At 68.0% G+C, this 57,671-nt stretch carries 53 protein-coding genes (2 of these 53 cut by a window edge); 24 read left to right on the plus strand and 29 right to left on the minus strand.

Going from position 1 to position 57,671, the window contains the following annotated elements; translation table 11 throughout:
* The 4 genes in view from G6N67_RS05230 to G6N67_RS05245 are tightly spaced (at most 42 nt apart) and all read right to left on the minus strand, a layout consistent with a single transcriptional unit that may run on beyond the window.
* On the minus strand, positions 1-250 hold the beginning of the coding sequence (locus G6N67_RS05230; RefSeq protein ID WP_036433721.1) for an MBL fold metallo-hydrolase. 857 nt of this gene lie to the left of the window's left edge; the window shows 250 of its 1,107 coding nt (coding positions 1-250); its start codon is at positions 248-250; its stop codon lies off the left edge, out of view.
* A gap of 1 nt (position 251) precedes the next feature.
* Positions 252-986: an enoyl-CoA hydratase gene (locus G6N67_RS05235; RefSeq protein ID WP_036433720.1), complete on the minus strand. Its 735-nt coding sequence runs from the start codon at positions 984-986 to the stop codon at positions 252-254.
* 42 nt (positions 987-1,028) lie between these two features.
* The gene (locus G6N67_RS05240; RefSeq protein ID WP_036433719.1) at positions 1,029-3,152 is read right to left on the minus strand and encodes an amylo-alpha-1,6-glucosidase; all 2,124 of its coding nucleotides are present in this window, start codon (positions 3,150-3,152) and stop codon (positions 1,029-1,031) included.
* Positions 3,149-4,303 carry a glycosyltransferase family 4 protein gene (locus G6N67_RS05245; protein WP_036433718.1) on the minus strand — a complete coding sequence of 385 codons (1,155 nt, stop codon included), beginning with the start codon at positions 4,301-4,303 and terminating at the stop codon, positions 3,149-3,151. Before G6N67_RS05245 ends, G6N67_RS05240 begins: the two co-directional genes overlap by 4 nt.
* 124 nt (positions 4,304-4,427) lie before the next feature.
* Here G6N67_RS05245 and G6N67_RS05250 point away from each other — a divergent pair, with 124 nt between their 5' ends.
* Complete coding sequence (locus G6N67_RS05250; RefSeq protein WP_036433717.1) at positions 4,428-5,900, plus strand: acetyl-coenzyme A carboxylase carboxyl transferase subunits beta/alpha; 1,473 nt, start codon at positions 4,428-4,430, stop codon at positions 5,898-5,900.
* A 17-nt stretch (positions 5,901-5,917) separates the two neighbouring features.
* Here the strand turns inward: G6N67_RS05250 and G6N67_RS05255 are convergent, their stop codons facing one another.
* Positions 5,918-7,924 (minus strand): YhgE/Pip domain-containing protein, encoded by a 2,007-nt coding sequence (locus G6N67_RS05255; protein ID WP_110798430.1) that lies wholly within the window; start codon positions 7,922-7,924, stop codon positions 5,918-5,920.
* Positions 7,924-8,658 (minus strand): ATP-binding cassette domain-containing protein, encoded by a 735-nt coding sequence (locus G6N67_RS05260; protein ID WP_036433715.1) that lies wholly within the window; start codon positions 8,656-8,658, stop codon positions 7,924-7,926. The genes G6N67_RS05255 and G6N67_RS05260 overlap by 1 nt, the downstream gene beginning before the upstream one ends.
* Before the next feature lie 55 nt (positions 8,659-8,713).
* Between G6N67_RS05260 and G6N67_RS05265 the strand changes: the two genes are divergently transcribed.
* A complete protein-coding gene (locus tag G6N67_RS05265) occupies positions 8,714-9,412 on the plus strand; it encodes a hypothetical protein (protein ID WP_036433714.1) in 699 nt (232 codons plus the stop codon).
* A gap of 7 nt (positions 9,413-9,419) precedes the next feature.
* Positions 9,420-10,259 (plus strand): VOC family protein, encoded by an 840-nt coding sequence (locus G6N67_RS05270; RefSeq protein ID WP_036433713.1) that lies wholly within the window; start codon positions 9,420-9,422, stop codon positions 10,257-10,259.
* Here G6N67_RS05270 and G6N67_RS05275 read toward each other — a convergent pair.
* From G6N67_RS05275 to G6N67_RS05290, 4 genes are all read right to left on the minus strand, one after another.
* A complete protein-coding gene (locus G6N67_RS05275) occupies positions 10,237-10,641 on the minus strand; it encodes a hypothetical protein (protein ID WP_036433712.1) in 405 nt (134 codons plus the stop codon). The genes G6N67_RS05270 and G6N67_RS05275 overlap by 23 nt on opposite strands.
* A gap of 3 nt (positions 10,642-10,644) precedes the next feature.
* Positions 10,645-12,582 carry a primary-amine oxidase gene (locus G6N67_RS05280; protein WP_036433711.1) on the minus strand — a complete coding sequence of 646 codons (1,938 nt, stop codon included), beginning with the start codon at positions 12,580-12,582 and terminating at the stop codon, positions 10,645-10,647.
* The gene (locus G6N67_RS05285; protein WP_036433710.1) at positions 12,579-14,036 is read right to left on the minus strand and encodes an APC family permease; all 1,458 of its coding nucleotides are present in this window, start codon (positions 14,034-14,036) and stop codon (positions 12,579-12,581) included. The genes G6N67_RS05280 and G6N67_RS05285 overlap by 4 nt, the downstream gene beginning before the upstream one ends.
* Before the next feature lie 76 nt (positions 14,037-14,112).
* Positions 14,113-15,621 (minus strand): aldehyde dehydrogenase family protein, encoded by a 1,509-nt coding sequence (locus G6N67_RS05290; RefSeq protein WP_407663325.1) that lies wholly within the window; start codon positions 15,619-15,621, stop codon positions 14,113-14,115.
* Between the two features lie 258 nt (positions 15,622-15,879).
* On the opposite strand from G6N67_RS05290, the gene G6N67_RS05295 reads away from it, so the two are divergent.
* A complete protein-coding gene (locus tag G6N67_RS05295; RefSeq protein WP_036433709.1) occupies positions 15,880-17,319 on the plus strand; it encodes an APC family permease in 1,440 nt (479 codons plus the stop codon).
* Positions 17,316-18,068 carry an IclR family transcriptional regulator gene (locus tag G6N67_RS05300; RefSeq protein WP_036433708.1) on the plus strand — a complete coding sequence of 251 codons (753 nt, stop codon included), beginning with the start codon at positions 17,316-17,318 and terminating at the stop codon, positions 18,066-18,068. Before G6N67_RS05295 ends, G6N67_RS05300 begins: the two co-directional genes overlap by 4 nt.
* Positions 18,069-18,348: 280 nt before the next feature.
* Here G6N67_RS05300 and G6N67_RS05305 read toward each other — a convergent pair whose 3' ends face one another.
* The 3 genes from G6N67_RS05305 to G6N67_RS05315 form a co-directional block, all read right to left on the minus strand.
* On the minus strand, positions 18,349-18,663 hold the full coding sequence (locus G6N67_RS05305; RefSeq protein WP_230022181.1) for a hypothetical protein: 315 nt from the start codon (positions 18,661-18,663) through the stop codon (positions 18,349-18,351).
* 103 nt (positions 18,664-18,766) lie between these two features.
* Positions 18,767-20,377 (minus strand): AMP-binding protein, encoded by a 1,611-nt coding sequence (locus tag G6N67_RS05310; protein WP_036433706.1) that lies wholly within the window; start codon positions 20,375-20,377, stop codon positions 18,767-18,769.
* A complete protein-coding gene (locus G6N67_RS05315; RefSeq protein WP_036433705.1) occupies positions 20,374-22,071 on the minus strand; it encodes an AMP-binding protein in 1,698 nt (565 codons plus the stop codon). The genes G6N67_RS05310 and G6N67_RS05315 overlap by 4 nt, the downstream gene beginning before the upstream one ends.
* A gap of 58 nt (positions 22,072-22,129) precedes the next feature.
* On the opposite strand from G6N67_RS05315, the gene G6N67_RS05320 reads away from it, so the two are divergent.
* Together G6N67_RS05320 and G6N67_RS05325 are read left to right on the plus strand one after the other, a co-directional pair.
* Entirely contained in the window at positions 22,130-22,969 is an 840-nt protein-coding gene (locus G6N67_RS05320; RefSeq protein WP_036433704.1) for a helix-turn-helix transcriptional regulator, read from the plus strand.
* A 12-nt stretch (positions 22,970-22,981) separates the two neighbouring features.
* Positions 22,982-24,094 carry an epoxide hydrolase family protein gene (locus tag G6N67_RS05325; RefSeq protein ID WP_036433703.1) on the plus strand — a complete coding sequence of 371 codons (1,113 nt, stop codon included), beginning with the start codon at positions 22,982-22,984 and terminating at the stop codon, positions 24,092-24,094.
* Between the two features lie 78 nt (positions 24,095-24,172).
* Here the strand turns inward: G6N67_RS05325 and G6N67_RS05330 are convergent, their stop codons facing one another.
* Positions 24,173-26,668, minus strand: a complete 2,496-nt coding sequence (locus G6N67_RS05330; protein WP_036435799.1) for a phosphoenolpyruvate synthase — start codon at positions 26,666-26,668, stop codon at positions 24,173-24,175.
* A 124-nt stretch (positions 26,669-26,792) separates the two neighbouring features.
* Here G6N67_RS05330 and G6N67_RS05335 point away from each other — a divergent pair, with 124 nt between their 5' ends.
* Genes G6N67_RS05335 through G6N67_RS05355 form a run of 5 tightly spaced genes read left to right on the plus strand, consistent with a single transcriptional unit; the run spans position 26,793 to position 31,538 of the window.
* Positions 26,793-28,100, plus strand: coding sequence for a DUF1254 domain-containing protein (locus G6N67_RS05335; protein ID WP_036433702.1), 1,308 nt, complete (start codon positions 26,793-26,795; stop codon positions 28,098-28,100).
* Between the two features lie 20 nt (positions 28,101-28,120).
* Positions 28,121-29,527 carry a DUF8832 domain-containing protein gene (locus G6N67_RS05340; protein ID WP_230022174.1) on the plus strand — a complete coding sequence of 469 codons (1,407 nt, stop codon included), beginning with the start codon at positions 28,121-28,123 and terminating at the stop codon, positions 29,525-29,527.
* Entirely contained in the window at positions 29,524-29,931 is a 408-nt protein-coding gene (locus G6N67_RS05345; protein WP_051578806.1) for a FixH family protein, read from the plus strand. Before G6N67_RS05340 ends, G6N67_RS05345 begins: the two co-directional genes overlap by 4 nt.
* Positions 29,932-29,934: 3 nt before the next feature.
* Positions 29,935-31,008: a hypothetical protein gene (locus G6N67_RS05350; protein WP_051578805.1), complete on the plus strand. Its 1,074-nt coding sequence runs from the start codon at positions 29,935-29,937 to the stop codon at positions 31,006-31,008.
* The gene (locus tag G6N67_RS05355) at positions 31,005-31,538 is read left to right on the plus strand and encodes a hypothetical protein (protein ID WP_036433701.1); all 534 of its coding nucleotides are present in this window, start codon (positions 31,005-31,007) and stop codon (positions 31,536-31,538) included. Before G6N67_RS05350 ends, G6N67_RS05355 begins: the two co-directional genes overlap by 4 nt.
* Here G6N67_RS05355 and G6N67_RS05360 read toward each other — a convergent pair whose 3' ends face one another.
* From G6N67_RS05360 to G6N67_RS05385, 6 genes are read right to left on the minus strand one after another with little or no spacing between them, the layout of a single operon-like run.
* Entirely contained in the window at positions 31,539-33,362 is a 1,824-nt protein-coding gene (locus tag G6N67_RS05360) for an ABC transporter ATP-binding protein (protein ID WP_036433700.1), read from the minus strand. It lies immediately after the preceding gene.
* The gene (locus G6N67_RS05365; protein WP_036433699.1) at positions 33,359-35,278 is read right to left on the minus strand and encodes an ABC transporter ATP-binding protein; all 1,920 of its coding nucleotides are present in this window, start codon (positions 35,276-35,278) and stop codon (positions 33,359-33,361) included. Before G6N67_RS05365 ends, G6N67_RS05360 begins: the two co-directional genes overlap by 4 nt.
* Positions 35,279-35,316: 38 nt before the next feature.
* Positions 35,317-37,197, minus strand: coding sequence for an ABC transporter ATP-binding protein (locus G6N67_RS05370; protein WP_036435793.1), 1,881 nt, complete (start codon positions 37,195-37,197; stop codon positions 35,317-35,319).
* Between the two features lie 56 nt (positions 37,198-37,253).
* Complete coding sequence (locus G6N67_RS05375; protein WP_036435792.1) at positions 37,254-37,799, minus strand: chromate transporter; 546 nt, start codon at positions 37,797-37,799, stop codon at positions 37,254-37,256.
* On the minus strand, positions 37,796-38,353 hold the full coding sequence (locus G6N67_RS05380) for a chromate transporter (protein WP_036433698.1): 558 nt from the start codon (positions 38,351-38,353) through the stop codon (positions 37,796-37,798). Before G6N67_RS05380 ends, G6N67_RS05375 begins: the two co-directional genes overlap by 4 nt.
* The gene (locus G6N67_RS05385; protein ID WP_036433697.1) at positions 38,346-39,335 is read right to left on the minus strand and encodes a phospholipase D-like domain-containing protein; all 990 of its coding nucleotides are present in this window, start codon (positions 39,333-39,335) and stop codon (positions 38,346-38,348) included. Before G6N67_RS05385 ends, G6N67_RS05380 begins: the two co-directional genes overlap by 8 nt.
* Before the next feature lie 79 nt (positions 39,336-39,414).
* On the opposite strand from G6N67_RS05385, the gene prrA reads away from it, so the two are divergent.
* Together prrA and G6N67_RS05395 are read left to right on the plus strand one after the other, a co-directional pair.
* Positions 39,415-40,128, plus strand: a complete 714-nt coding sequence (prrA, locus tag G6N67_RS05390; protein WP_036433696.1) for a two-component system response regulator PrrA — start codon at positions 39,415-39,417, stop codon at positions 40,126-40,128.
* A gap of 4 nt (positions 40,129-40,132) precedes the next feature.
* Positions 40,133-41,473 carry a sensor histidine kinase gene (locus tag G6N67_RS05395; protein WP_036433695.1) on the plus strand — a complete coding sequence of 447 codons (1,341 nt, stop codon included), beginning with the start codon at positions 40,133-40,135 and terminating at the stop codon, positions 41,471-41,473.
* A gap of 96 nt (positions 41,474-41,569) precedes the next feature.
* On the opposite strand, the gene arfC is transcribed toward G6N67_RS05395, so the two are convergent.
* The 4 genes from arfC to G6N67_RS05410 all read right to left on the minus strand — a co-directional run bounded on the left by arfC (position 41,570) and on the right by G6N67_RS05410 (position 43,727).
* Positions 41,570-42,082 carry a channel accessory protein ArfC, sunset domain variant gene (arfC, locus tag G6N67_RS05400; RefSeq protein WP_036433694.1) on the minus strand — a complete coding sequence of 171 codons (513 nt, stop codon included), beginning with the start codon at positions 42,080-42,082 and terminating at the stop codon, positions 41,570-41,572.
* Positions 42,079-42,234 (minus strand): channel accessory protein ArfB, encoded by a 156-nt coding sequence (gene arfB / locus G6N67_RS38765; RefSeq protein WP_036433693.1) that lies wholly within the window; start codon positions 42,232-42,234, stop codon positions 42,079-42,081. Before arfB ends, arfC begins: the two co-directional genes overlap by 4 nt.
* An 11-nt stretch (positions 42,235-42,245) precedes the next feature.
* The gene (gene arfA / locus G6N67_RS05405) at positions 42,246-43,265 is read right to left on the minus strand and encodes a channel-forming protein ArfA/OmpATb (RefSeq protein WP_036433692.1); all 1,020 of its coding nucleotides are present in this window, start codon (positions 43,263-43,265) and stop codon (positions 42,246-42,248) included.
* Positions 43,266-43,364: 99 nt separating this feature from the next.
* Positions 43,365-43,727, minus strand: coding sequence for an FKBP-type peptidyl-prolyl cis-trans isomerase (locus tag G6N67_RS05410; protein ID WP_036433691.1), 363 nt, complete (start codon positions 43,725-43,727; stop codon positions 43,365-43,367).
* 31 nt (positions 43,728-43,758) lie between these two features.
* Between G6N67_RS05410 and G6N67_RS05415 the strand changes: the two genes are divergently transcribed.
* The 3 genes from G6N67_RS05415 to G6N67_RS05425 all read left to right on the plus strand — a co-directional run bounded on the left by G6N67_RS05415 (position 43,759) and on the right by G6N67_RS05425 (position 47,218).
* On the plus strand, positions 43,759-44,007 hold the full coding sequence (locus G6N67_RS05415; RefSeq protein ID WP_036433690.1) for a DUF2630 family protein: 249 nt from the start codon (positions 43,759-43,761) through the stop codon (positions 44,005-44,007).
* 6 nt (positions 44,008-44,013) lie between these two features.
* The gene (locus G6N67_RS05420; RefSeq protein ID WP_036433689.1) at positions 44,014-45,570 is read left to right on the plus strand and encodes a phytoene desaturase family protein; all 1,557 of its coding nucleotides are present in this window, start codon (positions 44,014-44,016) and stop codon (positions 45,568-45,570) included.
* A gap of 169 nt (positions 45,571-45,739) precedes the next feature.
* Positions 45,740-47,218, plus strand: a complete 1,479-nt coding sequence (locus tag G6N67_RS05425; RefSeq protein WP_163642114.1) for an APC family permease — start codon at positions 45,740-45,742, stop codon at positions 47,216-47,218.
* 22 nt (positions 47,219-47,240) lie between these two features.
* Here G6N67_RS05425 and G6N67_RS05430 read toward each other — a convergent pair whose 3' ends face one another.
* The gene (locus G6N67_RS05430; protein WP_163642116.1) at positions 47,241-47,924 is read right to left on the minus strand and encodes a FadR/GntR family transcriptional regulator; all 684 of its coding nucleotides are present in this window, start codon (positions 47,922-47,924) and stop codon (positions 47,241-47,243) included.
* Positions 47,925-48,018: 94 nt separating this feature from the next.
* Between G6N67_RS05430 and G6N67_RS05435 the strand changes: the two genes are divergently transcribed.
* From G6N67_RS05435 to G6N67_RS05460, 6 genes are all read left to right on the plus strand, one after another.
* Complete coding sequence (locus tag G6N67_RS05435; RefSeq protein WP_051578802.1) at positions 48,019-48,798, plus strand: gamma-glutamyl-gamma-aminobutyrate hydrolase family protein; 780 nt, start codon at positions 48,019-48,021, stop codon at positions 48,796-48,798.
* Positions 48,782-49,552, plus strand: a complete 771-nt coding sequence (locus tag G6N67_RS05440; RefSeq protein WP_036433688.1) for an SDR family NAD(P)-dependent oxidoreductase — start codon at positions 48,782-48,784, stop codon at positions 49,550-49,552. Before G6N67_RS05435 ends, G6N67_RS05440 begins: the two co-directional genes overlap by 17 nt.
* The gene (locus tag G6N67_RS05445) at positions 49,537-50,904 is read left to right on the plus strand and encodes a glutamine synthetase family protein (RefSeq protein WP_063835125.1); all 1,368 of its coding nucleotides are present in this window, start codon (positions 49,537-49,539) and stop codon (positions 50,902-50,904) included. The genes G6N67_RS05440 and G6N67_RS05445 overlap by 16 nt, the downstream gene beginning before the upstream one ends.
* Positions 50,905-50,957: 53 nt before the next feature.
* The gene (locus tag G6N67_RS05450; protein ID WP_163642118.1) at positions 50,958-52,442 is read left to right on the plus strand and encodes an aldehyde dehydrogenase family protein; all 1,485 of its coding nucleotides are present in this window, start codon (positions 50,958-50,960) and stop codon (positions 52,440-52,442) included.
* Between the two features lie 66 nt (positions 52,443-52,508).
* Entirely contained in the window at positions 52,509-53,579 is a 1,071-nt protein-coding gene (locus G6N67_RS05455; RefSeq protein WP_036435787.1) for a Leu/Phe/Val dehydrogenase, read from the plus strand.
* A gap of 1 nt (position 53,580) precedes the next feature.
* A complete protein-coding gene (locus G6N67_RS05460) occupies positions 53,581-53,865 on the plus strand; it encodes a hypothetical protein (protein WP_036433686.1) in 285 nt (94 codons plus the stop codon).
* Here the strand turns inward: G6N67_RS05460 and G6N67_RS05465 are convergent.
* Both G6N67_RS05465 and G6N67_RS05470 read right to left on the minus strand, forming a co-directional pair.
* Positions 53,836-54,258 carry a MarR family winged helix-turn-helix transcriptional regulator gene (locus G6N67_RS05465; protein ID WP_036433685.1) on the minus strand — a complete coding sequence of 141 codons (423 nt, stop codon included), beginning with the start codon at positions 54,256-54,258 and terminating at the stop codon, positions 53,836-53,838. The two genes, G6N67_RS05460 and G6N67_RS05465, sit on opposite strands and share 30 nt — an antisense overlap.
* Complete coding sequence (locus G6N67_RS05470) at positions 54,248-55,708, minus strand: MFS transporter (RefSeq protein WP_036433684.1); 1,461 nt, start codon at positions 55,706-55,708, stop codon at positions 54,248-54,250. Before G6N67_RS05470 ends, G6N67_RS05465 begins: the two co-directional genes overlap by 11 nt.
* A 62-nt stretch (positions 55,709-55,770) precedes the next feature.
* Here G6N67_RS05470 and G6N67_RS05475 point away from each other — a divergent pair, with 62 nt between their 5' ends.
* On the plus strand, positions 55,771-56,235 hold the full coding sequence (locus G6N67_RS05475; RefSeq protein WP_081812558.1) for a YbaK/EbsC family protein: 465 nt from the start codon (positions 55,771-55,773) through the stop codon (positions 56,233-56,235).
* Here the strand turns inward: G6N67_RS05475 and G6N67_RS05480 are convergent, their stop codons facing one another.
* Positions 56,236-57,540, minus strand: coding sequence for a citrate synthase (locus tag G6N67_RS05480; RefSeq protein WP_036433682.1), 1,305 nt, complete (start codon positions 57,538-57,540; stop codon positions 56,236-56,238).
* 93 nt (positions 57,541-57,633) lie between these two features.
* A protein-coding gene (locus G6N67_RS05485; protein ID WP_081812557.1) for a TetR family transcriptional regulator crosses the window boundary here: on the minus strand, positions 57,634-57,671 show its end. The gene runs 544 nt beyond the window's last position; the window shows 38 of its 582 coding nt (coding positions 545-582); the start codon falls outside the window, past its right edge — the gene reads right to left on this strand; its stop codon occupies positions 57,634-57,636.

Raw genomic sequence — 57,671 nt, forward strand, 5'->3', positions numbered from 1 at the left:
CGCCACGAGATCCGAACATCTCAGTGATCAGCAGGCGACGCTCTTCGCGGTCCATGCTGATGCCCGGCGCGGCCGGTTCGATGTTGATGAACACGCCGTCGGCGTACTGCGGTGACCGCCGGGCCACCGGCCGGATGTCCCGCGGTCTCGCTCCGACGGCCGCCGAGGTGCCGCTCAGTGCGCGCACCAGCCAGCCACCGGCCAGCAGGGATGCCGACCGGACGCCCAACCGCAGCGCCGCGCGGAGCATGTCAGGCCCCGGTGAAGTTCGGTGGCCGCTTCTCGATCCGGGCCACCTGCGCTTCGATGACGTCAGGGCTGGCCCAGGCCCTGTCGAACAGCTCCTTGTGCTCAGGCCACTGTTCCTCGTACGCCCCGTCGTCGTTCAGCACGCGCTTGGCATGCTGCAGCGCCAGCGGCGCGAATCCGGCGATCTCGGCGGCCCACTTCTGCGCGTCGGCGAGGGTTCCGATGCGGTTGGCCATGCCGGTTTGCAGCGCGGTGTCGGCGCTGAGCCGTTCGGCGGCCAACAGCATGCCGCGCGCCCGGCCGTACCCGACCAGTGAGGTCAACCTGCGGATGCTCCAGTTGTCCAGCGCCAGACCGTACTTCGCCACGGGGAACTGGAAGTAGGCGTCCGGCGCGACGACGCGCAGGTCGCAGATCATCGACAAGATGACGCCCGCGCCGATCGCGGGCCCGTTGATCGCACCGATCACCGGCACCGGGGCCTTGTCGATCGCGAGGTTGAGCGCCAGCGCCTTGTCGGGCAGCTTCTCCGCCATCCCCTGGGCGTCGGTCAGGTCTGCACCGGAGCTGAACACCGGACCCGCGCCGGTCAGCACGATCGCGCGGATGTCCTGCTCGGCGGCATGCTCGACCGCCTCGCGCAGGCTGTCGACGAGCTCGCAGTTCAGCGCGTTGCGCCGCTCGGGGCGCTGCAGTTCAAGGGTCAGGACATTGCCGTCCCGGGTGACACCAATCATGTCGCCAGCCTAACCATGTGATCTGATCCCGCTTGCCCGTGCTCAGTTCTGCGAGGTGACCAGCTGCCACTCTTCCGGCAAACCTGTGACCTCGGCCGCAGCACCCTCGGCTTCGATCCGGACCGTTGCCTCGCCGAGGCGCAGATCGGTCAGGGCCACCCGCCCCCACACCTTCGGCAGCTGCGGACACACCGTCAACCGCCGGTGCGGTACGTCGGGTTCGAGTCCCAGAAACGACCGGACCAGCAACAGCGGTGCGGCACTGGCCCACGCCTGCGGGGAACACGACGTCGGGTACGGCACCGGGGTGTGGAACTGGGTGCGCGGAAACCCGCAGAACAACTCGGGCAGCCTGCCGCCGAACGCCGCGGCCGCGTCGAGCAGTCCGACCGCAAGCCGTTCGGCCAGCTCCACGGCCCCGGGCACATGCCGGTACCGCAGCAGACCTGCCACCGCGATCGCGGTGTCGTGCGGCCACACCGACCCGTTGTGGTAGCTCATCGGGTTGTACGCGCCCATGGTGGTGGCCAGCGTGCGCAGCCCGAAGCCCGAGGTCATTTCCTCACCCGCGAGTCGCTCGACCATGACCGCGACGTGTTCGTCGGTGGCGATACCTGTCCACAGGCAGTGCCCGACATTGCTGGTGAGGGAATCGACCGGGCGCTTGTCACCGTCGAGCGCCAACGCGTAATAGCCCCGGTCGGGCAACCAGAACGCGTCGGCGAACCGGGACTGCAACGCCGCAGCGCGATCGCGCAGCCGTCCGGCAGTGGCAGGTTCGCCGAAGGCGTCGGCCAGATCGGCCCGCGCCCGCAGCGCCGCGTACTGGTAGCCCTGCACCTCGCACAGCGCGATGGGTGGATCGGCCAGATGACCGGCCGCGTCGGAGATCGCGTCGAAGCTGTCCTTCCAGCCCTGGTTGATCAGGCCACGATCGGTGGCCCGGCGATACTCGATGAACCCGTCGTCGTCGCGGTCGCCGTAGCGCGTGGCCCAAGCCAGCGCGGCGTCGGCCGCGGGCACCAGCGCCCGCACCTGTTCCTCGTCGCCGCCCCACCGCCAGCATTCGGCGAGCAGCATCACGAACAGCGGCGTGGAGTCGATCGAGCCGTAGTACGTCGAGCCGCCCAACACGTCGGCACTCGCGGGGCCCCGGCGGATCTCGTGCAGGATGCGGCCCGGCTGCTCCTCGGTCAGCGGATCGACGCGGCGCCCCTGCGCACCGGCCAACTGCTGCAGCGTTCCGATCGACAGCCCCACGTCCAGCGGTAGCGACATCCAGGCGGTGAGGAGACTGTCACGGCCGAACAGCGTCATGAACCACGGCGCGCCCGCCGCGACGAACGGACGCCCGTCGGCATCACTGATCAGCAGTGCGCCCAAATCACTTTCGGTTCTGCGCACGGTCTGGGCCAACACGGCGTCGTCGGTCTCGACAGTCGTGGTGGTGTCGCGCCACGCCTCGATCTTGCGGACGGGTTCGCTCGATCCGAGTTGCTCACCTCGGCGGAACCGGGTCTTGATGCTGTGGTTCGCCCACGTGGGGTCGACCACGATCTCGGCCTGCCAGGTGCCGCGCGGCGGCACCACGATGCGCCACCGGAAGGATCCGGGCAGTGCCGTCGGGTTTCCCGACGCCGTGACCTTGACACCGCGGACCCGGTTCGCGCGGTCGGTGAGCACCAGTTCGTTGTCGATGAGCGTGAGCTCGGCACCACTGATCGGCGCACGTCCCTCCTTGACCGTGAACAGGTCGGCGAAATCCGCGTCCGCGAACAGCTCAAGCGCCACCACGGTCGGCTCGACGTCGAGGTTGTGCAGCGAGATCGTCTCGCGCATACCGTCGGCGACGAGCCGGTCACGCACCAGCAGCAGCGTGCTGTCGGCCACGCCGACCCGTGGCGCACGGCGCATGATGAACTGGGCCGCAAACGCTTCCGGGGTCTGCACCGACAACGGCTCGGGCGGCTGGCCGTCGACGTGCAGCTGCCACCGCGACAGCACGCGCGCATCGCGGAAGAACAGGCCGTGGGAGCGGCCCGCCAGCACGTCTCCGCGGCGTTCGGACAGGCAGAAGGTGCCGCCTTCCACCAGGGTCACCGTGTCGCCACCGGAGCCGATGCCGGCGGGCTCACCGCCGTTGAGTACCGACGGCACCGAGGTCATGCGCTGGCCCGCTCGGCCACGTCGGGCGGCAGCACCTCACGCAACGCCAGGGGGCGGCCCGCGTCGAGCACCGACCGGTAGATGTCCTCGTAGCCCGAACCGAACCGGCCAACGCCGAAATGCGCGGCGACGTGCTTCCGGCAGGCCGCCGGGTCGAGTGCCTTCGCGCGCTCCATCGCCGCGGGAAGCTCGTCCGGCGAGTCGCAGATGATGCCCGTGACACCGTCGACGACGACCTCGTCGACCGCGCCGCCGCGCAGCGCGACGACCGGTGTGCCACAGGCCATCGCTTCGATCATCACCATGCCGAACGGCTCCTCCCACTGGATGGGGAACAGCAGGCACCGGGCGCCTGCGAGCAGCTTGCGCTTGCTCACCGCGTCGGCCTGACCGAACACGTGGTCGTCACCGGTGAGGCGCGGGCGCACCTGTTCCTCGAAGTACGCCTGCTCAGGTGGTTCGTTGCACTTGCCTGCCAGCACCAGTCGCACGCCCGCCGCGTGTGCGGCGTCCAGGGCCAGGTGCGCGCCCTTGTACGGCGCATACCGCCCCAAGAACAGTGCGTAGTCGCCCTTTTCGGACGAGAAGGGCCATTCGTCGATGCGCAGCGCATTGTGAACGCGGCCAACCCAATTCAGGTCGGGAGCCAGTTGCCGTTGCCGATCGCTGATCGCGATCAACCCGATGTCGTCGCCGAGCTCGCGGTAGTAGGGATACAGGTCGTCGTCGATCGGGCCGTGCACCGTGGCCACGGTCGGTAGGCCGAGAGCGCGGTAGGCCGGCGTGTTGAGCGGGCCGGCGAACGTGTGGTCGTGCACGATGTCGACGCCCTCGCTCGCGGCGAGCCGCTGAATCGCGCGGCGCACCTTCACGGCGTGCATGACCTCGGGGTACGGCTCACCGAGGCGGTCGGGAAGCGTTCGGTCCCAGAGCGGTTCGAACCGGGCCGCAGTACCGGGCGTGCCGGCGCCCAGCACCGTCACCCGGTGCCCACGGGCGGTCAACGCGTCGGCCAGATCGGCGACGACGGCCTCGGTACCGCCGTAACCCCTGGGCGGGATGTCGAAATAAGGGGGCGCGACAAGCACGATCCGCAGCGGATCTGCTACGTCGGTATTGCTGGCATCACGGGGGAATTCGTTGCCGCTCACGGGATTAACCTCCTGTTCGACTCAGCGGCTGCGTTAGCACTCTCATCCGACGAGTGCCAATTATGGCGATAGTCGGCCGACTCCGCCACTCCGCCCCCGCGGCGAGTCGGGTTAGCCTTCTGCTGTGAGTCGGATCGGCGCCCACGCGCTTCGAGATGCCGTGCTGGACGAGGGATCGTTCGTCAGCTGGGACGCGCCACCGCTGGCTGTCGCGACCAGTGACGCCTACCAGCGCGAATTGGCCGACGCGCAGGCCGAGACCGGTCTCGACGAATCGGTGCTGACCGGCGAGGGCACGGTGTTCGGCCGCCGCGTCGCGGTGGTCGCGTGCGAGTTCGACTTCCTGGCGGGTTCGATCGGGGTCGCGGCCGCCGAGCGCATCACGGCCGCGATCCAGCGCGCGACGGCCGAAGGTCTGCCGTTGCTGGCGTCACCGAGTTCGGGCGGCACGCGCATGCAGGAGGGTACCGTCGCGTTCCTGCAGATGGTCAAGATCGCCGCGGCCGTCGAACTGCACCGGCGCGCGCACCTGCCGTACCTGGTTTACCTCCGGCACCCCACCACGGGCGGCGTTTTCGCGTCGTGGGGCTCGCTGGGCCACGTGACCGCGGCCGAGCCAGGAGCGCTGGTGGGGTTCCTCGGGCCACGCGTGTACGAGCACCTCTACGGCGAGAAGTTCCCGTCGGGCATCCAGACCGCGGAGAACCTGCACGCCCACGGCGTCATCGACGGTGTGGTGCCGCTGGAACTGTTGCGCGACACCTTGGACCGGACGCTGCGCGTTGTGGCCGACCCGCCCGGGCCGCCGCCCGTTGCCCCGGCGCCCGAACCCCTGCCCGACGTGCCGGCCTGGGAGTCGGTCAAGGCGTCGCGCCGTCCCGACCGCCCCGGCGTCGGCTACCTGCTCAAGCACGGCGCGACCGATCAGGTGCTGCTGTCCGGCACCGAACGGGGCGAGGCCGCGACGACGCTGCTGGCCCTGGCCCGGTTCTCGGGTCAGCCCGCTGTGGTGCTCGGGCAGCGCCGCATCGTCGGCGGGCTGGTGGGCCCGGGTGCACTGCAGGAGGCGCGCCGTGGCATGGCCCTGGCGGCAGGTCTGCGGCTGCCGTTGGTGCTGGTGATCGACACGGCCGGGCCGGCGCTGTCGACCGAGGCCGAGGAAGGCGGCCTGGCCGGCGAGATCGCCAGGTGCCTGGCCGAACTGGTCACACTGGACACCCCGACGGTGTCGGTGCTCATGGGTCAGGGCAGCGGTGGCCCGGCGCTGGCGATGGTGCCCGCCGACCGCGTGCTGGCCGCGCTGCACGGCTGGCTGGCGCCGCTGCCACCGGAGGGAGCCAGCGCGATCGTCTACCGCGACACCGAGCACGCGCCGGAACTCTCTGCGGCCCAAGGCATCCGGTCGGCCGACCTGCTGCGCGACGGAATCGTCGACGTCGTGGTGCCGGAACATCCCGACGCCGCAGACGAGCCCCAGCAGTTCACGGCCCGGCTCTCGGCGGCCATCGCGTCCGAGCTGTACCAACTGAGCACGCTGCCCGCAGCCGAGCGCCTCGGCATGCGCCTGCACCGGTACCGGCGGATCGGGCTGGGCTGAGCCCGGCGAGCCGGCGATCACACTTCGATCGGCGGGTGCAATCGATCCATGGTGTACTGCCGGTTTCGCCTGGCCGCCCATGAACTCGCGGCCAGCGACAGCGCGAGCACCCCGCCGAGCACCACGATCGCCACCCACAACCGCGCGTCGATGCCGCCGACGATCAGCTGGCGAAGTCCGTTGACCGCGTACGTCATCGGGTCCACGGGGTGCAGGATCTGGAACGGTTTGGCGGTGGTCTCGACGGGATAGATGCCGCCGGACGACACCAGCTGCAACATCAGGAAAGCGAGCGTCACCACGCGGCCCACCGATACTCCGAACACCGCGTTGAAGGCCTGGATCAGCGCCAGGAACGTCGCCACCACGAGCACCAGGAACGCCACCGTGGCCAGCGGGTACTTGACGTGCAACCCGACCGCGAAATGCACAACCACATACATCACCGCGACCTGGCAGACCGCGATCAACAACGCGGGCCAGTAGGATGCCAGCACCACCCGCAGCGCACCCAGGCCGTTGACCACAGGCCGGGATTGCAAGGGTTTCAACAACATCCAGGTGATCAGTGCGCCGATGAACAGGGCCAGCGGCAGGAAGAACGGCGCGAACCCGGTGCCGAACGTCGCGGCCGGGTTGTCGGTCTTGAGGTCCAGCGCGACGGGTGCGGCCAGCGTGCGGGCCACCTCGGTGCGCTGCTGCGGCGTCCACGACGGCACCTGCGTCGAGCCCTGTTTGAGCGCGGACGCCAGCTGCCTGCTGCCGTCCTTAAGCTTCGTGGTGCCGTTCGCCAGTTCACCGGCGCCACTGGATAATTGGCGGCTGCCGTCGGTGAGCTGCACCAGCCCGCCGGTGAGCCGCTGGGCACCGGTGTCGAGTTGATGCGCACCGTCGCGCAGCCTGACGACGTCGGCACGCAGGCCGCCGTTGAGCGCCTTGGTGATGAACGTGCGCAAGTTGCTGTTGGGGTCGCCCAGTTCGTTCTCGAGTTGGGCCGCGTTGTCCCGCAAGCGGATCAGGCCGTCGTCGGTGGTGGGGTCGATGCCGCGCGCGGCGAGCAGCCGCTGCGCGCCTGCCAGGAACTCGCCGGTGTCCCGGACGGTCGGATCGGGACTGTTGCGCAGCATGCCGACGGCCTGGTCCACGATCGCCGCGGCCTGCGCCTGGTCGATGTTGAGCGCCGCGATGCGGTCGGTGGTCGAACGCACCGCACCCGACAACCGCTGGGCCGCCATGCCGACGTCGTCCGGGTTGAGCCCGAGACCGCCGACCCGGTCCAGCACCGTCAACAAGGGGTCGGTCGCGGTGTCGACCGCCTTCGACAACTGCCTGGTGCCTGCCGCCAGCTGGGCCGAGCCGTCGCGCGCGGTGACCAGACCCGTGTTCAGTGCCTGCGCGCCGTCGGCCAGCCGGTGCGCGCCGTCGTCGGCCGCGGCATTGCCGTCGGCCAGTTGCTGCGCACCGTCGGCGGCCTTGACCAGCCCCGCGCCGGCATCGGTCAGACCCGTGAGCACCGTGCCGACCGTGCGCTCGCCGATCTTGGCGTTGATCTGGTTGATCACCTCGCGCGCGGCGTTCTGCCCGATGATCGAACCAAGGTAGTTGTTGGCGTCGTTGAACGTGAACCGGATCTTGGCCTGCTCAGGCGAGCCGCCCGAAGGCGACGCGATGTTCTCACTGAAGTCCTGCGGCAGCGTGATCGAGAAGTAGTACTTGCCGCTCGCGACGCCGTCCGCGGCCTCGTCCGTCGACACCCGGTGCAGTTGCAGCTCACCCGAGTCGACCAGCGCGTCGGACACCTCGTCACCCGCCTTGACCAGCTGCCCTTGCGTGACGGTGCCCCGGTCCTCGTTGACCAGGGCCACGGGAACCTTGTTCACCTCGCCGAACGGATTCCAGAACGCCCACAGGTACATCGCGCCGTACAGCAGCGGCATCAAGATGATGGTGATGACCGCGACGCGCGGCATGGTGCCCCGCGAGAAGCGCTTGAGGTCGGTGCCCAGCGACAGTCCGGCAAGCACTATCGACCGCCTTTCTGCAGTCCGGCGAGTTCGGCGTGGGTCGTGTTGGCCACCTCGACTTGGGCCCGAACCCCGGGATGCGACACCGGATCGGTGGACGCGGTGATCACCGTCTGGCGCTCGCCGAGGGCAATCAGCCGGTCCAGCAAGGCAATCCGGTCCTGGTTGCCGGTGATGCGGTCGAGATTGCCGACCACGAGCAGGGCGGGGGTCGCGGTGTTTGCCACCGCGATACGCAGCAGCAGCTGGTCGAGCTCGGTGAGCTCGTCGACGTAGGCACCCAACCCCGGCAACGGGCGGTCACCGAACACCGGCGCCAGCACCGTCGTCAGCTCGTCCGGCCCGGCCGGCCGTACCCTGCGATACCAGGGCGCATCCCAGCGCAGCTGCTCGGTGACGACGTCGCGCACCGTGACCGATTCGGCCAGCGCATCGAGCTCATCGATCCCGGCCAGGGCGGTGTTGGCGAAGATGTCGGCGGCGCGGCTGCGGTCGAACACCGTGACCTGACCGTCCACCGGGCGCATGCGGCCGGCCAGCGTCATCAACAACGCGGTGCGTCCCGCGCCCGACGCGGCCACCAGCACCGTGACGCCGCCCGCGTCGATGTCGAGGTCGATCGGGCCGTACACCGGCCCCCACGGGCCCCGCATCGTGATCCCCCGAGCGGTTATCGCAGGTGGGTTCTGCTCGTCCTCGTCGGCACCATCTGGTTCGGGACTCAGCTGAGACATGGGCCAATCACAGCACATCGGTTGCGTATGCGAGAGACCACGGCGATCGGCTGGCATGCTGGAATTCGTGGAGCCTCTGCTGCAGTTCGCAGGGAACTTCTGGTGGCTGATCTTTCCGCTGGGAGGAGTGATCGGCGGCGGTGTCAGGGCCGTCGCCGCCGCCAACGAGCGCCGCGCCGAGCGCAGACTCGAGCGGTACCGGATCAAACAGCAGACCAAGATCGAGATGGCCCGCGCGGCGTCTGCCGCACAGTCTTCCGACGCATTGCGGCACCGCGAGTTGCGCAAGCTGCTCGACGCACACGACCGCACCAACGCGCGGTGGCTCGACTACGAGATCGACATCGCCAAACTGCTGGACTTCCCGGTCATGACCGACATGCGCGACCCGCTGACCATCGCGTTCCACAAGGCCCGCGGTCGTGCCGACCTGCTGCGGCCCGACGACGTGGCCGACCCGGACCGCGCGGCGCAACTCGAATATCGCGACGCCGTGCACGAATACGTGACGGCGTTCGACATCGCCGAAGCCGAGGCGATCCGGCGGCGGCGCAGTGACTTCTCGGCCGAGGCCCAGGAGCGGCTGGCCCGCGCTGCGCAGCTGCTGCGGCTCGCATCCGACGACGGCGCGACGCCGCAGGAACGCCAGAGCGCCTATGCACGGGCGCAGAAAGAACTCGACGGGTTGATCGTGCTGCCCGCGACCACGAGGGCGAGCATCGAACGCAAGGTGCTGGGCGAACTGGAGGCGTGAGGGACACATGACCGAGGCAAGGACGTATCCGGCAGGCGTGCCGTGCTGGGTGGACACCGACCAACAGGACGTGGCTGCCGCCCAGGACTTCTACGGCCGGCTCTTCGGCTGGACGTTCGAGAACGTGCTACCCGACGACGTCCAGGAGGACTATCTGATCGCGACCCTCGACGGCAGGGACGTCGCGGCGATCGGATCGGCGCACACCGGGGACGAGATCACCTGGAACACCTACATCGCGGTCGAAGATGCCGACGCGACGGCTGCGGCGGTGACGGCGGCCGGCGGGGCCGTGCCACGGGAACCCGTCGACGCCGGCCCCGGTGGCAGGCAGGCCGGATGCGCCGATCCGCGCGGCGCACACTTCAAGCTGTGGCAACCGCGGCGCAGGCTGGGCGCACAGCTGGTCAACGAGCCGAACACCTGGAACTTCAGCGACCTGCAGACCACGGACCCGGATGCGGCAGCGGCGTTCTACGGACCCTTGTTCGGCTGGGAGTTCGACGACACCGGCTTCGCCACGATGATCCGCCGCCCGGGCTACGCCGATCACCTGGCCGCCACGATCGACCCCGGCATCAAGGAACGTCACGCGGCGACCGGAACCCCGCCGGGCTTCTCCGACGCGATCGGCTGGGTCGGCCGGTTGACCGACGAGCAGTTGCCCGAGCACTGGCAGGTGACGTTCGCGGTGGCAGACCGCGACGGTTCCGCCGAGTTGGCCGAAAAGCTCGGCGCGGCAGTCGTTTCCAGTGACGATACGATGTGGGCCAAGACCGCGCTGATCCAGGATCCGCAGGGCGCCCGGCTCGTGTTGAGCCAGTTCACGCCGCCGGAAGGCTCGTGACCGATCGGTCGCGCGTGCGGTAGTACAGCACGGTCCCGGCGATCACGACCTCGACGAGCGCGAGCGACACGGTCAGGTTCATCAGGGTGGACTGTGCGGGCAGCGGCCCCGCCCCGGCCCCGTGATGATGCGCGGGCATGGGCGTGTGCAGTGCGATCATCGCGAGATTCATCAGGGCGACGGTGCACCAGATCCCCGGGGTGCCACGCTGCCACAGGTCACGCGCGCAGTACAGGCAGCCGACGATCATCACGACGAGCAGACCACCGATGACGGCGTTGCCCGCATGGCCGAGCATCAGCACGTGCAGCAGCGCTGACGTCGCAGCGAGCAGCGCACACGCCCGCCGCCCGAGGACGGCGGACGTGTGAACAGCGGACATGACCTAATCCTCGCAGCAATGCGACTTCGGCGCTGCCGGAACGTTCAGGGCGGGATTGCGATCGAAGAACGACACCGGCTTGAGCTTGAACCCGGCGTAGTCGACGGGCATGACCGGCCAGTCCTCGGGCCGCGGGAAGTGCGTCAGCCCGAACGTGTGCCACAGCACGATGTCCTCGTTCTCGATGTTGCGATCCCCGGCGACGAACGCAGGCAGCCCGTCGCCACCGGGATGCTGGTTGACCAGATGACCGGCCGGGTACCGCTGGGCCGCATCGTATTTGGTCACCCAGAGGTGCTTGGTGGTGAACGCGGCGCGTGCGGCGACCGAGCTCGACGGGTCGGCCAGCAGTGTGGGCTGCCCTTCCGGATACAACGCATAGGATACGTTCTGGCCCAGCCGGTTCTGCTTGTTCGGGTTGACGATGTGCCAGACCCTGGCCTTGAGGTTGTCGGCCGTGCGCATCGCGCCCAACTCGTGGGTCAGCTTGGTCTTCTGCTGCGTGAAGCCGTTGCCCCACGGATTGTCGGGGCCCATCGGTGCGGCGACCGCGTCGACCTCCTCGACCGTGTTGGCATGCCCGTCGACGGCCATGTCCAGCCGCGCCGAGAACAGGTGCTGGTGATACGGCGCACCCAGGCCCGGTGCCAGCTCGGACGCGAACTGATCGGGAGCCCGGTACCCCGACGCGAACACCACACCCGTGGCCTTGACCTCCATCTCGATGGTGCCGTCGAGGTACAGGTACCAGTAGAACCCGTAGTCGTAGTTGCCGATGGTCAAGAAGAACGAGATCACCAGGCGCCGCGACCGGCGCACCTCGGACATGCCGTTGAACATGTCGACGTGCTTCCACAGCACGCCGTAGTCCTCCTCGTGCAGGCAGATCGCGTTCTTGATCACCCGCGGCTCGCAATGCTCGTCGGCGATCGTGGCGTCGAAGTACTTGATCTCACCGAGACAATCGCAGCCCAGCTCAAGGGAATTCGTGTACCTGGCGAACATGTACTCGCCCTGGTCGAAATAGTTGATCCAGTACCGCGACGGCGACGGATGCGCGTAGGGCACCACCATCTCGGCGATCGACGCACGGTAGATCACCGGGCGCTCGGTGTCGCCGTCCTTGAGCGAAAGCTGGTGCAGCGTCAGACCCTCGCGAACGTCGAAGCCGAACCGGAACGACCAGTCGGCCCAGGTGATCTTGTTGCCGTCGACCGTGAAGCTCGGCCCCTCGGGCTGCGTGATCTCGATGGGCTTGAGGTCGGTACGCGTCGGCGTCGCGTGTGGCTCGGCATCCCACTCGGCCCGCTCGCTCGGGAAGGGCAGTTCATCGTGATCGACGACCGACATGACCGACTTCGCCGTGAGGTCGATATGGGCGACGACGCCGTCGATCGGGTGTCCCCACGGCAGGTCGGCCTCGTCGAACTGGTAGAAGCCCAGCACGCGGGCGACACGCTTGCCCACCTCGTCCTCATGGCCGAATGCCCCGGCCGACAACGGAAGTGCACGCACCTTCTCCGGTTCCAGGCCGCGCTTGCGCATCGCCGCCAGCCATTCGTCACACTGCAGCAGGATCGCCTCGACGTCACCGAATTCCTCGTCGAGAACCGGAACCTGGCCGTCGGTCACCGGGTCCACATCGTGGCGGTACACGATCTGCCCTTCGGTGATCGACACGATCAGGTCGGTGCCCTGGCCGCTGTCACGGTCCAGCATGATGACCCGGGCCCGCCGCTCGATCGGATCACCAGGCGTGAACGACAACACGACGTTCTTGTGCGGCTCCTCCAACGCGGCGTAGACGAATCGGCCGCTCTCGCCCAACAAGCCGTTCTCGTCGATGATGCGGCGCACGGCACGGATCTCGTCGGCGCTCAGCGGCGTGAGCGGATGGTCGGGCGCGACCGTTTTCTGAACGGACTCGATGGTTGCGGTCATCGTGCGATCTCCTTTGCGATATCGGGGTTTTCGTCTTGGTGTCCGGCATGGGGGCGGCCGATCGCGACCGCGATACCGCCGAGGAAGGCGCCGGCCAGCAGCACGCCGATGATGGCGGCCAGCGTGTCGGAACCGCCGACCAGCAGCGGCAGGTTGACCGCGGTCATCACCGAAAGCACCGCAAGGCCAACGAAGCCGAGGGTGGGTGCGATCACGGTGTGCCACGGCCGGGTGTCGAAGCGGGTGCGGCGGAAGTAGACGACGACGGCTGCCGATGTCAGCGTCATCAACACCACGATTCCCACCGACGCCGCGCCGACGAACCAGGTGAACACCTGGGTGACCGGGTCGAGTTGCGCCACGACGGAGGCGACGACCAGCACGAGCGCCGAGACGGTCTGCACGACCGAGGCGATGTGCGGGGAATCGTGGCGCAGGTGCGAGCGGCCGCACCGCTCGGGCAGCGCCCGGGTGTTGCCGAGCGAGAAGATGTAGCGCGCCAGCACGTTGTGGAACGACAGCAGTGCCGCGAAAAGGCTTGTGATCAAGAAGATCTGGACCAGGTCGCCGGCCACCGAGCCGACGTAGCGGATCGCGGTGTCGGTGAGCATGTTGGCCGGGTTGTCGGTGGCCTGCGCGACGGCGCCCGCATCGCCCCACGCGGTCACCATGGCCCAGCTGGACAGCGCGTAGAAGCCGCCGATGAGCAACAGCGCGACGTAGGTCGCCCGCGGGATCGTGCGAGCCGGGTCGCGGGCCTCGTCCCGGAACACCGCGGTGGCCTCGAAGCCGATGTAGCCGGCCAGTGCGAAAATGAGTGCGATTCCAGGGGCGCCCGAGAAGAAATTGCCGGGATGCAGCACCGCCGTCGACAGTCCCTCGGCACCGCCGTGGCCGATCACCGCGACGTTGATCACCAGCACGATGCCGACTTCGCAGACCAACAGGACACCGAGTACCTTGCCGGACAGTTCGATGTGGCGGTAGCCGAGCGTGCCGACGATCGCCATCATCGCGAGTGCGTAGGCGTACCACGGCACCGCGGGACCACCATGGCTCGTGACGAGCTCGCCCAGTGCCGCACCGATATAGCCGTACACACCGCCCTGCACGGCCGTGTAGGACAGCAGGGCCAGGAACGCCGCGCCGAGCCCGGTATGCCTGCCGAAACCGTGCGCGATGTAGGTGTAGAACGCGCCGGCCCCGCGGATGTGGCGCGTCATCGCGGTGAACCCGACCGCGAACAAAAGCAGCACGACCGTGCAGACGCCGTACGAGGCGGGGAACGCGGCGCCGTTACCCGCCGCGATACCGATCGGGAACGTGCCCGCGACCACGGTCAGCGGCGCGGCGGCCGCGACGACCATGAACACGATCGCGGTAGGGCCGAGCTTGCCCGCCAGGCGGTGGGCCTGGCTCCCGGCGCTCATCCGCAGAACTGCGTCAGTTGACATGGCATTTCTTTCGGTGGAATTGGATATGGCGGGTCAAATGAGAATTGCGGTTCCGCCGAATTCTCATTTGGCTTGTTCAGAGCGCAATATTGACGGCCTTGGTCTGGGTGTATTCGGCGACTGCGCCCTCCCCCAGTTCGCGGCCCCAGCCGGATTGTTTGTATCCGCCGAACGGCAATGCGGTGTCGAACGCGTTGTGGCAGTTGACCCACACCGTGCCCGCCTTGATCTGCGCGGCCACCCGGTGCGCGGTGGACACGTCGCGGGTCCACACGCTGGCCGCGAGCCCATAGGGCGTGTCGTTGGCGGCCTCGCGGACGCCGCGGTCGCGGTTGAACGGCACCGCCACGGCGACCGGCCCGAAGATCTCCTCCTGGTAGACGCTGAACTCACGGTCCACGTCGACCAGCAGCGTGGGCTGCACGTAGAAACCGGTGTCGCCGTGCCTGCCGCCGCCGGCCAGCGCGCGGGCCCCCTGTGCGATGCCGGCGTCGAGATAGCCCGTGACCTTGGTGAGCTGCTCGCGCGACACCAGCGGGCCGATGTCGTTGGCGGGATCCAGGCCCGGACCGATCCGCAGGCCGGCGGCGTGCTCGGCGACGCCCGCGGTGAACTCGTCGAAGATGGCGTCCTCGACCAGCAGCCGGGTGCCCGCGGTGCAGGTCTGGCCGTGGTTGAACAGGAATCCCGCGGCCACCCCGGGGATCGCGGCCTCCAGATCCGCATCGGCGAAGACCACCTGCGGGCTCTTGCCGCCGAGCTCGAGCGAGACTTTCTTGAGGTTGCCCGATGCGGCGTTGACGATCTTGCGGCCCACCTCGGTGGATCCCGTGAAGGCGACCTTGTCGACGCCGTCGTGCGCGGACAGCGCGGCGCCGATGTCCCCGAAGCCGGTCAGCAGGTTGAACACGCCTGCGGGCACACCGGCCTCGGCGATCACCTCGGCCAGCAGCAGCGCGGTCAGCGGGGTCTGCTCGGCGGGTTTGAGGATCACGGTATTGCCGCACGCCAGCGCCGGTGCGACTTTGAACGCGGCCATGACCAGCGGGAAGTTCCACGGGATGATCTGGGCGCACACGCCGACGGGCCCGCGCAGCGTGAAGGCGTGGAACGTCGCACCCGGAGCCCACGGCACCGACACCGGGATGGTGCGGCCCTCGATCTTGGTGGCCCAGCCGGCGTAGTAGTGGAAGATCTCCGCGGCCCACGTGACGTCGACGGCCTTGGCGACCGCTACGGACTTGCCGTTGTCGATGCTCTCCAGCTGGGCGAACTGGTCGGCCCGCGCGGTGATGCCCTCTGCGATGCGCCACAGCACCTTCTGCCGCTCGGCCGGGGTCATGGCCGGCCACGGGCCGTCTTCGAAGGCGCGCCGGGCCGCGGCCACCGCGCGTTCGACGTCCTCGGGACCGCTGTGCGGGACGGTGGTGATGACCTGCTCGGTGGCGGGGTCGACGGTGTCGAACCGCCGGCCGGACAACGCGTCGACCCGTTGGCCGTCGACGAACATGCGCCGGGGCGCGGCGGTGAATTCGACGGTGCGTGGGTCCAGTTCTGAGCTGAGCACGGATGTCATGAACGTCATGCTTACGCATCGATGTGGTGCGCGTCACCACTTATTTCGAATGAGTATTTCGCTGTTTTCCATTCTCATTTGAAATGGTTCGCGATTCTCATTCGAGCCCTCCGAAAAGGCCCTGTTGACCGCCCGGGGCAGAGCGTCAGCGGGATGTCGAAGGGTCCGGATTCTCATTTGAAGATTTTCCGGGCTTTGTGCTGTCGGAGCCGCCCGCGATGGGCTACGTTGCGACGGGTGAGACGGCAACCGGGCCCTCGTAAAGGGATGAGGAGCAGCTCGCCGGTCTCGGGGCTCCGGCGCGCGCAGCTCTCGTTCGCCCAGGTTCTGGGTCAGTCCGTGTCGGCAGTCGCGCCGTCGGCGGTCATGGTGACGTTGCCCGCACTGGTAATGCCCGCGGCGGGCGGCGCGACGCTCGGCGTGTTCGTGGTGACAGCGCTGCTGATGACCGCCGTCGGCTACTGCGCGGCACAGTTCTCCACGCGCATGGTCGCGGTCAGCGGGCTGTACAGCTACACCGTGAAGGGGCTCGGGCCGATTCCCGGCATCGCGGCCGGGTGGTCGGTCGTGATCGGCTACGCGGGCGCCGCGATGGCCAGCACCCTCGGCGCCGCAAGCTATCTCACGGTCCTGCTGAGCCGGTTGGGTGTACCTGACACCCAGGCGACGGTCGCGGTGCTGGCGGTACTGGTGGGCGCGGTGGCACTGCTGCTCATGGTGCGCGGCGTCCGGCTCTCGGCCAGAACCTCACTGACTGTCGAGGTGTTCGCGATCGCGGCGGCCGCGGCCGTCCTGGTGATCGCATTCACCGGATCGGTGACAGGGGGCCACGATCCGCCGAAAACGACTGTTCCCGAATCACACTCGGCACTCGGCTTCGCACTTCTGCTGGCCATCACGTCCTACGTCGGGTTCGAGAGCGCGTCCACCGTGGCCCGGGAGGCCCAGCGGCCCTTCGTCACCGTCACACGCGCCATCCGCTGGACACCGCTGGCGCTCGGGGTGCTCTATACATTCGCCGCGGCCATGCAGTCCACGGGAAGCATCCGGGCCGGCATCGGTTCGGTGCCCATCGTGCTGACCCTGCCCGAGTCGGCCGGCACGGCGTCGGTCGCGTTGTCGATCGTGATGGAAATGGGCATCACCGCTTCATGGTTCGCGTGCGTGATCGGCTCGACCACCGCACTTTCGCGCACGCTGTTCGCGATGGGCCGCGAGGGCGTGGTCTCGGGGCGGGTCGGCCGCGCCCATCGGGTCTTCCGCACACCACATGTGGCGCTGTGCCTCGCGATGCCGCTCGTCGTCGCGGTGCCGGTGGGTTACCTGTTCATCGCGGGCTCGAGCCGTGAAGTGCTCGTCGGGCTGCTGGCGGTGTCCGCACACGGATACATCGGGGCGTATCTGCTGGTGTGTCTGGCCACCCCGGCGTTCCTGCGGCGCATCGGCGAACTCACCTGGACACCGTTGGTGGTCGGGCTGGCCACGGCTGCGATGATGATCGCGATCATCGGGTGGGCCGCGCTGACCGTCGAATCACCCGTGTGGATCGCCACCGCCGTCTACGCTGGGCTCTTGGCAACGGGCTTCGGGGTTTTCGCCATTCGGCACCGTACCGTCCCCGACCTCGCCGAGCGGGTCGGCGTCTTCGACGAAACCGTCGCGGGCGACGTGTTCGCCGACTACAACCCGTGGGAGGTGCGTCGATGAGTCCCGCCGACGGCGCGCTGTCCGGCCGCCAGCCCAAGGCCGTCCAGAGCGCCCTGCAGGTGCTCGAAGCGGTCGCGCTGGCCGGCGTCGGCGTCACCGCGAAAGAGATCGCCGAACGGCTCGCGATGCCGTCGGCCACCACCTATCGACTGCTGAACCTTCTTGTCGCCGACGGCTATATCGTTCGGCTGCCCGACCTTTCGGGTTTCTCACTCGGGCCGCGCATGGGCGTGCTGATCGACGCCGCGGTATCGCCGACGGTGTGCACCGCGGCCCGGGAGACGTTGGCCGAGCTGCGACTGTCGGTGCGGTTCGGCGTGCACCTGTTCTACTTCACCAACACCTCGGTGCGGCTGGCCGACTCCGACGACGAATATCCGCCGCCTGCAGAGGAATCCGTGCTCAACCATCACCTCCATGCGTGTGCCGTGGGCAAGCTGCTGCTGGCCGAGAAACGCGACGCCGACGCGCTGCTGACCTATCCGCTGGGTGCGCTGACCGACCGCACCGTGACGTCCCGATCGGCGCTGGCCGCCGAGCTCGAGACGGTCCGCAGCAGCGACACCGCAAGCCAGACCGGCGAACTGCGTGAGGAATCGGCGTGTGTGGCCGTGCCGGTCCGCTCACCGGCCGGTGCGCTGGTCGCGGCCGTCGCGATGTCCGGGCGGGTCGATCAGGACCAGCTACTGGCGCGGCAACTCCCCGTATTGCGGGACTGTGCAACGCGATTGGGCCCGCTGCTGGCGTGAGGCGGATGTGCCGGCACTCATCAGCATCCTGTCAACCTCTACGCCGCGACGTGTCACCCGCGTTCTGATCGACGAATCGGTGCTCAACCACAATCCGCACGCGTGCGCGCCCGGGGCGGCGATCCGTCGGTAATGTCCTGTGCCAGGCGCTGTGACGAGTGTGTAGGTTCTCGTGCCGAAGTCGTGGGCAACAGCCCAAGAACCTGCACACTCGTCACAGCGCCGCCGGAGGGACATTGAAGCCGAACCGGCCGCCACTGTCAGGTGCCAGATCTGAGTTTCAAATACCCGGCTCAACAGACCGATTGCGCGTCGAGCAGTACAGCACCGCGCCGGCGATCACGACCTCGGCGAGCGCCAGCGACACGGTCAGGCTCATCAGGGTGGACTGAGCGGGCACCGGTCCGCCACCTGTGCCGTGGTGATGCGTAGGCATGGGCGTGTGCAGCGCGATCATCGCCAGGTTCATCAGCGCGACCGTGCACCACACGCCCGGCGTACCGCGCCGCCACAGATCACGCGCACAGTACAGACACCCGACGATCATCACCGCGAGCAGACCGCCTGCCACCGGATTGGCCGCATGCCCGAGCATCAACACATGCAGCACCGCCGACGTCGCGGCCAGCACCGCACACAACCTGCGGCCGAGCACCTGCAAGAACCTCACACCATATTGACCGCCCGGCGGCCGAAAACTAATCCAGGCCCAGCACCCGAATGCTCTCGGCGCGCATGTCGACCTTGCGGATCTTGCCCGTGACGGTCATCGGGAAGTCGTCGACGATGTGGATGTAGCGCGGGATCTTGTAGTGCGCCAGTTTGCCGGTCGCGAACTCACGCACCGCAGCGGCGTCGAGCGGCGCACGGCCGGGTTTCATCCGGATCCACGCGCAGATCTCTTCGCCGTAGCGCTCGTCGGGCACACCGATGACCTGCGCATCGTCGATGTCGGGGTGGGTGTAGAGGAACTCCTCGATCTCCCGGGGATAGACGTTCTCGCCGCCGCGGATCACCATGTCCTTGATGCGGCCGACGATCGTGCAGTATCCGTCCTCGCGCATGACGGCCAGGTCTCCGGTGTGCATCCAGCCGTCATCGTCGATCACCTCGTGCGTTTTGGCGTCGTCGTCCCAATAGCCCAGCATCACCGAGTAGCCGCGCGTGCAGAACTCGCCCGGCAGGCCCCGTTCGACGGTCTCGCCCGTGTCCGGGTCGACAATCTTGATCTCCACGTGCGGGTGGGCCCGGCCGATCGTGGCGGTACGCCGGTCGAGGTCGTCGTCGTGCAACGTCTGGCACGACACCGGGGACGTCTCGGTCATGCCGTAGCAGATCGCGACCTCGGCCATGTGCATGTCGGCCACCACACGCTTCATGACCTCGATCGGGCATACCGATCCGGCCATGATGCCGGTCCGCAGCGACGACAGGTCGAACTGCGCGAAGTCGGGGTGGCCCAGCATCGCGATGAACATGGTCGGCACCCCGTACACGCCCGTGCAGCGTTCGGCCTGGATCGCGGTCAGGGTCGCACCGGGGTCGAAGCCAGGTGCGGGAATCACGATGGTCGCGCCGTGCGTGACGGCGCCGAGGGTGCCCATGACCATGCCGAAGCAGTGGTAGAACGGCACGGGAATGCACAGCCGGTCATCCGCGGTCAGGTTGATCAACTCGGTGACGAAGTAGCCGTTGTTGAGGATGTTGCGGTGGCTCAGCGTGGCGCCCTTCGGGAAACCCGTTGTCCCCGAGGTATATTGGATGTTGATGGGATCGGTGTTGGACAGCTCGGCACCCCGCTCCCGCAACCGGTCGGCGGAGACCTGCTCGGTGTGCAGGCGGTCCCAGTCCAGCGTGCCCAGGAAGATGATGTCCCGCAGCTCCGGGCAGTCTGCCCGCACCTCGGCCACCATGGTCACGTTGTCGGAGGACTTGAACGCGGTCGCCGAGATCAACGTGCGCACACCGGATTGCTTGAGCACGTACGCCAATTCGTGGGTGCGGTAGGCCGGGTTGATGTTGACCAGGATCGCGCCGATCTTGGCCGTCGCGAACTGCGTCATCACCCATTCGGCACAGTTGGGCGCCCAGATGCCGACCCGATCCCCCTTGGCCACGCCGAGGGCCATGAGACCCCGTGCCAATGCGTCGATCTCGGCGTTGAGCTCGGCGTAGGTCCAGCGCCGGCCCGTCGCCACCTCCACCAGCGCCTCGGCGCCCGGGCCCGCGGCCACGATTTGCTCGAAGCGCGCCCCGATGGTCTCCTCCAAGACGGCCGCATCCGTGGGGCCTGCGTCGTATGACTTCATTCCACAAGATCCTCGTATCGGTATTCGGTTGAAATGGGTTCGCCGGCTTGATGAGCCGCGTCTTCGCGGTTGCGCAACTCGACGCGGCGGATCTTGCCGGAAATGGTCTTGGGCAACTCGAAGAACTCGAGTCTGCGCACCTTGAGGTACGGCGCCAGGTGATCGCGCGCGTACTCCATGACGGCTTTCGCGGTGTCGGCGTTGGCATCCCAGCCATCGGCCAGCGCCACGTACGCCTTGGGCACCGCGAGCCTGGTGTCGTCGGGCTGCGGCACCACCGCGGCCTCGACCACCGCCGGATGCTCGATGAGCACGCTTTCCAGTTCGAACGGCGACACCTTGTAGTCACTGGATTTGAACACGTCGTCGGTGCGCCCGATGTAGGTGATGTACCCGTCGTTATCGCGGCTCGCGACGTCACCCGTGTGGTAGTACCCGCCCGCCATGACGGCCTCGTTGCGTTGCGCGTCACCGAGATACCCGGTCATGAGGTTGCGCGGGTTCTTGCCGAGGTCCAGGCAGATCTCGCCCTCGTCGGCGAGCTCACCGGTGATGGGGTCGACCAGCACAACCGGGACACCCGGCATGGGCCGGCCCATCGACCCGGGTTTGACGGGCTGACCGGGCGTGTTGCCGACCTGCAGCGTGGTCTCGGTCTGACCGAACCCGTCGCGGATCGTCAGCCCCCAGGCCTTTTCGACCTGGGCGATGACGTCGGGGTTGAGCGGTTCGCCGGCGCCGAGGATTTCCCGCAGCCCCTCGGGCTTCGCGCCGAGATCCGACTGGATCAACATGCGCCACACGGTCGGCGGCGCGCAGAACGTGTTGACGCCGGCCCGGCGCAACTGCGCGAGCAGCGCCGCGGCGTCGAACCGTGCGTAGTTGTAGACGAAGATCGTGGCCTCGGCGATCCACGGGGCGAAGAAACAGCTCCAGGCGTGCTTGGCCCACCCGGGCGAGCTGATCGCCAGGTGCACGTCGCCCGGCTTGACGCCGATCCACGCCATGGTCGTCAGGTGCCCGACGGGATAGCTGACCTGCGAATGCTCGACCAGCTTGGGCTTGCTGGTGGTGCCCGACGTGAAGTAGATCAGCAGCGGATCCTCGACCGTCGTGACCGCTTCGAACCGTTCGGGCTCGACGTCGTAGGCATCGGTGTAGGTGTGCCAGCCCGGCACCGGTGCACCCACGACGATACGGGTGTAGTCCCCGGGCACATCGGCGAACTTGTCGGTGTCCGCGGCGTTGGCGATCACGAAGCCCGCGCCGCCGCGACCGATCCGGTCGGCCAGATCCGCAGTGCCCAGTGCACCGGTGGTCGGCATGATGACCGCGCCGAGTTTGGCGACGGCGAGCATGGCCTCCCACAGTTCGACCTGGTTGCCGAGCATGAGAATGACGCGATCGCCTTTGCCGACACCCAGCCCGCGCAGCCAGGTCGCGACACGGTCAGAGCGGTGCGACATGTCGGCGAAGCTGATCTGGCGCTCGGACCCGTCCTCCTCGACGATCCACAGCGCGGTGCGGTCGTTGTCGCGCGCGATGGCGTCGAACCAGTCGATCGCCCAGTTGAACGTGCCGGTCAGCTCGGGCCACGTGAACGTCTCGACGGCCTTGTCGTAATCGGAGATACTCGCCACGAGCTGGTCACGAGCGTGGCGGTAGCGGGCCGTGTTGGTTTCGTCGGTCACCATAAAAGCTATGCTCTACGTCACATAGTCCGACCGCTACCCCCGAAAGTGGGTATCCGCGATGCGCCCCTCGCTGCTGCGGCCGCGTGACGCCGACGCGGTCCGCGCCGAATTACGGCACATGGCCACCGACACCGGCCTGCCCATGGTGTTCGGCGGTGAGGTGTACGACGGCACCCTTTTGCTGAGCGAATTCTTCGGCACCCGCACCGGGGCCATGCGAGGTCTCGCGGTCCGGCCCAGCGCCGGGCTGGGTGGTGCGAGCGTGGTGATGCGCCGCCCGATCTCGGTGCCCGACTACCGCCGTTCGTCGACCATCACGCACGACTACGACGAGCCCGTGCTGTCCGAGGGCATCCGGTCGATCCTCGCGGTGCCGGTCGTCGTCGCGGGCAAGGCCCGGGCCGTGCTGTACGGCGCGTACCGCAGCAGCGCCCCCATCGGCGACCGCACGGCCACCGCGATGATGGCCTCGGCCCAGCGGCTCAGCGAAGAACTACGCGTACGCGACGAGGTGGACCGCCGGATGCGGATGCGGGAAGCCGCACTGGCCAACTTCGGCGACCAGCCCGCCGACACCGAGCAGATCCGTTCGGTGTACGCCGATATGCGGCGCCTGGCGGCCGAAACCCCCGCGTTGGCAGGCCCGCTACGCGACCTCGCCGATCGACTGGCCGGCGCCCTGCGTGGCGACGCCCCAGCGAGCGCACCGCTCACCGCACGCGAGGTCGACGTGCTCGCCCAGGTGGCCCTCGGCTGCACCAATGCCGAAGCCGCCGAACGGCTTTCGCTGCGACCGGAGACCGTCAAGAGCTATCTGCGCAGTGCTGCAGCAAAACTCGGCGCCCGTAACCGGCATGAGGCCGTGTCCAAGGCCCGCCTGCTGCGCCAGATCCCCTGACAAGATGGCCGTATGACCTCTGCAGAGATCCGCCCGTTCCGCATCGCAATCCCCGACGCCGATCTCGACGACCTCAAGCAGCGGCTGGCGCGCACCCGCTGGCCTGACGCCGAATGCGTCGACGACTGGACTCAGGGCATCCCACTGGCCTACACCCGCGAACTGGCCGACTACTGGGCCAACAGCTACGACTGGCGTGCCCGCGAAGCCGCACTCAACCGCTTCGACCACTTCACCACCGAGATCGACGGGCTGGACATCCATTTCATCCATCAGCGCTCGACGCGCGAGGACGCGTTCCCGCTGCTGATCACGCACGGCTGGCCGGGATCGATCGTCGAATTCCACAAGGTGATCGAACCGCTGACCGAGGCCGGGTTCCACGTGGTGTGCCCGTCACTGCCGGGTTACGGCTTCTCGGGCAAGCCCACCACAACCGGTTGGGGCATCCAGAAGATCGCGCAGGCGTGGGACACGTTGATGGTGCGATTGGGGTACGACCGCTACGGCGCGCAGGGCGGCGACTGGGGAGCGGCGGTGACGACGCAGATGGGCCGCAACATCGGGCATTGCGTCGCCATCCACGTCAACATGCCGATCGCACAGCCGCCCGCCGAGGGCCTCGGTGAGATGACCGAGGATCTGCAGCAGGCGCTGGCCCGCATCGACTACTACCGCAAGTGGGATTCGGGCTACATGAAGCAGCAGTCCACCCGGCCGCAGACCGTCGGCTACGGCCTGGTGGATTCGCCCGTCGGCCAGCTGGCGTGGATCGTCGAGAAGTTCTGGTCGTGGATGGACTGCGACGGCAACCCCGAAAACGTGGTCAGCAAAGACGAAATGCTCGACAACGTCATGCTGTACTGGCTCACCGCGTCGGCGGCATCGTCAGCCCGGCTGTACTGGGAAAGCCATGACACCTGGGGCGGCGGCGAATACGTCAGCCTGCCGACCGGCGTCGCGTCGTTCCCGCTGGAGATCCTGCGCGCGCCCCGCAGTTGGTGCGAGGCCGGCTACAACGTCACGCATTTCACCAAGATGCCGCGCGGCGGACACTTCGCGGCATTCGAGCAGCCCGAGCTGTTCGTCGACGACGTGCGGGCGTTCTTCGACACCGTGCGCTGAGTTCTTCCGGCGAGCAGACGCCAAAGTACCCTTTTTCGAGCATTTTTGGGTACCCACGCGTCTGCTCGCGCAGGGAAACTAGGACAGGATCTCGACGTAGCCCTCGGTGCCGTGCACGCGGATGCGCCGGCCGTCGCGAATCAGGGTGGTGGCGTCTTGGACGCCGACGACCGCGGGCAGCCCGTACTCGCGGGCGATCACCGCGCCGTGCGTCATCAACCCGCCAACCTCGGTCACCAGCCCGGTGATCCCGACGAACAGCGGGGTCCAGCTGGGATCGGTGAACGCGGTGACCAGGATGTCGCCGGGTTCCAGTTCGGCGCGCGCGATGTCGGTGACGACGCGGGCCCGCCCCTCGACGGTGCCTGCCGAGACGCCGAGGCCGGCCAGCGCACCGGGTGGAAGATCCGCGCGGCGGTAGCCACCGGTGATGGCCTCGCCGTCCGATGTCAGCACGCGCGGCGGCCGCAGCGCTTGGTAACCCTGAAACGCTGCCCTCCGCTCGTGGATCAGCTGCACGTCCACACGGTGGGTCCGCACGACGTCCCGGAGCTCGTCCAGCCTCAGGTAGAAGATGTCGTCGCGCTCTCGCAAGACGCCTGAGCCGACGAGGCGTTCGGCCTCGCGGAGCAGGGCCTGCTTGTAGATGAAGTAGCGGCTGACCATGCCGTACTTGGGGTATTCGCGGTACCCCGCGAAGGTGCGGACGCGGTCGATCATCAGCTTGGTCTCGGCGGCCTTGCGCTCCCCGTCTGGCAGCGCCCGCAACCGGGTCAGCAGCTCGTGTTCTTTCGCTGCGGCTTGGCGCAGACCGTCCTCGAAGCGGCGCCGCGCCTCGCCCGGCCCGAAGTTCTTGATGTTGGCGAGGATCGGAGCGACGAGCGTGCCGGGTTGCTCGCTCCAGCGGGGTCTGGTGATGTCGATCTCGCCGGCGCACCGCATGCCGTACCGGTCGAGGAACTCGCGCAGGGCGTGCTCACCAGGCAGTCCGGCGAGCGCGGCCAGCACGTCATCCTCTGGTCCGGAGCGCTCGAGCACCGCCACCACGTCGGGGTACGGCCGCATCGCGTCGGCGACGTCGAGCAGCGCGAGCCCCATCTCCGAGGTGACGTTGTGAGGCACGGACTGCGTGAGAGTGTCGGCCGGGTTCTTTTCGCCGAGCCACTCCAGCAGGTGGTCGTTGAGCCACTGGGCCGCGTCCATCCCGGCGACGATCGCCTGATTGCTCGCCGGCGCGAACAGAACCCGTTGCAGCTCGGCGAAGTCGGCCACGATGAAGTCCAGCAGGGCCGGGCCGGACAGCGGCTCGATGTCGCGTTTCAGCGCCGCTACGCCGGCCTGGCCCTGCTCGATCAGTGCCGTGACGAGTGCTGGATCGGTCTCAATCGCGGTTGGGGGCGGGGTTGCGGGCGGGGCGACCCGGCCCACGACCGGACGGACGAAGTCGACGCGATCGAGCACGGCCTGCAGTGCGGCACCCGTCAGCGGGTCCGATCTCAGGAAGCCCGCGACGAATTCGTCTCGGGTGGAAGGTGTTTCGAGCACCTTTGTGACATCGACGAACAACCGTCCGCCGGCCTCGGCCATGGGCCTCTTGGTGGTGAGTTGCCACACCGACAGGCCCAGGGGTGTCATCGCGTCGGTCATCATCTGCTGATGGCCGACCGACAGGTAGACGTGGTGCTGCGTGTCTCCGGCGTCGGGGATCGGGAACAGGGTCGTGACGGGCCGCGCCTGGACGAGGTGGAAGTCATCGTCGAGCAGGCACCATTCGATGTCCTGCGGGTGGCCGAAGTGTCTTTCGACACGGCGGCCCAGCTCGGCCAGCCGCAGCACCTGCGGTTCGGTGAGCACGGGCTGCGGTCCCCGGATCGAGGCCTCCACTCGTGCGTCGCGCACCGTGTAGCGATCGGCGTCGGCTTGCCCGGACACCAGGGCGTCCCCCAGGCCCACGACGGCCTCCACCGTGGTCACCTTCCGGTTGCCGGACACCGGGTCCGCGGTGAACAGCACGCCGGCCGCCTGCGCCGCGACCATGTGTTGCACCACGACCGCCATGTGGATCTGTCTGTGGTCGAACCCCTTTCGCAGGCGGTAGGCGACAGCTCGCTCGGTGAACAGCGACGCCCAGCATCGTTTGACGTGCCGGACGACCTCGTCCGCGCCCGCCACGTCGAGGAACGAGTCCTGCTGGCCCGCGAACGACGCGGCCGCGAGATCCTCGGCCGTCGCGCTGGAACGCACCGCGTAGGCATCCTGCGGCCTCAGGGCACCGCGGATCGCTGCCGCGATGTCACGGGGCACAACGGTCTCTTCCAGCGCATGGCGCACCTGTGCACTCAGCTCGCCGACGGCTGATTGGTCGTCGGCGGTCAGGCCCGACAGCGCATCGAGCCGCTCGCCGATCGACGGCACCGCGGCCATGAACCGGCCGAACGCCGCGGTCGTGACACAGAACCCGTCGGGCACCCGGATCCCCCCGATGCGGCGCAGTTCACCCAGCCGCGCGCCCTTGCCACCGACAAGCGGCATCGACGTCCGGTCGATCTCGTCGAGATCCAACGTATAAGCCACCACCCGCGCCCCCTCCAGTTCGGATCGTGCGAGCGATTATGAAGCAAAAATCAGGGCCTCATGAACACCCGGAATTCCCGATAGAATGAAGGCAACAGCACGCGTACTGGGCTAGCGTGAATCCGTGGATGAACTGGTGCGATCCCGCGCTGTGCAAGCCGTGATCTGGGGCATGCCCGCAGTCAATTTCGAACTGCTCCGGCAGGCGTCCGCAGGCATCGGCGCCTCCGACAACCAGGTGGTCTTCTGGTCGCGACTCCTCAATTGGAAAAACCAGACTCTCACCCCCAATCCGGACACGCTGTACTTCTTCCCGTTCTACAACACCCGCGACGTCGGCCCGATGGTGCTCGAAATCCCGCCCGCGGAAGGCGGTTCGATCACTGGGTCGGTCGACAACGGCTGGCAGGAGGCCCTCGAGGACGTCGGCCCCGCCGGTGTCGACAAGGGCAAGGGCGGCAAATACCTGATCCTGCCGCCGGATCACCGCGGCGACGTGCCCGACGGGTACGTCGCGCTACCGTCGGCGACGTACACCGGGTTCGGCGCGTTGCGGTCCAACGTCGCCTCCAGCAGTGCCGCCGACGTCACGGCCGCGGCCGATTACGGCAGGCGCATCCAGTTCTATCCGCTGTCGCAGCCCGCACAACCGACCACGTTCATCGACGCATCGGATGTGCTGTACGACAACACGATCCCTTACGATCGCCGGTTCTTCGAGCTGCTCGACCGGTTCGTCCAGCGTGAGCCGTGGCTGCAGCGGGACCGGGTGATGATCTCCGTGCTCAAGTCGATCGGCATCGAGAAGGGCAAACCGTTCACGCCCGGCGACACAGATCTGCTGGACGCGGCCGCCGCCGACGCGCACGACTGGCTCGACGCCAACTATCCACGGTTTTTCGCCTCACCGTATTTCGAAGGTACGCACTGGGCGGTTCCGGCATCGCCCGACGTGGTGCGGGGCATGCAAACCGGATTCGCCGATCCGGACAGCTACCCGGTCGACGACCGCGGCATCCTGTACTCGTTCATCTACTTCAGCGCCAAACACCTTGGGCAGGGCCAGTTTTATGTCATGGCCATCGCGGACCGCGAAGGCAGCCCGTTCGACGGCTCCGCGACCTACCGGCTGCGGGTGCCCGCCGACCCCCCGGTTTCGCTGTACTGGTCGGCCACGGTGTACGACCGGGACGCCCACGCGTTGATCCGCGACCTGCCCCACGCGAGCCGCTCGTCACACCTTCCCGACCTCGCAGCAAACGCCGACGGGTCCGTCGACATTTTCATCGGCCCGGCCGCACCGGATGGTCACGAGGCGAACTGGATTCCGACCGATCCGGGCGGGCGGTTCGAGGTGTTGTTCCGCCTCTACGGTCCGAAGCAAGCCCTGTTCGACAAGACGTGGACGCTGCCCGACATCGAGAAGCTGTAGTTTTTGCTAATACTGGCTTGGTGGACAACGTATGCGGTTGGGGGAAAACCCTACTGACACGCGTGCTCGCGCTGGGCATGCTGGTGATGATGACACTGCTGCTCTGGGCTCCCACAGTGCGCGCCGACGGCGCCGCATCGGACACCGACGTCCACGTCGCGCAGACCCTGGGCAATCGTGAACTCACGGTGATCATCCGCCGCGTCGGCCCGGTGCTCGGGCCGTTGCACGTCGACGTGGTGAGCCATCGCGGCGGCGCCCCGGGCATCTTGCGGCTCACCGCCACCGCGCCGGGCGCCACGGCCAGCACCGGACAGGTGGACCTCGACGCACCGGGCATCCACTCGGCGACGCTCGACATCGACCGGGCCGGTCCATGGGAGCTGCTCGTCGACGACGGAAACACCGTGGCGCGCATCCCGTTTCTGGTTCCGATGCAGGTGCTCCCACCCTGGAAGAAGGCCAGTGACTACGGCTTCTTCGCGGCCGGAGCACTGCTCATCGTGTCGCTCGGCGTAGCGTTGCGCGCGCGCAGGCACTGGGTGGCCCTGATCCCGGCGACCGGCATGGTGGTGGCACTGACAGTTGCCGTGACCGGGGCCGTGCTCTCCGCGTACTCGCCTCCGCCGCCGCAACCGGGGCGCGACCTCGATCCCACCCTGGACAACCTCGCCGACCCATACGCGCTCGTCGCCGCGAATTCGCTGACCCCCGTCGACTATTCGCGGCCGCCCGTCAATCTCGCGGTGTCCATGCAGGGCGCAGCCATGCGGTTGGACGTCACCGACTCGTCGACCGGCCGGCCCGTGGATGACCTGCTGATCCACCACGGTGCGCTCATCCACCTGATCGCGGTCTCGCCGTCCGGCAACATGTCCCACCTGCATCCGGTCCGGGTCGCACCCGGCCGTTACGAGGTGCAATTCGATGCGGGCGAACACGGAACCTACGCGGTGGCAGCCGAACTCGCCCGCCGCGGTGGTGGCGTGCAGCTGGTGCGCGGCTCGATACCCGGCGGATCCCCCGGGACACCGCCCCGCGCCGCCACGCCGTCGGACGGCGAGATCACCGCGACAGTGGCCAAAGCCGGCACGCCCAGCAGCATCCGGGCCCGCTTCGGCGACGCCGCCGATCTGCAACCGTGGCTCGGCATGACCGGTCATCTCATGGTGATCGGTCCGCTGCCCGCGCGTGGCTCCGACGTCGGTGAACAGGCCTTGGCAGCGCCGATCTGGTCGCACGGGCACGCGATGGTGCCGCCTGCACCAGGCGCTGCAGGCGGGCAACCCGACGAGTCGGTGGCCCGATACGGGCCCGAGGTCCGATTCACCTACACGTTCGCCCTGCCCGGCCGGTACAAGGTGTGGGTGCAATCCGAACGGGACTACGCAATCCTCACCGCGCCAACCGAAATCGAGGTTCCGTGAACCGCTTCCGCCTGATCGGCATCGTGGTCATCGCCGTCGTTGTGGGCGCCGGTACGTTGTGGCTGTTGTGGCCGAGACCGCAGGCAGCGACCGCGGCCGAGGCCACGGCAGGGCCGTACCTCGTGCGCCTGAAGGGTGACCCGCCCAAGGTCGGTGTCAACAGCCTGACCGTGCAGATCGAGGGCAGCGCGGGCGAGATACCGACGCCGGATTCGGTGACGTTCGAGCCTGCCATGCCCCAAATGGGCCATGCCACACCGCCTGTCGTTGCCACCGCGGCCGCCGACGGCGAATACCGCGGCGACGTCGATCTGTCGATGCCCGGCCAGTGGGAGATCACCGTGCGCATCAAGAACGGTCCGGACAGCTACGACGCCGTGCTCAGCGTCACGACGAAAGGCTAGGGGATGAAAGCAACAGGAAAGTTTCCGGCATTCGTGATGCTGGCAGGCACGCTCATCTCGCTCTCGGGACTGACGTGGGACATCGGCTGGCACAGCGATGTCGGACCGGACAGCTTCTTCACGCTGCCGCACCTGTTCGTCTACTCCGGTGGCGCGATCGCCGGACTGACGAGCCTGGCCATGGTGTTGCGGGCGACCGCGGCGCAACGCAACGGTGCCGTACCCGACCCGGCCGTCGGCGGCCGCGCGGTGAAAGTGCTCGGAGTGTTCTCCGCGCCCATCGGCTACCTCGTCGGGGGGATCGCGGCGGCGTCCTTCCTGTTGTACGGGCTGTGGGACGAATGGTGGCACGGGCTTTACGGATTCGACGTGACGATCGCGTCGCCACCACATCAGGGCTGGCTGACGTCGATCTGCGTGACGATGATCGGCACCGCTATCGTGTTCGCCGCGGCCCGGGAACACCGCTGGGGCCGTTGGGGTTTCATGACCGCCATCGCCGCGTTCGGTGCGTACGCGTCGATCACCAGCACCGCGCTGGCCGACCTGCATTTCGACACCCGCATCGACTGGTTCACGGTCACGTGGGTCACCATTCCGCTGGTCTGCGTGCTGCTGGGGTCACAGGTGCTGCCGCGCGGCGGCGCAGTGGGCACCGGGGCGCTCACGCTGCTGGTCAATGCCGTGATGTGGCCATACGCCGAGTGGGCGGTGGGCTGGTATGCCAAGGTGCAGAACCTGGCGCTGCGCGACTACGTCGAACTGCGCTTCCCGGTCGACATGCTGATCGTGCCCGCGTGCGTATTCGTCTTCGGCATCGTCGTCGAGTTGGTGCTGCGGTGGCGCGGTGCGAACGCGTGGCTGTTGGCGGGCCTGGGCGCGGCAGGAGCCGTTGCGATCAGCTGGTGGCTCGGGTCGGGCATGGACGGTGAGCCCGCCGCGAACGTCGCGGCGACGTCCGCCGCGGCGGCCGTGCTCGGTGCCGTACTCGGCGCGGCCACACAGCGCTTGGGGCAGGCGATGCGGGCGTGTGGTGCCGCCCCGGCCGTACGCGACGCCGTGGCGGTCGCGGCGTGAGGGCCCGGTTGCGGGCGCTGGCAGCGACGCTGGGCGCCGTGGTCCTGCTCGCGCTCGGGGTGGCGCCTGCAGCGTCGGCCGATCCGCTCGACTACATCGTGCACACCGAGCACGTCGAGGTCGGGCCGTACCCCATGACGGTCGGCTTCACGGTGTGGCCGCTGCGCGCCATGCAGTCGCTCGACTTCACGTTCGAACCCCGGGGCGGCATCGCCGACAAGTCCGGCACCCTCACCGAGATCGCACCCGACGGCGGTTCCGACACCGACCGGCTCGCCCGGCATCCGCGCAACCGCAGCGTGTGGGGACTCGACGTGCGCTCCCTCGACGCACCGGGCACCTGGACCTTGCGGTTCGAGATCGACGGCCCGCAGGGCGTGGGCACGGGCGATCTCAAGATCGACGTGCTCGGTCAGCCAGGACCGCCGCTGCCGCTGAGCTGGTCGATCGGGCTGATTCCGCTTGCCCTCACGCTGTTGTTCTTCGGCGTCGTGTGGGTGCGCACCGGCCGGGCGCACGCCGAGCGGTGATCAAGCCAGTGAATCCACCCACGCGCGGTGCAACGCGGCGTAAGCACCGTCGGTGCGGCCGATGAGTTCGCCGGGCGGACCGTCCTCGACGATGCGGCCGTGCTCGAGCACCAGCACACGGTCGGCGATCTGCACGGTCGAGAGCCGGTGCGCGATCACCAGTGCGGTCCGGTCGGTCAGCACGGTTTCCAGGGCCCGCTGCACCATCCGCTCGCTGGGGATGTCCAGCGACGACGTCGCCTCGTCGAGAATCAGCACAGCCGGGTCGGCCAGGAACGCCCGCGCGAACGCGATCAGCTGGCGCTGGCCCGCCGAGAGCCGGCCGCCGCGCTTGGCGACATCGGTGTCGTAGCCCTCGGGCAGTGCGTCGACGAACCGGTCGGCGCCGACGGCCTCGGCAGCCGCCCGGACCTCCGCGTCGGTGGCGTCGGGCCTGCCGAACCGGATGTTGTCCGCGACGGTGCCCTCGAACATGAAGTTCTCCTGCGTCACCATCACGACGTGACGGCGCAGTTCGGACTGTGCCACGTCGCGCAGGTCGATGCCGTCGAGCGTGACCGAGCCGGCCGTCGGGTCGTAGAACCGCGCGATCAGTTTGGCGATGGTGGTCTTGCCCGCGCCGGTGGTGCCGACCAGCGCGACGGTCTGTCCGGCGGGCACCTGCAGCGTGAGCCCGGGCAGCACCGGACGGCCCGGGGTGTAGCCGAACTGTACGTCGTGAAAGCGGATGTCGCCCTCGACGTCCCGTAGCGGGACGGGATGCGCGGGGTCATCGATGCCCGGCTTTTCGGCCAATACGCCCGCCAGTTTCTCCAGCGCCGAGGACGCCGACTGGAAGGTGTTGAAGAACTGCGAGATCTCCTGCATGGGCTCGAAGAACATCCGCAGATACAGCAGGAACGCGGCCAGGGTGCCGATGGTCATCGCACCGCCCAGCACGCGGTAGCCGCCGTACAGCAGCACCACGCCCGTGGTGATGTTGCCGACGAGCTTCACGCCCGGCATGAAGACCGCCAGCAGCTTGAACGTCTTCTCGTTGATCGCGCGGTAGTCGTCGGCGATGTCCTCGAAGATCTCCTGGTTGCGGGGTTCGCGCCGGTAGGCCTGCACGGCCTTGATGCCCGTCATGGTCTCGACGAACTGCACGATGACCAGCGCGGCGCTCTCCCGCACCTTGCGGTAGGTCTTGGCGGACTCGGTGCGGAACCACCACACCAGCGCCACCAGGATCGGGAACGCCGCCAGACACATCAGCCCCAGCCGCCAATCCAGCGCCACCAGCAGGATCGCTGTGCCGAACAGCGTGAGGACCGCGGTGATCAAGCTGTCGAACCCGGTCTCCAGCATGTCCTGGATGGCCTCGACGTCGTTGGTGGACCGGCTGACCACGCGACCCGACGTGTAGCGGTCGTGGAACGCCACGTCGAGGCGCCCGAAGTGCCGGAACACGCGGCGGCGCAGTTCGAGCAGCACGCGCTGCCCGACGCGGCCCGAGCGGCGCAGGAAGAACATCCGGCTGACGGCCTGGACGATCACCACGGCGCACAAGGTGCCGACGATGAGCATCAGCTCCCGCGCCGAACCACCGTCGATGATCGGCGGGATGCCGTGGTCGATGCCGCGCTGCACCAGGATCGGCACCGACAGCCGCGCGACGTTCTCCACGACGACGACCAACGCGAGCACCGCGACGGTCCAGCGGTACGGCCGCAGCAGCGAGCCCAGCAGCGCGCGGGCCTCGCGGCGCCGCGGCAGGTTCTCGTCGATGGGCAGGTCGTCCTGATTCTCGTCGAACCGGCCCCGCCACTCTGTTGTCGAGGTCATCGGCGCTCGACCTCCGATGTCACATAGCGGCGCGGTTCGGTTTCCTCGACGAAGTGGTCGAGCCGGTGGCGGTCCTCGTCGCCTTCCCACAGGCAGACGTGTTCTGACCCGTCGTCGAGTTCGTCGTCGGCCGCGAGCAGGTAGCGGTACTGCGGCACCTGACTCAGCAACTGGGCGTGTGTGCCGATGTGCGTCACGGTGGCCCCGGCAGAACCGACCTTGTCCAGCAGCGCGACCTTGTCCGCGAGCAGCACGGTCGACGCGCGGTGGGCCACGATGACACCGGTGACCTCGCCGAGCACGCGGCCGAGCGCCTCGGTCACGACGGCCTCGGTGTGCACGTCGAGCGCCGACAGCGTGTCGTCGAGCACCAGGATCCTTGGCGCGGCCAGCACGGCCCGGGCCAGCGAGAGCCGCTGGCGCTGACCGCCTGACAGGCTCATGCCCTGCTCGCCGATACGCGTGTCGAGCCCGAACGGCAGGTCGTAGACGAATTGCGCGGCCGCGATGTCGATGGCCCGTGCCAATTCGCCGTCGGTCGCGTCCGGGCGGCCCAGCCGCAGGTTCTCGGCCACCGACATCGAGAACAGCGTCGGATCCTCGAACGCCGTGGCCACGGTCCGGCGCAGCGCGGGCAGGCTCAGCTCGCGGATGTCCGTGCCGTCGATGAGGATCTGGCCCTCGGTGACGTCGTAGAGCCGCGAGAACAACGCGGCCAGCACCGACTTGCCCGAGCCGGTCGCGCCGACCAGCGCCAGCGTCTGCCCCGGTTCGACGACCATGTCGACATGACGCAGCACCCAGTCCTCACTGTCCGGGAACCGGAAGCCCACGTCGCGCAACTCAAGCCGGCCGCCACGCGGCGCCTCGGCCGTGGGCCCGTCGTCGATTTCCCTTGGTGCGTCGAAGATCTCGGCGATGCGGTTGGCCGCGGTGAACGATTCCTGCGTCATCGACAGCAGAAATCCCAGTGACGCGATGGGCCACACGAGCGACAACATCATGGTGATGAAGGCGACCAGCGTGCCCATGCTGACGTAGCCGTGGCCCGCCGCATACGCGCCGAAGCCCAGCACCACGATCAGCGTGAGGTTGGGGATGACCTCGAGCAGGGTCCAGAACTTCGCCGACACGTCGACCCGGCCGACCTGCGTGTCGTTGAGCTGCGTGGCCTGCTGGTCGAACCGGTCGAACACGTAGTCCTCGCGGCCGAACGACTTGACCACCCGCATGCCCAGCGCGGCCTCTTCGACATGCGTTGCGACGTGGCCGGTCTGGTCCTGCGCGAGCCGGGACAGCCGCGTGTACTCGCGCTCGAAGTGCAGCACCGTGGCCGCGATCGGCACGATGGACACCAGCACCACCACGCCCAAAGGCCAGTACATGGCCAGCAGGATCGCGGTGACCACGGTGATCTGCAGGCTGTTGAGGATCAGGAACACCAACCCGAACGACATGAACCGCCGGATGGTGGACAGGTCGTTCATCACGCGCGACAGCAGCTGACCTGACTGCCAGCGCCCGTGGAAGCTCATCGGCAGGATCTGCAGCCGAGCGTAGAGATCCTTGCGGATGTCGGCCTCGACGCCCATGGTGGCGCGCGCGACGAGCCAGCGCCGGATGAACCACAACACGGCCTCCGATACCCCGACGGCCATCGCGGCCGCGCCGAGCACCCACAACCCCTGCGGATCCTGGTGGCGTACCGGGCCGTCGATCACAGCCTTGGTCATCAACGGGATGGCCACCGTGGCGCCGAGGCTGGCCACCGCGACGACGATCATGGCGACCCAGCGCGTGCGGTACGGCAGCAGGTACGGCATGAGCCGCCACAGATCCGAGCTACCCCGAATCCGCGCCGGTCGCGGAGCGATCGCCGGCGCGGAACGTTGAGCGTCTTGTACGGATTCAGCCACCAGTTCCCAATTTTCCCAGGTGTCGCAATCGATTTACGTCATGCCGCGGTCGCGTCGTCGGCGAACTGCGTGTAGTACAGCTCGGCGTAGCGACCGGTGCGGGCCAGGAGTTGCTCGTGCGTGCCGCGTTCGACGATGCGCCCGTCCTCGACGACCAGGATGAGATCGGCCGCCCGCACCGTGGACAGCCGGTGCGCGATGACCAGCGAGGTGCGCCCGTCGAGCGCCTCGGCCAGGGCATGTTGGACGGCGGCTTCCGACGCCGAGTCCAACGATGCCGTCGCCTCATCCAGAACCACCACCCGTGATCGCCCCAACAGCAGGCGCGCGATGGTCAACCGCTGCCGCTGCCCTCCGGACAGACGGTATCCGCGCTCACCGACAACCGTGTCCAACCCGTCGGGCATCGCCGCGACGACGTCGTCCAGCCGGGCGCGGCGCAGCGCCTCCCACAGCTGTTCGTCGGACGCTCCCGGAGCGGCCAGTTGCAGGTTGGAGCGGATCGACTCGTGGAACAGATGCCCGTCCTGGGTCACCATGCCGACGGTGTCCTTGAGCGACGCGAACGTCACGTCCCGCACGTCGACGCCGTTGAGCCTGACGCAGCCGCTGTCGACGTCGTAGAGCCGGGCCAGCAGCGACGCGATGGTCGACTTGCCCGCGCCCGACGAACCGACCAGCGCCACCATCTGCCCGGGGCGCGCGGTGAACGAAATGCCGTGCAGCACTTCGTCGCCACCACGGTCGTCGAGCGTCGCGACCTCTTCGAGCGAGGCCAGCGACACCTTGTCGGCCGACGGGTAGGAGAAGCGCACGTCGTCGAACTCGACCGCGACGGGGCCGTCGGGAACCGGCACGGCGCGCGGCTTCTCGGCGATCAGCGGCACCAGGTCGAGCACCTCGAAAACCCGCTCGAACGACACCAGGGCGCTGGCGATCTCGACGCGTGCGTTGGCCAGCGCGGTCAGGGGCGCATACAGCCGGGTCAGCAGCAACGCGAGCGACACGACCGCGCCCGCCTGCAACTGACCGCCGATCGCCAGCATGCCGCCCAGCCCGTAGACCAGGGCCAGCGCGAGCGCCGACATCAGGGTGAGCGAGTTCATGAACGTCGCCTGCAGCATCGCCGTACGCACCCCGATGTCGCGGACCCGGTCGGCGCGCACCGCGAACTCACCCGACTCGCGCTCCGGGCTGCCGAACAGCTTGACCAGCGTGGCGCCGGGCGCCGAGAACCGTTCTGTCATCTGGGTGTTCATGGTCGCGTTGTGCGCGGCCGCTTCGCGGGACAGGCCCGCCATGCGCGCGCCGATACGCCGCGCGGGCACCACGAACAACGGCAGCAGCGCCAGCGACAGCAGGGTGATCTGCCACGAGATACTGAGCATCACCGCGAGCGTCAGCGTCAGCGTCACGAGGTTCGCGACGATGCCCGAGAGGGTGTCGGAGAACGCGCGTTGCGCGCCGATGACGTCGTTGCCGAGCCGGCTCACCAGCGCCCCGGTACGGGTGCGCGTGAAGAACGCGACCGGCATGCGCTGCACGTGGTCGAACACCGCGGTGCGCAGGTCGAGGATCAGGCCTTCACCGATGTTCGACGACAGCCACCGGGTCGCAAGGGACACGACTGCTTCTGCGACGGCCACCGCGGCGATCACCGCGGCCAGCAGCACCACGGTCGACGCGGGACCGCGCTGCGTGATCGCGTCGACCACGCGACCGGCCAGCACGGGCGTCGTGACCGTCAACAAGGCACTGACCACGCTGACCGCGACGAACCAGCCCAGCCTGCGGTGATGGCGGGCGGCGAACCGCCAGATGCGCGCCAGCAGCCGCCGGTCCGCGAGGGTCCGCAGATCTCCGCCGCGCGCGTGCGCCTGCCGGTACAGCGTCTGTCGCGCCACCGTTTCCATACTCATGAGCATCACCGTAAAACCTCAACAATTGATGAGGTCAACGACTTCCCCGGCGTAGCTCAAATGAAACCGAAGTAGCCGATCACCCCCGCCGCGGCGACCACGATCAGGGGGTTGACCTTGGAGAACACGAAGATGGCTGTGCACACCGCGGTCAGCAGGTAGGCCCGCCAGTCGTGGTCCGCGGCGCGGCTCATCACCACTGAGGTGGCCAGGATCAGCCCGACCGTCAACGGCGCGAAGCCCTTCTCGACCGCACGGCGCAGCCGCGACTTCTCGGCCTTCTGCCAGAACAGCGTCACGATGTAGACGAACGTCGCGGCGGGCACCACCATCGCGACCGTGGCCACCACGCCGCCGAGAATCGCCGCAGGCACGCCGCCGACATGCAGGCCTGCCCCGTAGCCGACCATCGACACGATCAGGATGCTCGGGCCCGGCGCGGTCTGCGAGATCGAGAACAGGTCGGCGAACTGGCTGCTGGTCAGCCAGTGCCTGTCGTTGACCGCGCGCAGGTGCATCTCCGGCAGCACCACGTTGCCGCCACCGATCGACAGCAGCGACAGCATCCCGAAAAGCCCGATGAGCTGCAGGTAGGTGGTCACGCGGGACTCTTGCGCGGCCACGCCCAGATCAGGCTCAGCGGGGCCAGGATCGCCAACGTCCCCAGCAGCGGCCAGCGCAGCAGCCCGTTGAGCACGAACGCCCCGGCGAACAGCAACACCGGCACCAGGCCCGTCAGGCACTGCCGCCCGGTCTTGATCACCATCGCCACGGTCAGCGCGACCGCGGCGGCCGACGCACCGTGCAGCACACCTTTGACGGCAGGGACTTCCTTGAAGCGGAAGTAGAAGAACGACATCACCAGCACGATCACCAGGGGCATCAGGCACAGCCCGAACACCGCCGCGACCGCGCCGGGCAGGCCCCGCATCTTGGTGCCCGCGAACACCGCCATGTTGACCTGGTTGGCGCCGGGCAGGATCCGGCACATCGTCATGGCCGAGAGGAATTCGGCCTCACCGAGCCAGCCCTTCTCGACCACGAGCACCTCGCGCGACCACGCCGACAGCCCGCCGCCGAACGACGCGAGCGCGATGTGGTTGAACGTCCAGGCCAGCTCGAGCAGCGAGACGCGCTCGACCTGTTGCTCACTCATGGACCAGGTCGGGGTCGTGCGGGAAGTCGTCCTCGTGGTGGGTCTCGGGGTGCAGCGGGTCGGGCGGCTCGTAGTGGTGCGACAGCTCCCAGTCGGCGTCGAACACCCGCCGCAACTGCTCGACCGCGGCCGCGTCGTCGAGCGTGATCCCGAGCTCACGGCGCAGATCGAACGCGCTGCGGTCGATGTTCATCGACCCGACCAGGGCGTTGGCGTCGTCGGCGATGAGCAGTTTGGCGTGCACCCGCAGGTTCTTCTGCTTGCGCACCTTCACTCCGAAGCGGCGCAACGTCCGCAGCGACGCGAACGTGTCGAGGATGTCCCATTCGCTGATGCCGTGCCTGCCGCCGCACAGCACATGGACGTTGACGCCGCGCCCCGCGGCCGCGGCGATGTGGTCGAGGATCACCGCGTCCACGTACTTCGGGTGCTGGATCCGCAGCCGGTGCTGCGCGGTGTCGATGAACTTGGCCATGTGGTAGCGCGAGTTCGAATTGCTCCACAGCAGGCCGCGATACACCGACGGCTCCCATTCGGCGTGATCCCAATCGGCGTTGAACGCATCGACGATCTGGGCGACCTGAGCGGGCTCCGTGGTGACCACGCCGTAGTCGCGCGTGAGGGTGAAGTACTTCTCGCACAGGTTGAACGTGGCCACGAGCGCGGCCCGCTCGTCGACCACGATCGACTTCTCGTGCGTGACATAGAACGACGGGTTGGTCCACGCGACGTCCACCCCGGCGCGCTGCAGCTGCTCGAAGGTCTCGTCGTTGGCCCGGTCCCCGCCGGACCGTTTCGGGTTCAACATCACGCGCACCGCGACACCCGACGTGTGCCGGTCGATCACGGCCTGCACCAGCGACGGCTCGGTAAACGTGAATTGTTTGATCAACAACGACTTTTGGGCCGACCCGAGAAATTCGCGGACCGGGGCGGCGCCGTCGTCGGGCTGGACGATCACCCGCGGCGAATTGGGCAGCATAAGCGCCGGATGCTAGCACCGAATCATGTCCGGGACGTGCCTGCGGCAATAGCAGTTGTTCATCGGGCAAGATGGCCCCATGGCTAGTGGTACAGACAGCGGCTCAGCCTCCCCGAGAGTGCTCGTGGTGGACGACGACCCTGACGTGCTCGCCTCGCTGGAACGCGGGTTGCGACTGTCCGGATTCGACGTGTCGACGGCTGTCGACGGTGCCGAAGCGCTGCGCAGCGCCACCGAGACGCGGCCGGACGCGATCGTGCTCGACATCAACATGCCAGTGCTCGACGGCGTGAGCGTCGTGACGGCGCTGCGCGCCATGGACAACGACGTGCCCGTGTGTGTGCTGTCGGCCCGCAGCAGCGTCGACGACCGGGTCGCCGGCCTGGAGGCCGGCGCCGACGACTATCTGGTCAAACCGTTCGTGCTGGCCGAGCTGGTCGCGCGGGTCAAGGCCCTGCTGCGGCGGCGCGGCTCGTCGGCCACGTTCTCGTCGGAGACCATCCAGGTCGGTCCGCTCGAAGTGGACATCCCCGGCCGGCGGGCGCGCGTCAACGGCGTCGACGTAGACCTGACCAAACGCGAATTCGACCTGCTGGCCGTGCTGGCCGAGCACAAGACCGCGGTGTTGTCCCGGGCCCAGTTGCTCGAGCTGGTGTGGGGCTACGACTTCGCCGCCGACACCAACGTGGTCGACGTGTTTATCGGCTACCTGCGCCGCAAGCTCGAGGCCGGTGGCGCACCGCGGCTGCTGCACACCGTGCGTGGCGTGGGCTTCGTTCTCCGGACCCAATAGCGATATGAGCCTGCTGACCCGGATCTTCCGCCGCACGCCGTCGCTGCGGACCCGGGTCGCGTTCGCGACGGCCATCGGCGCGGCGATCGTCGTCATCATCGTCGGCACCATCGTGTGGATCGGCATCACCAACGACCGCAAGGAGCGGCTGGACCGCAGGCTCGACGAGGCGGCGGGCTTCGCCATCCCGTTCCTGCCCCGGGGCCTGCACGAGATCCCGCGCTCCCCCAGCGAGCAGGACGCCGTGATCACGGTGCGCCAAGCCGGGGACGTGACCTCGAACTCGAACGTGGTGCTGCCGGAATTGCCCGCCGGATACGCCGACACCTACATCGACGGCGTGCGCTACCGCGTACGCACGGTGGAGATCCCGGCGCCGGGGCCCATGTGGGTCGCGGTCGGCGCGACGTACGACGCGACCATTGCCGACACCAACAACCTGCACCGTCGGGTGATCGTGATCTGCGTCTTTGCCATCGGTGCGGCGACCGTGCTCGGTTGGGTGCTGGCGGCGTTCGCGGTGCGCCCGCTGAAGCGGCTGGCCGAGCAAACCCGGCAGATCGACGCGGCCGACGAGGCACCCGACGTCGAGGTGCGCGGCGCGACCGAGGCCGTCGAGATCGCCGACGCCGTCAACGGCATGCTCAAGCGCATCTGGTCCGAGCAGGACCGCACCAAGGCGGCATTGGCCTCGGCCCGCGACTTCTCCGCGGTGTCCGCGCATGAGCTGCGCACGCCGCTCACCGCGATGCGCACCAACCTCGAGGTGCTGGCAACGCTCGACCTGCCCGACGACCAGCGCAAGGAAGTGGTCAACGACGTCATCCGCACGCAGTCACGCATCGAGGCGACCCTGGGCGCGCTGGAGCGGCTCGCACAGGGCGAATTGTCCACCACCGACGACCATGTCACCGTCGACATCACCGAGCTGCTCGACCGCGCGGCCCACGACGCCATGCGGGTCTATCCCGACCTCGAGGTCACGCTCGCGCCCGCACCGACCGTGATCATCATCGGGCTGCCGACCGGGCTGCGGCTCGCGGTGGACAACGCGATCGCCAACGCCGTCAAGCACGGCGGTGCCACGCGCGTGCAGTTGTCAGCCGTGAGTTCGCGGGCAGGCGTGGAGATCGCGGTCGACGACAACGGCTGCGGCGTTCCCGAGGAAGAGCGCTCCGAAGTGTTCGCCCGGTTCTCGCGGGGGTCGACGGCCTCGCGCTCCGGGTCCGGGCTCGGCCTGGCGCTCGTGGCTCAGCAGGCCGAACTACACGGCGGCACAGCAGCTTTGGAGGCCAGCCCACTGGGCGGGGCCCGGCTGCTGTTGCGATTGCCCGGGCCGCACTAGAGATGGCGAGCAGACGCGCAGGTACCCCGATCGGCTGATTTTCGGGTACGCACGCGTCTGCTCGCGGAAGTCCGTTGTGGAAGTTGGTTGCGGAAGTTACTTGCCGCGCTGGGACTTTCCGCTGTCCCATCGGTTGAAACCGGCCTTGACCGCGGATTCCTCGTCGACGAACCAGATCTCGGCGACGGTCTGCTGGTACGACGGGCTCTCGGTGGTGTGGTAGAGCATCGAATCCTCGTTGCCCTTGACCGAATAGCCGTCGGGAGCCGTTGCGGTGGCGGCGGTTCGGATCGAGCCGGCGCCGTAGGGCTGCTCCGCGGCCGCGGTGTCGTCCTTGCCCGCGGCGGCAGCCGCGCCCGCGACACCCGCTGCCGCGGCACCGGCCGCCATCGCCCCGGGAACCCCCACCTTGGGCAGTTTGGTCGTGGCATCGTCGGCCGCTGCGTGCTTGGGCGTAGCCGACGCCCCGGCGCCACCGGTGCCCGGCCCCCGGCCGAGCGCGCCGTACACCGGAACCTCGCGCTTGACGCGGCGGACGGTCAGCGCCAGCGTGAGCGCCACGCCGAGCACAAAGGCCAGGCCCATCAGCCACCAGTTCACGTTGCTCATCGCGACGCTCCGATCTCACGCGCGTCCGGGAGGTCGGCGAGCGCCTCCTCTTCGCTGGTGTGCTTGATCGTGAGCACCGACGCGCCCCATGCGACCGCAGAGCCCACCACGAAGGCCAGCAGATACCAGAACCACTGCATGATGAAGTCCATGTCGAATCTCCCTAGTTGACCGTGATCTCGACTCGGCGGTTCTGCGCCCTGCCTTCGGGGGTGTCGTTGGGGGCGATGGGGTTGGCCGAACCCTGCCCCGACGACGACACCTGGCCGCCGGGTACGCCCTGCGAAACCAGGAAATCGGCAACCGCTTTGGCCCGGTTGGCGCTGAGCGGCACGTTGATGTCGTCGTTTCCGGAACTGTCCGTGTAGCCGGTCACCGTGACCCGTCCACCCGTGCAGGTCTTGAGCTTGTCGGCCACCTGGGTCAGCAGTTGCTGTGAATCCGGTGCCACCTCGGACCCGTCGGTGGCGAAATTGATCGGGGTGCGCAGCAGCGCGTTGACGTCGTCCTGCAGCGATGAGCAGGGACCGGGGGCCGGCGCCACAGCGGGCGCCCCGGGTGCGGGCGCAACCTGAATGTTGTTGACTATCTTGAGGTTCGGCCACGCGGCGGCTGCCGCGGCCTGGACAGAGGCCTTGACCTCGTCCGACGGCGCGGTGCCCGTGAGCGTCAGGGTGTCACCGTCGAGCTTGAAACCGAAGTCGGGGATGCCGGCCACCGCGGCGCCGAGCACCGAACCGACCGCCCCCGGGTCCGGCGTGCTCGCACCCGGTGTGACGGTCAGGTTGTCGATCAGGTTCACGTCCGGACCGAACTGAGCCCGCAACGAATCCAGCAAAGCCGCCTTCGCGGCGTCGTCCGGAACGTCTCCACTGACCGTGACGTCGTTGCCGGCGCGGGTTATGGACAGCGGCGCGAACGACAGGTTCGGTGCGCTGGCCGTCGGCGCGTTGAGGTCAGGCGCGCCCGCGGCAGGCGCACTCAGCGTCGCCGACGGATCCACGCTCGGCAGGGTCAGTGCAACGTCCTTGTCAGACCGGTCGCCTGCGCTCCATCCGATGAGGCCCAGCAACAACGGGACGGCGATCAGGGCCAGCAACCACGCCACGCCGGGTGGCCGCCGATAAAATTTGGCTGCTGTTCGCCAGCCCGTAATCGTGCGAGTCTCGTCCGAACTCGACATTAGGTACTCCTGACGTCGACTGACAGTGCCCTCCCCCGGCCAAACAGTAAGACCGTACCAGCAAACTTCGGAAGTGTCGTCGGATCGTCGGGAAGGCCGCTACCGGGCGGCGAGCAGGTCGATGACGAAAATCAGGGTCTTACCCGACAACCGGTGACCGGAACCGGCAGGTCCGTAGGCCTGCGCCGGCGGGATGACCAGTTTGCGGCGACCGCCGACGCGCATCCCGGGAATACCGTCCTGCCAGCCCTGGATCAGGCCGCGGAGCGGAAACTCGATGGACTCACCGCGATTCCACGAGCTGTCGAACTCCTCACCGGTGTCGTACTCGACGCCGACATAGTGCACCTCGACAGTTCCACCGGGAACCGCCTCGGGACCGTCGCCCACCACCAGATCGGTGATCACCAGCTCGGTGGGGGCAGGGCCGTCGGGAAATTCGATCTCTGGTTTTGTACTCACCGGAGTAACCGTAGTCGGGCAGACTGGCGGGGTGACCAAAGATCAGGACATCCTCGCCGAAGTTCACCGACTGGTCGCCGAGGAGCAGGAACTCCGATCCAAGCTGCAGCGCAGGGAGATCGACGAGACCGAGGAACACGAACGCCTGCAGGCAGTGGAAGTCGCCCTCGATCAGTGCTGGGATCTGTTGCGGCAGCGCCGCGCGCTGCGCGAGACCGGCCAGGATCCCGGTGCGGCCCGGTTACGCCCGGGTGACGAGGTCGAGGGCTACCGCGGCTGACCTGACATGACCGACTCACAGCACGACGTCGTGATCGTCGGCGGCGGCCACAACGGTCTGGTCGCCGCCGCCTACCTGGCCCGCGCGGGGCGCAGCGTCCGGGTGCTCGAGCGCCTCGACCACGTCGGCGGCGCCGCGGTGTCCGCGCACGCCTTCGAAGGTGTGGATGCGCGACTGTCGCGCTATTCGTATCTGGTCAGCCTGCTGCCGCGACGCATCATCGACGATCTCGGTGCGCGGATCCGGCTGGCCCGGCGCCGCTACGCGTCCTACACACCGGATCCCGCCACCGGAGGCCGCACGGGCCTGCTGATCGGGACGGAGTCGACGTTCGACACCATCGGGGCAGCCGCCGACGAAGCCGGCTTCGCCGAGTTCTATCGCCGCTGCGGGCTGGTCACCGGGCCGATCTGGCCGACCCTGCTGCAACCGCTGCGGACCCGCTCCGAGATGCGTGATCACGTGTTGACGGGCCAGTCGGCCGAAGCGGCCGACGCGTGGAAGGAGTTGACCGAACGCCCGATCGGCGAGACGATCCGCGCCGCGGTGGGCAACGACCTGGTGCGCGGCGTGCTGGCCACCGATGCGCTGATCGGGACATTCGCCGCGACCGACGACCCGACTCTCATCCAGAACGTGTGCCTGCTGTACCACCTGGTGGGCGGCGGCACCGGGGACTGGGATGTGCCGGTCGGCGGCATGGGCGCGGTGAGCGGTGCGCTGGCCGCGGCGGCGGCCGGCTTCGGCGCCGAAATCGTCACCGGCGCAGATGTTTACGCGATCGACCCGGAGGGCGAGGTGCGTTACCGGCAGGGCGGTACGGCACACCGGGCCCGCGCGGGCCACATCCTGGCCAACGTGACGCCTGTCGTGCTGGCCGGCCTGCTGGGCGAACCGGCGCCCGAACTCACGCAAGGCGCGCAGGTCAAGGTCAACCTGATGCTGCGGCGGCTACCCCGCTTGCGCGACGAGTCGGTGACACCCGAGCAGGCCTTCGGTGGCACGTTCCACATCAACGAGACACTGACCCAGCTCGACGGCGCCTACCGGACCGCCGCGGGCGGACATGTGCCCGACCCGTTGCCGTGCGAGATCTACTGCCATTCCCTGACCGATCCGAGCATCCTGTCGGACGAGTTGCGCGCGTCCGGCGCCCAGACGCTGACCGTGTTCGGGCTGCACGCCCCGCACTCGCTCGCGGTCGGTGATCCCGACCGCATGCGTGACCGGCTCACCTCGGCAGTGCTGAACTCGCTGAATTCAGTTCTGGCAGAACCTGTTCAGGACGTGCTGATGGAAGACGCCTCGGGCCGGCTGTGCATCGAGGCCAAGACCACGGTGGATCTCGACCAGGCGCTCGGCATGACCGCAGGCAACATCTTCCACGGCGCGCTGAACTGGCCGTTCGTCGAGGACGACGCGCCGCTGCAGACCGCGGCGCAGCGCTGGGGTGTGGCCACTGCGCATGAGCGGATCCTGTTGTGCGGCTCCGGATCTCATCGCGGTGGTGCAGTGTCCGGCATAGGCGGGCACAACGCGGCGATGGCCGTGCTGCAAGGCTGACAGCCGGCCACGCTGCGCACGCACGGGCCGGCACCGGCACCGGAGGCGTCGCACCTGACGCCGGGCACTCGGTTGGCGATATCCAGATTTTTCGTGCCTAATCGGCGCTGCGCTCGTATTCTGCAATGGCCCTACCTTAGAACCATGCCTGCGCAGAATGGAGTCCACCGTGGCAGAACCACACAACCAGAGCCCGGGCGAGGCCGGCGGTCAGCTCAAAGCCGGTGCGATGGGTGTGCGCTCGATCGTGTTCATGGTCGTCGCGACCGCGGCTCCCCTGACCGCGATGGCCAGCGCATTTCCCCTGGCAGTCGGCCTCGGCAACGGCGTCGGCGCACCGGGCACCTACGTCGCCGTAGCGCTCGTGCTGGCGCTGTTCGCGGTCGGGTACGCCGCGATGAGTCGCCACGTCACCAATGCGGGCGCGTTCTTCGCCTACGTCACCGTCGGGCTGGGCCGTAGGCTCGGCATGGCGGCAGGACTGGTCGCGGTGCTCGCCTACAACGTTCTGGTGCTCTACGTCGTCGGATTGGTCGGATACTTCGCGAACAACATCTTCACGACCGAATTCGGCATCGGAATCCCGTGGCAGGTTTTCTCGTTCGGCATGCTCGCCGTCGCGCTGACCGTGGGCATCCTCGGTGTCGAGATCAACGCGCGCGTGCTCGGGGTGCTGCTCATCCTCGAAACAGGGCTGCTGCTGCTGCTCGACATCGCGACACTCGTGGTCAAAGGCCCGGGCGCCTACCCCCTCAGCTCGCTGAGCCCCACCGAGATATTCAGTGGCGCAGTCGGAATCGGCTTCATGTTCGTCTTCATATCCTTCATCGGTTTCGAAGCCACCGCCATCTTCGGCGAAGAGGCCGAGGATCCGCGCCGCACGGTGCCGCGCGCGACGAAGCTCGCAATCACGTTCATCGGCGTCGTCTACCTCCTCTCGTCCTGGTCACTGATCGCGGCCTCCGGCGGAACCGAGGCCCCCGCGGCCGCCGCTGCCGATCCGGGCAATTTCGTGTTCAACGCCGCCCATGGCGTCCTCGGCGCATGGTCCGTGCACGTCATGAGTTGGCTGCTGCTCACGAGCCTGATCGCCGTGCTGTTCGCACTGCACGGCATGGCCACGCGTTATCTCATGGCATTCGGCCGCGAGGGCGTCCTGCCGCGCCGGCTCGGCCGCACCCACCGACGGTTTCAAACCCCGCACGTCGCGGCGTGCGTGCAGGCCGCGGTCGTCGCGGTGGCGGTCGCCGGATACTCACTCGCAGGCGCCGACCCGTACCTCGACTTGGGCAATCAGACTGCAGGCCTGGGCGCGCTGGGCGTGATCGCCCTGATGGGTGTCACATCGGTGGCGGTGATCGGGTTCTTCCTCCGTCGGCCCGACCGGCACTGGTGGACCCACTGCGTGGCGCCCGCGCTCGCCGCGACCGGGCTGTTCTGCGGCTGCTATCTGATCGTGGCCAACTACCCGCTGCTGTCCGGCAGTGAATCGGTGATCGTCAACTCGATGCCGTGGCTTTTGGTGATCGTCGCGATCATCGGATTCGTGGTGGGCTCGGTCCGGCCGTTGCGCACGAACCTGGACATCTTCGGAACCGGGCCGGTCGCCGAATCGCCCGCACCCGACCCGGCCCGCGCCGATCGCTAGGGAGCACCCGCGGAGGGCCCGGTCATGCGTGGCCCTCCGTGTCCTTCCCGAAAATCAGCAGTTCCAACTCCTGGCGGGTCTGCTCAAGGTGCTCCTCCATCGCGCGGCGAGCCCGCTCCGGGTCGCCGTCGCGCACGGCCTCGTACACCGCCAGATGGCCGGCTCGGCTCGATTCGACGATCTCGGTGTACACCAGCTCGTCGAGGGGCGCGAACATCTCGCCGCGCGCGCCGGCGATCGCCGACTCCAGCCGCTGGTTGCGCGCCGCCTGGGCCAGCGCGCCATGAAAGCGCGCGTCGGAATTGCGAAATGAGACTCTTGAGTGAGAACTCGACATCTCGTCGATAGCCGCAGCCATGATCTCCAGCTCGGCATCGGTGCGCCTGCTCGCCGCAAGTCTGGCGGCCTGCCCTTCCAGACCGATGCGCAGGTCCAGGATCTCGGTGATCTCACCTACGCCGCTGCGCATCTCACTGAGCCAGTTACGGTACGGGCGGTCCAGTTGCGTCACGAAAGTGCCCCCGGTGGCCCCGCGACGGACCTCCACATAACCGCCGGCCTGCAGCAGGCGAAGCGCTTCGCGGATGCTCACGCGCCCTACCCCCATCTGCTTGGCGAGGTCGCGCTCGGCGGGCAACCGATCGCCCGGGCCGAGTTCGCCCGCGCGGATGCGCGCACGCAGCCGCCGCGCGATGTCCGCGGTCACTGTCGGCGCTCCGAGGTCAAGGTCCATAGGTATCAAGTTAGAACGTTAGGCGTCTGCATTGACGAAACCACGCAATGGTTCTAACCTCAGTCCAATGACCCAACGAGATGTGGATCACTGCTCCCGCGCCCCGGTGATCGGAATTACCGGTCGCCGTCAGCCGGCCGGCCCGCTCGCGCTTCCCGTCGTCCGGGACGCGCTGGTCGAGACATTCTTCGTGGACTACGCGGCGGCCGTGGCGCGCGCAGGCGGCCTGCCGGTGCTGCTGACCATGGAGTGCGATCCCGCCGACGTGGTTTCTCGCATCGACGGCCTGATCCTCTCCGGCGGTGCCGATGTCGATCCGCGCCGCTACGGGGCCGCACCGGGACCGCACGCGACACCCGCCGAACCGCTGCGCGACGAATTCGAACACGCGGTTCTCGACGCGGCCTGGCTGCGCGGAACTCCGGTCCTGGGGATCTGCCGCGGCACCCAGTTGATCAATGTCAACCGCGGCGGCACGCTCGTCGCTCATCTGCCTGCCGACTCGGGTGAGGCGCACAGCTACCTCGGATATCCGCGCAATCACCGATCGCATGCCGTGGAGTTCGTCGCCGGATCGGTGCCGCATGCCCTCTACGGCAGCCGAATTCGCGTCAACAGCCTGCATCACCAGGCCGTCGCGGCGATCGGCAGCGGACTGACGGTCACGGGGCACGCCCCCGACGGCGTCGTGGAATCCATCGAGGGCCTCGACGCGCCCGTCGTCGGGGTGCAATGGCACCCCGAAATGCTCGACGGGACAGATCCGCTGTTCGGCTGGTTGGTCGAAACAGCCCGGCAGTTCAGCACGTCCGACAGAAAGCAGGAGGAAGATGTCGTCATCGCATGAAAACCGCGTCGCGTTCGTGACCGGCGCAGGTTCGGGGATCGGCCGGGCCATCGCCGAGCGCCTCGCAGGCCACGGCGCCAAGGTCGCGTGCGTCGACGTGGACCACGTCCGCGCCAAGGAAACCGCCGACACCATCGCCGAATCCGGTGGCCACGCCTTGGCGCTGGCCGCCGACGTGCGCGACCGCGAAGCCGTCGCCACCGCACTCGAAGCCACCGCCACCGAATGGCAGCGCTTCGACTATCTGGTCAACAACGCCGGGCTCATCACCATGTCGTCGCTGGAGGATCTCACCGACGACGAGTGGGATCTGGTGCTCGATGTCAACCTCAAAGGCGTCTACATCACGACCCAGCTCGCGGTGCCATACTTCCGCAAGGCCAACCGCGGTGCCGTGGTGAACCTTTCGACGGTCGAGGCCGATGTCGTGGTGTCCTCGCAGGGATTCGCGCAGGTGCACTACAACGCGTCAAAGGGCGGGGTGAAAATGCTCACCAAAGCGCTCGCGGTCGAGTTGTCGCGTTACAACGTTCGCGTCAACGCCATCGCGCCGGGACCGGTGCCCACCAATTTCCTGCCCGGCGTAGATCTCAACAGCCCAGAGGTCTTGGAAGTCATGGACTCCCGGCTGTTGGTCAAACGCCTCGGCAAACCCGAGGACATGGCGGCCGCGGTCTCCTTCCTGCTTTCCGACGACGCGTCCTACATCAGCGGCGCGCAATTGCCCGTCGACGGCGGATGGCTGACCCGATGACCGGCCTGCTGGACATCGGCGATCTGGGCGGCAGCGGCATCGACACGGTGATCGTCGCCGGAGTCGACATGTACGGACGCCTGTTCGGAAAACGCATGCCGGTCCGGTCTTTTCAGCGCATCGTCGACGAGGGCCTGCACGTGTGCACGTGCGTGTACGCGTGGGACGTCGACCAGGACATGGACACTCTCAAGGTCGACTTCGCGGGTGCGCATACCGGTTGGCACGACTTCCGGCTCGTGCCCGACGTCGCGACGCTGCGGCGGGCCGCGTGGCTCGAGGGCACCGCGATCTGCCTGGCCGACTCGGTCGACGAGGATTCCGGCGAGCCCCTGCCGGTGGCGCCGCGGACGATCCTGCGTCGCCAGGTACAGGGCCTCCGCGACCAGCAACTCACCGCCTTCACCGCGACCGAACTCGAATTCCACCTCTACCGCGGCACCCCGGACGAGTTGCGGCGCACCGGCTACCGCAACCTCGACCCGACCACGCTGGCCCGGTCCGACTACGCGATCGGCGCAGGCAACGCGATGGAGCCGTTCTTCCGGGTGGTCCGCAATGCCCTTGAGGCCAGCGGGATCCCGGTCGAGGTGGCCCAGGCCGAATACGGCCTGGGCCAGTGGGAGATCAACCTGGAATACGCCGACGCCATCGAGACCGCGGACCGGCACGTGCTGTTCAAGAGCGCGGTCGCCGATTTGGCTCGGGCGCACGGGATGACGGCGACGTTCATGCCGCGGCCGTTGTCGGACGGCATGGGCTCGTCGTGTCACATCCACGCATCGGTACGCGGCGACGACGGCAGCACGCCGTTCTACGACACCGACGCCGACCGGACCGCGAGCGCGCTCCTGCGCCACGCCGTCGCAGGTGTTCTCGACCGCGCGACAGACCTCATGCTGTTCTATGCGCCCACGGTCAACTCGATGCGCCGCATCATCAGCAACGACTTCGCCGGCAACGGGCTGACGTGGGGCTTCGACAACCGCACCACCACATGCCGGTTGATCACCGGTGGGCCCAGTGCCAACCGGCTGGAGATGCGGTTGCCCGGCGCAGACGTGAACCCCTATCTGGCGTCTGCCGCCGTGCTCGGCAGCATGCGGGACGGCATGTCCCGCCAGATCGACCCGGGCCCGCCCTGCACCGGAGACGGCTATGCCGAATCACACGGCGAACTGCCCGTCACGCTCGGCGACGCTGCCGATCACCTGGACCAAAGCCTGTTTGCAGCCACAACTTTCGACAAAGAGGTGACCACTCACTACGCAGCGGTGGCCCGCCACGAATGGTTGCAGTTCCTGCGGGCGGTCAGCGACTGGGACCGCGACCGCTACTTCGAGACGATCTGAACCCACCTTCCCTGCGCCGTCCCGGGCCGACCGCCCGAGAAAGGTCGATGACCGTGAACACACACACGCTCGAGGCCCCCGAACTCACGCCGTCGCGTGACTTCATCTGCGGCAGTTGGTCCACACCGGGCCACGACCTCGGCACAGACCTGGCCGATCCGAACACCGGTGCACCGCTGCAACGTCAGCTCCAGACCGACACGGCCCTCGTCGACCGTGCGATCGGGGCCGCGGCGGTCCTGCACAGCGAGGGCACTTGGCGCACCACGTCACCGGCGCAGCGTGCCTCGGTGCTGCGCCGCACCGCGGACCTGTTGGCGGACCGAACCGGTGAGGTCGCGCGGTACGACGCCATCAACACCGGCGTGGTCGAAACAGTGACCGAGCTTTTCGCACAAGGGCTTTCCGACGCATTGTGTGCGGCTGCCGATCACCTCGAGGCTGACCCCGGCTGTCACGATCCGGCCGACGCCGGGCGGCCGGTGCACCTGCGGTACCTGCCGTGGGGGCCCGTCGCGGTGATCGCACCGTGGAACGCACCGAGCTTCGTCGTCGCCAAGAAGGCCGCATTCGCGCTCGCGGCCGGTGCCCCGGTGATCGCCAAACCATCCAACTGGGCACCGACGAGCGCGGCCGTGGTGGCCGAGGCCATCGGGCAGGCACTCATGGAGGCCGGGCTGCCGCCGGAGGTGTTCCAGCTCGTCCACGGCGGTCGCGACGTCGGCCGTCAACTGGCGGCCGACGCGCGGATCCGGGCACTGTCTTTCACGGGCGGGCGGGCCGCGGGTGTCGCGGTGGCGCACGCAGCCGCCGACGACTGCAAGGCGCTGCAACTCGAACTCGGCAGCAACAACCCCGCGATCGTGCGCGCCGATGCCGACGTCGACGCCACCGCCGACGCCCTGGTCAGCGGCTTCACCAAGCTCAACGGTGCGTGGTGTGAGAGCCCCGGCAGCGTCGCGGTCGTGGCCTCCCGGCACGGCGCCCTGCTCGACGCGCTGCTCGACCGGCTGCGGGATCTCCGGGTCGGCCACTGCCTCGACCGAAACTCCGCGATGGGCCCACAAGCACATGCCGTTCAGTACCAGCATGTTTCGGATGCCGTGGCAAAACTCGCCGCGGCAGGCGGTGCGGTGCACGACGTCACACCGGTCCCGGACACGGCCGGATACTTCCACGCACCCGTCGTGATCGACGGTGCGCCCGTCGATTCGACCGTCGACGAGATCTTCGGCCCGGTGCTGACCGTACACCGGGTCGCAGATGACGATGCGGCGCTGGCCCTGGCCAACTCACGCAGCACCGGCTTGGCCGGGTACGTCTTCAGCAGCGACATCGACGAGGCCATGGCCATCGGAGCCCGGTTGGAATGCGGCGAAGTGAAGGTGAACGGCACCAGCGTGCTCGACCTGGTTCCCGAATCCACACAAGGTTTTTGGGGCGCCAGCGGCGTCGGCGCCCACGGCGACGCCGAGCTGCTCCGGTTCTTTCGCGGCGCCCGCATCGTCGGCGTCGAACGACCAGGACTGCCGCTGTGAGCGGGCATCGGCAACTCGATGATCCCGACCACGTCCCCACTGTCCTCTGAGCCGGAAGGAACGATCATGCCCACCAACACCGGCGTGTTCGATCGAAGCGATTTCGCCGACGACACCGCACACGAGCAGGTGGTCTTCTGCCGCGACGAGCGCAGCGGGCTGAAGGCCATCATCGCGATCCACTCGACCGCGCTCGGGCCGTCGCTGGGCGGAACGCGGTTCTACCCGTACCCGGACGAGGGTGCCGCGCTGACCGACGTGCTGCGGTTGTCGCGAGGCATGACGTACAAGGCCGCGATCGCCGGCCTGGGGCTCGGCGGTGGAAAGTCCGTCATCATCGGCGATCCCAAGCGCGTCAAGACCCCCGATCTGCTTGAGGCACACGGAAGATTCGTCGAAAGCCTCGGCGGCCGCTACATCACCGCCGGTGATGTGGGCACGACCTCCGAGGACATGGACGTCATCGGCCGCCGGACCAAGCACGTCGCCGCGAAGACCCCTGCGCACGGCGGCTCGGGTGACAGCGCGCCGCTGACCGCGCTAGGGGTTTTCCACTCGATCGTGGCTGCCGCGGAGGCTGTCTGGGGCAGCGGCGACCTGCACGGCCGCCGCGTCGGAGTCGAGGGCACCGGCAAGGTGGGTTATCAGCTGGTGCGCCTGTTGACCGACGCAGGCGCGGGCGTTTCGGTGTGTGACGTGGACGCCGCGGCGCTCGACCGGGTGCGTTCGGAATTCGACGGCGTCACGGTCGTCGACCGGGTCATCGACGCACCGGTCGACGTCTATGCGCCGTGCGCCCTGGGAGCGACGTTGACCGAGGACAGTGTGCCGTCGATCACGGCACGCGTCGTGTGCGGCGCGGCCAACAACCAGCTCTCCCACGACGGTGTGGAGAAGCTACTGCACGACTGCGGAATCACCTGGGTGCCAGACTATGTGGCCAACGGCGGTGGGCTGATCCAGATCGCCGGCGAGATCGCGGGCAGCACCCGGGAACAGTCCGCCGCCCGGGTCGTCGAGATCGGCGACACGGTGCGCGAGATCCTGGATCGAAAGACCCGACTCGACGTGCTCGCGGGGCAGGCCACTCGCGACATCGTGCGCGAGCGCATGCGGGCGGCGGGCACGGGAACCTGACGTGGAACGCACCGTCCCGCACACCCTCACCGCGGAGATCGACTCGAGCGACCACACCCGAACCCTGTTGTGGTTCGCCTCCGACCTGCACCGGCGCGACATCGCGCTCACCGCATTGTCTTTCACCATCCGCACCTCAGCCCGGGTACGGATCGACGCCCAGTTCACCGCGACCGAACGCCAGGCCAGAACGGCCCAGCACACCGTCGCGGGCCGGGTCGACGTGCTGAGCACCGAGTTGACGGCGCGCGACCGATCAGCCGACTTTGTTCAGGATCGCGCGTAGTGCGTCCAGATCCTGCGGATCGAGCGCCGCAAGCACGTCAGGTGCCGGATCGTCGACCGCGTCGATCTGCGCGAGCATCGCGCGTCCGGCGTCGGTCAACGACACCACCTTGCAGCGCCGGTTGCCGGGGTCGATCTCACGTACCACCAGACCCCGCGCTTCGAGATCGTTGACGGCCACGGTCGCGGCCGGCGCGTCCACCGTCGCGGCGTGAGCCAACTCCTTGACCGTCATCGACTTGCGGCCGAGCCGGGTCAGCATCCGGATTCGGCTGAACGGCAGGCCACTCCGCTCGATCACCGCGCGTTTCCAGGCGTCGCGGTTGTCGAAAACCAGTGTGGTCAGCGCGCGCCACACCTCGTCGGCCGCCGCACGAGCATCGTCATCGGGCATGGGCCGCCTCCGGGGTGTGATGGTGCTGGCCGATCAGCGGCGCGAGGCGGTCCGCCGTCCGCAGCGCCCACGGCGACGTGGAGACAAAGCCCAGTACGAAGATCAGGACGCCCAGGCCCGCGAAGATCAGCCACAGCGGACGGGCCGCCACCGCGAAATCGATGTGGCTGTCGGCCAGCGCCGCGCCTGCCACCGAACCGCACAGCGCCACACCGAGACTCACACCCACCTGGCGACTGGTCGAGGCGACCGCCGACGCCGCGCCCGCGCGATCGGTCGGCATACCGCTCACGGCCGCATTCGTGATCGGGGCGTTGACCATCGAGAACCCGATGCCGAACACCGCGAACACGATCAGCAGTTCCCACACCGGGGTGGTGCCGCTGATCTGGGTCAGCATCAGCGTCGCGGCCGTGATCAGGGTTCCGGCGACCAGCAGTGACGGACGGGCGCCGAACCGGCCGACCAACCGGCCCGACAACGGTGAGAAGACCAGGGCGCCAACCGCGACGGGCAGATAGATCAGGCCCGTGTGCATCGCGGAGAACCCACGCTCGTCCTGCAGGTACAGCGACATCATGAACAGGAACGCGCCCCACGCGGCGAACGCACACACCGCGATCCCGGTGGCCGACGAGAACGGAACGCTCCGGAAGAACCTCAGATCGATGAACGGATCCCGGCGCCGGGCCTCATAGCGCAGGAATGCGGCGAAAGCCACGGCCGCGACCGCGCCGATCGTGAGGATCACCGGGTCGGTCCAGCCCATGCCCGGACCTTCGATCAGCACGAAGACCACGCCGAACAGGAACGCCACTCCCAGTGCCTGGCCGATCGGGTCGACGTCGCGCATGGTGGCGGACTTGGATTCCGGCACGAAGATCGCGGTCAGGAGAATCGCCAGCGCACAGATCGGCAGGTTGATCCAGAACACCGCGCGCCAGTCGACGTACTGGATCAGCGCACCACCGACGATCGGGCCCGCAGCCATCGAGATGCCGACGACTCCGCCCCACACGCCGATGGCGCGCGCGCGTTCCACGCGTCCCGTGAACACCTGCGTGATGATCGACATCGCGACCGGGTTCATCATCGAACCGCCGAGCGCCTGCAGGAACCGAGCAGCGATCAGCATCTCGATGTTCGGTGCCACGCTGCACAGCAACGAAGCCGTCGCGAATACGGTCAAACCGACCTGGAACGTGCGGCGGCGGCCGAAGCGGTCGCCCATGGCGCCCGAGAGCAGCAGCACCGACGCCAACGCCAGCGTGTAGATGTCGATCACCCACTGCAGTTGCGAGGGAGTGGCTTTGAGGTCGGCCCGAATGCTCGGGATGGCCACGTTGACGATCGTGGCGTCCATCGACACGATCAGCAGGCTCAGGCAGCAGGACACCAGGATGATGGCCTTGCGCCGAGGGCTCAGCGACCGGACGACAGTTTCATTCACACAATTATTGTGAAACTACAATTGTTCGCGATGCAAGCTCCCGATCGGAGACAATCGTCACCGTGAACGAACGGAATTCCCTCGTCGCCGCGGCCGTGGCCGCCGCAGGCATCGAACCGGCCATCAAGATCCTCGACGCCGACGCCAAGACCGCGGCCGCGGCGGCCGCGCAGCTCGGCTGCGAGGTCGGGGCGATTGCCAACAGCCTGGTGTTCGAGTGCGACGGCGAGCCGCTGCTGGTGATGGCCAGCGGCGCCGCGCGCGTCGACACCGACGTCGTCGCACAGCGTCTCGGCGCCACCGCGATCAACAAGGCCAACCCGAAACTGGTCCGCAACGCGACCGGCCAGGTCATCGGCGGCGTCGCACCCACGGGCCATCCGGCGCCGCTGCGGACCGTGGTCGACGAGACGCTCGCGACCTATCCCGTGATCTGGACCGCGGCCGGGACCGCGGACTCGGTCATGCCGCTGACCTACGCGCAGTTGCTGGCGCTCACCGGAGGCATGGCGCTCGCGGTGCGGTGATTACCGGCCGGCGATATCGGCGTAGTCGCGCTCGGTGTAGCCCGTGTACACCTGGCGCGGGCGGCCGATCTTGCCGGGCTCGGAGTGCATCTCCCGCCAGTGCGCGATCCAGCCGGGCAGCCGGCCCAGCGCGAACAGCACCGTGAACATGCGGGTGGGGAAGCCCATGGCGCGGTAGATGACGCCCGTGTAGAAGTCGACGTTCGGGTAGAGCTTGCGCTCGACGAAGAAGTCGTCGGTCAGTGCCACCTCTTCGAGCGACTTCGCGATGTCGAGCAGCTCGTCGTCGCCGCCGAGCTTGCCGAGGATCTTGTCGGCCTGCTCCTTGACGATACGGGCACGCGGATCGTAGTTCTTGTACACGCGGTGGCCGAAGCCCATGAGCTTGACGCCGTCTTCGCGGTTCTTGACCTTCTTGACGAAGTCACGGACATCGCCGTGCTCGCTGCGGATCTTCTCCAGCATCTCCAGCACGGCCTGGTTGGCGCCGCCGTGCAGCGGGCCCCACAGCGCGTTGATGCCACCGGAGATCGACGTGAAGAGGTTGGCCTGCGACGAGCCGACCAGCCGCACGGTCGACGTCGAGCAGTTCTGCTCGTGGTCGGCGTGCAGGATCAGCAGCATGTCGAGCGCCCGGACGATCTCGGGATCCACCTCGTAGGGCTCGGCCGGGAAGCCGAACGTCATGCGCAGGAAGTTCTCCACCAGGCTCAGCGAGTTGTCCGGGTACAGGAACGGCTGGCCCTCGGACTTCTTGTACGCGTAGGCCGCGATGGTCGGCAGCTTGGCCAGCAGGCGGATGGTGGACAGCTCGACCTGCTTGTTGTCCAGCGGATCCAGCGAATCCTGGTAGTAGGCGCTCAGCGCGTTGACGGCACTGGACAGCACCGGCATCGGGTGCGCGTTGCGCGGGAATCCGTCGAAGAACCGCTTGAGATCCTCGTGCAGCAGGGTGTGCCGCTGAATCCGGTTGGTGAACTGCTCCAGCTGCTCTGCGGTCGGCAGTTCGCCGTAGATCAGCAGGTAGCTGACCTCGATGAAGTTCGACTTCTCGGCCAGCTGCTCGATCGGGTAACCCCGGTAGCGCAGGATGCCGGCGTCACCGTCGATGTAGGTGATGGCGGATTTGGTCGACGAGGTGTTGACGAAGCCACCGTCGAAGGTGGTGTACCCCGTTTTGGCCAGCAACGGCCCAAGCGCGATGGCGTCCGAGCCTTCGGTGGCGTGGACGATTTCCAGGTCAAGCTCACCACCGGGGTATCGGAGGGTGGCGTGCTCCTGCCCACTCGACGGGTTTTCGGCCACGGGATTCCCTTCATCGTCGCTGAGAACCGACTACTGCTCTACCAAAAGGTAGTCGCATTCGGTCGGCGCTGCCCGCGGGGGGTTACTAGTGAGTCACGCCGGCTGGCGAACACCGGCCGTGACTACGAGAA

The organism is Mycolicibacterium mageritense, assembly GCF_010727475.1.
Taxonomy (GTDB): Bacteria; Actinomycetota; Actinomycetes; order Mycobacteriales; family Mycobacteriaceae; genus Mycobacterium; species Mycobacterium mageritense.

Excerpts from the sequence above, each read along its gene's own strand:
- G6N67_RS05285 (WP_036433710.1), bottom strand. The coding sequence starts at position 14,036 with ATGTCAACTGACGCAGTTCTGCGGATGAGCGCCGGGAGCCAGGCCCAC.
- G6N67_RS05305 (WP_230022181.1), bottom strand. The coding sequence starts at position 18,663 with ATGCTCGGGCATGCGGCCAATCCGGTGGCAGGCGGTCTGCTCGCGGTG.
- G6N67_RS05270 (WP_036433713.1), top strand. The coding sequence starts at position 9,420 with ATGACCGAGGCAAGGACGTATCCGGCAGGCGTGCCGTGCTGGGTGGAC.
- G6N67_RS05325 (WP_036433703.1), top strand. The coding sequence starts at position 22,982 with ATGACCTCTGCAGAGATCCGCCCGTTCCGCATCGCAATCCCCGACGCC.
- G6N67_RS05420 (WP_036433689.1), top strand. The coding sequence starts at position 44,014 with ATGACCGACTCACAGCACGACGTCGTGATCGTCGGCGGCGGCCACAAC.
- G6N67_RS05275 (WP_036433712.1), bottom strand. The coding sequence starts at position 10,641 with ATGTCCGCTGTTCACACGTCCGCCGTCCTCGGGCGGCGGGCGTGTGCG.
- G6N67_RS05395 (WP_036433695.1), top strand. The coding sequence starts at position 40,133 with ATGAGCCTGCTGACCCGGATCTTCCGCCGCACGCCGTCGCTGCGGACC.
- G6N67_RS05260 (WP_036433715.1), bottom strand. The coding sequence starts at position 8,658 with ATGTCTCAGCTGAGTCCCGAACCAGATGGTGCCGACGAGGACGAGCAG.
- G6N67_RS05290 (WP_407663325.1), bottom strand. The coding sequence starts at position 15,621 with ATGACGTTCATGACATCCGTGCTCAGCTCAGAACTGGACCCACGCACC.
- G6N67_RS05320 (WP_036433704.1), top strand. The coding sequence starts at position 22,130 with ATGCGCCCCTCGCTGCTGCGGCCGCGTGACGCCGACGCGGTCCGCGCC.
- G6N67_RS05385 (WP_036433697.1), bottom strand. The coding sequence starts at position 39,335 with ATGCTGCCCAATTCGCCGCGGGTGATCGTCCAGCCCGACGACGGCGCC.
- G6N67_RS05360 (WP_036433700.1), bottom strand. The coding sequence starts at position 33,362 with ATGACCTCGACAACAGAGTGGCGGGGCCGGTTCGACGAGAATCAGGAC.
- G6N67_RS05380 (WP_036433698.1), bottom strand. The coding sequence starts at position 38,353 with ATGAGTGAGCAACAGGTCGAGCGCGTCTCGCTGCTCGAGCTGGCCTGG.
- G6N67_RS05445 (WP_063835125.1), top strand. The coding sequence starts at position 49,537 with ATGGCTGACCCGATGACCGGCCTGCTGGACATCGGCGATCTGGGCGGC.
- G6N67_RS05310 (WP_036433706.1), bottom strand. The coding sequence starts at position 20,377 with ATGAAGTCATACGACGCAGGCCCCACGGATGCGGCCGTCTTGGAGGAG.
- G6N67_RS05465 (WP_036433685.1), bottom strand. The coding sequence starts at position 54,258 with ATGCCCGATGACGATGCTCGTGCGGCGGCCGACGAGGTGTGGCGCGCG.
- G6N67_RS05435 (WP_051578802.1), top strand. The coding sequence starts at position 48,019 with ATGACCCAACGAGATGTGGATCACTGCTCCCGCGCCCCGGTGATCGGA.
- G6N67_RS05240 (WP_036433719.1), bottom strand. The coding sequence starts at position 3,152 with ATGACCTCGGTGCCGTCGGTACTCAACGGCGGTGAGCCCGCCGGCATC.
- G6N67_RS05315 (WP_036433705.1), bottom strand. The coding sequence starts at position 22,071 with ATGGTGACCGACGAAACCAACACGGCCCGCTACCGCCACGCTCGTGAC.
- arfC (WP_036433694.1), bottom strand. The coding sequence starts at position 42,082 with ATGAGCAACGTGAACTGGTGGCTGATGGGCCTGGCCTTTGTGCTCGGC.
- prrA (WP_036433696.1), top strand. The coding sequence starts at position 39,415 with ATGGCTAGTGGTACAGACAGCGGCTCAGCCTCCCCGAGAGTGCTCGTG.
- arfB (WP_036433693.1), bottom strand. The coding sequence starts at position 42,234 with ATGGACTTCATCATGCAGTGGTTCTGGTATCTGCTGGCCTTCGTGGTG.
- arfA (WP_036433692.1), bottom strand. The coding sequence starts at position 43,265 with ATGTCGAGTTCGGACGAGACTCGCACGATTACGGGCTGGCGAACAGCA.
- G6N67_RS05370 (WP_036435793.1), bottom strand. The coding sequence starts at position 37,197 with ATGAGTATGGAAACGGTGGCGCGACAGACGCTGTACCGGCAGGCGCAC.
- G6N67_RS05265 (WP_036433714.1), top strand. The coding sequence starts at position 8,714 with ATGCTGGAATTCGTGGAGCCTCTGCTGCAGTTCGCAGGGAACTTCTGG.
- G6N67_RS05350 (WP_051578805.1), top strand. The coding sequence starts at position 29,935 with ATGAAAGCAACAGGAAAGTTTCCGGCATTCGTGATGCTGGCAGGCACG.
- G6N67_RS05235 (WP_036433720.1), bottom strand. The coding sequence starts at position 986 with ATGATTGGTGTCACCCGGGACGGCAATGTCCTGACCCTTGAACTGCAG.
- G6N67_RS05440 (WP_036433688.1), top strand. The coding sequence starts at position 48,782 with ATGTCGTCATCGCATGAAAACCGCGTCGCGTTCGTGACCGGCGCAGGT.
- G6N67_RS05280 (WP_036433711.1), bottom strand. The coding sequence starts at position 12,582 with ATGACCGCAACCATCGAGTCCGTTCAGAAAACGGTCGCGCCCGACCAT.
- G6N67_RS05455 (WP_036435787.1), top strand. The coding sequence starts at position 52,509 with ATGCCCACCAACACCGGCGTGTTCGATCGAAGCGATTTCGCCGACGAC.
- G6N67_RS05300 (WP_036433708.1), top strand. The coding sequence starts at position 17,316 with ATGAGTCCCGCCGACGGCGCGCTGTCCGGCCGCCAGCCCAAGGCCGTC.
- G6N67_RS05295 (WP_036433709.1), top strand. The coding sequence starts at position 15,880 with ATGAGGAGCAGCTCGCCGGTCTCGGGGCTCCGGCGCGCGCAGCTCTCG.